Consider the following 57,671-nt stretch of genomic DNA (forward strand, 5'->3'; position numbering starts at 1 on the left):
TAGGCGATGCCCGTCGCGTCCGTGCCGCGCACTTGACACTCTCTGGCGAGCGTGTTCAAGATTTTGTTCTTCGTGTGGGTGCTCAGGCACTCCTTAAAATCGATTAAACCGAATAAACTGCACATATTATTCCTCCTCCGCGCCAGCAGTAACGGGTTCATTGACATATAAACGGCGTTCCTTGAGATACTGGATAAGTTCCGGCTCGGTGATTTCGTCAAGGAAATCAAACCAACTCATGTCCTGAACCTGACAGTCGGACATAGAAACAGCCACCTCGACGAGATGATTGACCATCTGCAGGGTGGCTTTGAGAGTGTTCAGCTTGAGCGTACCGCGGAACATGCGAATTTCCACAGTATCCGAGTTGGTAAGGTTGACCGCTGTGTAACGTCCGGCACACGAATTCTTTGCGAGGCTCATTTGCTCGGATGGCGTAAGACGGATTCCATACCGTGCCGCCCAGCGATTCATCTGGGACTGGGTGCGGCGGCTGAAGCGCAGCAGCTCTGCCCAGAATTTCTCTACAAAGTACAGCAACCGCGCAATCGCGGCTTCCTGCTGCTCATAAGTACAGCCAAAGGCCAGACGCGAAATGTGAACGTGAAGTCCGCAGGTTCCTGCCGCGTGGCTGAGGTACCCCATGCTCTGCGCTTTGCGGAGGACTTCCGCCCACGGCATTTCGTTCAAGTGGTACTCAAGCGTCATGGGATGAGTGACAAGCTCCATACCATCATCAAGACTGCCGTCAGTCTTGATGTACAGGTTTTCGGCGCTAGCGTTAGCGATGTCGAGCAACTTTTGAGCGTTATTGTTTACCGTGCCGCCGTTATCAATCTCCAGCTCAATGTCGAAGTGCCGCAGGCCCTTGCCGTGAAACACGAGATCGGGGGTGTAGTTGTATTCATGGATAATGTCGTTATGCTCGTCCCAGCAGGAGGAGCAGTAGACGTTGTCATCGTTATCCCAATAGGCACGGTCGCGGCTGATAATGCGGCCGCAGTCCTCACAGCGGATGTAATACTCATCAAAACAGTGATCGCAGAGCGTGTGTGTATCGTCCTCGACAGCATTTTCCTCATAAATTCGCTCGTTACAGTAGTCGCAGACTACGGTCAGACGGTCAGCACAGCTTTCACAAAGCCAGTCACCTTCTACTTGGTACATGGTATCGAGCGGGTGCTCGATACCACAATTAGCACAAATTCGAGTTTCTTTCATTGGTAATTCCTCCATTTCAGTTGGTTAACACTCCGAAGCTAACAGCATGGTGCTGTGCGTTTTGTCATCAATGACATACACTTTAGCATCTACCGCGCACTTACAATGCACATCAAGTTCATACCGATACGGCGGTTGTTCCTGTGTATGGACGATGTGCTGTCCCGTCGGCGTTTTCGTCAATGTGAACACTTGCAGATAATCTTTTTGTGAAGTCTGCATAGCAGCAATCATTTGCCACATGAGAAGCATCAAAGAGTCTGGTATTTCACCCTGCACGCCGCGTGTGGTATACTTTGGATTTTCAAACATAATTTCATCCTCAAAACGCGAAAATCCCACTGAAAGCATTTGCTCTCAGTGGGATTAGTGATGGATTTGCCCACAGCATTGTGGACAAACGGTACGGTTATTGACTTGTCGTGCATCTCTGCGGTATACCCGCTCGCCGCAGCGATCACAGAGCGTGGTATACTCCTCGGAGCAGGCGTGGCATAGCGCATCCCCGCCGAGAAGGATGCGCTGATTGATTGGCTTGCTCTTACCGCAGCAGAAGCAGGTAAAATAGTTTGGCTGCATTTTCTTCCTCCTATTATAATGATTTTAGACAGAAAGGGGATCGTACGACTCTTTCTGCATTTTGGTATTATACATAATAATATTATATCAATGAAATTCTGCTTGTTACTCTTTGTAGATATTGAATTCTCATGCACATCGCTATACAATATGCATATAGTAACTTGCCCTATAATTATAGCCGACAAAGGAGGAGAACACGCTATTGGATATTAATAATGTTTCATTGAATGGTTTAATTGAACACATACAGAAAGCTACTTCTGTTCGCCAAATTCAGAATATTTTCGAGCGAAAATTGGAAGAATTCCCTGTGCTACGGCCATATATCAATGATGTGTGGTCTTGGCTCAATACTCAGAGCACCATGTATAATAACCAAAAGCATTCATTAGCAGAAATCTTGTCTGAATTTATTAGTGCAGATATTATGGCGACTCTCATTATTGATCAAGTAAAGCACTATGATAATAAGCACGGGAATGATCATATTCCCAAGAACAGTGTAAGCGATTATACGATTTGGTTATTCGGCAATCAGTCGGAGATAAATTTAGTCAATCGTGCAAAACAATATGCACATATCAAGCGTTTGCTCAAGGATGAATCTAAGGATGTGCGATATTATCGTTCTTGGATGGAAAAAGATTTTTTGCGCATAAACTACTTGCTTTATAACTATGCAGATTGGCATGATTCTTCTACGCTTTTGTGGATAGCGTTGCTGCCAATATTGTACGGAAATCCTTGGTTCGTCTATTCGGTAGAAAAACATAGCAGCTTATATTCCTGCTTTCAATGGCCGGAGATAGCATGCGATGAGTCTGATAGTTTTATGGAAGGGTATAACAAGTTATCGAAGAAAAAGAAACAGAAGCTAGTCGATGACTTTGTGCATTTCTTAGGCCTCGGTGAGGATCGATGCGAAGATACTCTAGTGCAAATTCTTGCAGGACGTGCAACGGTCTATGGCGGCATAGAGATAGAATCCATCACTTCTCCGCCATATCAATTTGCAAAATATCCAGTCACACGCATGTTCTGGTACCATATTTATCGTGAATACGGAGACGGTGTAATCGATCAGTCTGAATTTCGATACGCGGTGGGTATGACGGCCATAATCGCATATATTAATAACATAATTCAATCTAATATTGATGTTATCCCTATGAATATTGATATAAACAGATCAATACCGTGGATTGAAGAAGCAAAGCGGCAAGCATTTTCTGCCGACAACAATACATGGGATATATTAAATCGATCTATTTACTGGTGTTATTCCCCTTTATTGCTTGAAACTTTAATAGATTGCACCCGAAAGCATGCGCTCGAAGTTTGTAATGATCAAGAGGATCTGGATAATGCTATAAAAAAATCCTTATCAGGTAATAAAAAGTCAGCATATCATTGTATATTTTCTTTTCTTTCAGATAGTAGTCCATGTGACACTATAGATACCGATCATGATGATCTCGAACTGGAAGATATCGTACCAGCGAGCATGTGCCCTGAAGATAGATATGTTCGTGATGCCAATCAACGATTCTGTCAAAAAGCGGAGCACATGGATATCTCCAAGTGCACAACCATAGAGGAATTGTTGAAAGATTCTCTATTAGACGCTGAAACCGTTATAAATGCTTCTCAGGTATGGTGGAGAGAGATTCATGAGCGCCCAGACTTTTCAAAGATAAAATCCGATTATAAGAAATTCTTGACTCAGCAACTAGGGTTGAGTGGTCGCGCAGACCGTACCTAAAGGATATATAGAATATAAGGCAACACTGCACAATTAAAGCTGCGGCGCTTTGTGCAAATTTTGTGTTCTGATTTTGTTCCGATTTCTTGCAATACGGCAAGTATTGCTACGAAACCGCGCTTCATCAGTACGCAAAATTCACTCATAAATCGCTCTGGTTCAATTATGCGGTATTGCCTTAGATAAAACGCAGGAGAAAATCGTGAAATAAGCGATTTTCTCCTGCGTTTGGCATATTAAGAACAAAAATACTTGCAATAACGTCTATTTTGTTCAACATTGAATCAAAAAGACTAAAAAATTATTTTGGTATGTTTTTTCTCGATCAGTTGCTAATATTTGAAGTTGATAACAAAAAGTTCCGAATTATGTTCACATCGTACTGTATTTCATGTAATAGCACTAAAAAATGCACATTTTATATATTTCCCGATGCGTGATATACTTTCCACATCACAAGGAGGTATCCAAAAATGAAAAACCGAAATTCCGCGGCTGACGCAGCCAACGCCTATTTGCGTATGGCGCAAGACCCGAACGCAGGAGAAAACTTTGCTGTTATCAGGGGTACGTATACGAAAAAGGGCAAGCCAATTGCCATTCTGATGACAAACGGCTGCAGGATTCGAATCGAAAGAGTATACGGAATCTGGAAGACAATGAGCCAATTCGGTCAGATTCATTATTCCGGAGGCGGTGACGATGAACTGCAGTTCGGTGCGTATCTAGACTGCACGGCTCCTGCACACTTCATCGTTCAGCCTTCAACACAATCGGTCGAAATGACATCGTTCGCTTCGAATCTGCTATTGGTCGCTTGGGCGGAAGACTATATCTTCATTCTTCACGCCGAATACAACAAATTCGCTCGCTTTTCATACACAAACAACCCCGCGCTGAAAGCCGAGATCGAACCGCTTCTCAATCAGAAATTGTGTGAATTATATCATTCGTGGGAACTGGAACGAGAGGAAAAGGAGGAGGATGCACATGTCGAATTTTCTGCGCGATGATCGAAATCCGACACTCGTTCGGAGTGATGATACACTCCAAGCCGAGCAATTGGATATTCAACCTGAAACCGCAGCATCACTTCGCTCTGATGTGGAGAATGCTTCTCTTTTGGAGCATTTTGATTCAGACGGAATATCTGATTTTGACCCGAACGATATTATGCTGCAGACGCTCTCTCGCCAGAGAGATGAACTGATTGCAGCGGGTGTTCTGCCGGATGAGCCGGATTTACCGGATTTATTCGGAGATGATGAACAGAATCAGAGCCCTGTTGCCTCCATCATAAAGCGTCCGCCGATGGTACAGGCTTCTGCCAGCTTGCTGGAGAATGAGTACGCCTTCACGCAATATATAAAAGGCCTCATACCGATGGCCATCGTTGATGAGCGATTGTACCTTTTCCAAGCGCCGTGCTATCGCTTACTCAGCGATCAAGCGATCATCACCGAAATCAAAGCCGCTCTCCCGCAAGATTTGCGGCGAGATGTTGCAATGTCGTTTTTAAAACGTACGATCACGCAACTCAAAACAGAAAAAGACCTCCAGATTGATTTACATGATGTAGAGTATGATCCATACGATGTGATTTTTGCGGATGGCATATACAACGTGAAGGATCAAACTATGCGTGATGGTCGCCCGGCAGATTATTATATCACTGCTAATGCAGTGAAATTCCGACCGAAAAAGTATAAAAGGATTAAAGCAAATGTCGCGGAACGTGCTGTAGTCGATGACTTTTTCGAGCAGGCCTCCGGCGGCGATAAGGAAATTGAGCGACTAATCTGGACTACGCTCGGCGTAATGTTGAGCACGGAAGCGAAGTTCAAAGCGTTCTTCTATCTATATGGCCCGCCGGATACCGGTAAGAGTCTGTTTGGCACCTTGGTGACGCGACTAATTGGCACGGAAAACTGCGCAAATATCATGCTGAATGAGGTCGGCGCAAAATATCATTGCGCAGAGCTGCAAGGCAAGCTAGCTAACATCAGCTTGGATCAGCCTTCGGTTATAATCAAAGATATTGGACTTTTCAAACAGCTGACGAGCGGCGGCAGCGATGTAGTAACAGCAGAGAAGAAATTTGGAGCACTCGGCCGGCTAGAATCGCGCTTCATTAAATTTCTGTTCGCAGGGAATCATCTTCCCCGTTTGCGTGAGACTGACGATGCCTTCTGGAGTCGTATGGTTCTGGTGCCGTTTGAAAATCAGATCAAGCGGGAAGAACGTGATCCGGATTTGTTAGATAAGCTGCTGAAACGATCTGATTATATCATTGGGCGGGCGCTCAAACATTATCGCAAATTTCTCGATGATAATATGCGTTTCCCAGCATGCCATCGTTCCGAAGAGTTAAAGAATGGTTTCGTTCCGGTCTCTTCCAATGAGAAGGTCCGTATGTTCGTAGACGAATGTTGCGAATTTGTGTCGAATGCTCAGGCAACGACGCATGAGCTTTTTGAGAGCTACTGCAACTTTTGCCTTCAAAACGGATATTCGTCCGGAACGCTGAAAGCATTTTCCCTCATTCTCAAGAACGAATTCCCACTGGAGACTTTCCGTGCCAACTCGCAGCGCGGCTACCGTGGTATTCAGTTAAAGTAAAAAAATGCGGCTGATCCGGCAAATCCGGCAGCAACTGATGATTTGTCGGATTGGTTCGCATCTAAAGTATACTATAATGATATATTATATATGTATATATGATACCAAGGAGGAAACTATTATGTACAAGGGTTTTGCTGAAGTGGATACCATTCCCAATACCCATAAGCGCCTGCGGGAGGAAGGATACCATGTATCGGTCTGCATGCTGCGCGGCTTAGTTCGCAGCGGTGCGCTGAAAGCCGCATATTCGGGCAATAAGGCACTGCTGTACTATCCGAATGTCATCAAGGTATTGCAGGAGGGTACTGAACCGCCCGAAGCAGTAAAGCGTCAGATTTTACGTCTGATGCAGCAGTAAGAAAGCAATGGGGGAGCGTACACCGGTTGCGTACGCTCCCTTGCCATGAGGAGGGATCAATATGGCAACTATTGAGCGAAAAGAAGGAAAACGTGGCGTAAGCTATCTGATTACCGTACATTGCGGATATGATTTGCACTATCGCAAGATACGGCATTATAAAACTTGGCGTGTTCCAGAGGGGTGGTCGGAAAAACGTGCCGAGCGGGAAGCACAGAAGATTGCTGTTGAGTTTGAACAGAAAATCCAGCAGGGCTTTCTGATCGACAATAAGCAGACCTTTGCTGAGTATGCGACCTATGTGATTGACTTAAAAGAAAGGACTGGCGTTAAGCACAGCACGATTCAGTCATATCGTTACTTGATGGGGCGAATTGTTCCGGTGATCGGGTATATGCGGTTGACAGATATTCGTCCGCAGCATTTGAATAATTTTTATAAAATGCTGATGGAGAAGGGCGTCCGCAGTAAAAAGCTGCGGGTACATACCAAGCTGGATTTAGGCGTATATCTGGAGAAGCATCATATATCGCGCAGTTTACTGGCAAAGCAGGCGCATGTTTCGCATACTACGGTAACGGTAGCCTGCCGCGGACAAAATATCCAGCTGGACAGTGCAGAGCGTATGGCAGAGGCATTGCAGGAACCATTGGACAAGCTCTTTATTGTCGGTAAGACAATGGAGCCGCTTTCCAATAAGACCATCAAGGAATATCATCGCTTTATTCGGGTGGTGCTGGCACAGGCCGAGCGGGAGATGCTGGTTCCATATAATGCAGCATCGCGGGCAACGCCGCCGAAGGTCAAGCGTAAAGAGGTCAATTACTTCCAGCCGGAGGTATTGGCAGAAATCCTCAAAGCGTTAGAGGAAGAACCATTGAAGTGGCGCATGATTACGCATTTGCTGATCATAACCGGCTGTCGCCGCGGTGAAATTATGGGCCTGAAGTGGAGTAAGGTCGATTGGGAGAATCATCGAATCAAGATCGACAGTAATCTGCTGTATGCCGGAGACTGCGGCCTGTATGAAGATACCACCAAGACGAGCAATGTTCGCTATATTCCGCTGCCAGACGAAACACTTCGGATGCTGCGCCGGTATCGCGCTGAACAGAATCAGCTGCGGTTGGTAAAAGGGGAGCACTGGAAGGATACTGACTTTGTGTTCACACAGGATAATGGCCTGCCGATGTATCCGGACAGCATTGGTTCATGGCTGACTAAGTTCAGCAAACGGCATAATCTGCCGCATATCAATCCGCATGCTTTTCGCCATACAGCAGCATCGCTGTTGATTGCGAATGGTATTGATGTGGTGACGATCGCCAATATGCTGGGCCACAGTCAGGTCAGCACAACGGATAATATCTATGCACATATTATCGAGGCTGAGCGCACCAAGGCCAGTGAATGTCTTGCTGATGTGATACTGCACACAAAACAGGGATAACAGCTGTGGGCTATACGGTAATCTGGTTATGCAAGAACATGAGAAAATGCCGAAACCTGTCTGAAACAGGCCGGTTTCGGCGATTTCCTTGGCTTGATGAAACTCGCTTTGAATAATATAATATAACTATAAGAGCCTAAGACAAAGCGGAAAAGCTAATGTTGAATATGCTGGAGGATGGATAATGGATAAAAGGAGAGTCGGTCAAATCAAAGAACGGTTTGACCTTGTAATACATAGCGATCAAGAAGCGGGTGTTGAATTTTGGTATGCACGCGATCTGATGTCGCTCCTCGGATATGAACGATGGGAGAACTTTGCGAAAGCAATCGTTCGTGCTATCGAATCCTGTGAAACAAGCGGGATAGCAGTGCAGGATCATTTTCGTGAGGTCACGAAAATGATAACTGTCGGCAAGGGAGCGCAGCGAGCAGTCAAGGACTATATGCTGACGCGCTATGCTTGCTATTTGATTGCACAGAACGGCGATCCGAAAAAAGAAGAAATTGCATTTGCACAGAGCTATTTTGCTGTTCAAACCCGCAAGCAGGAACTGATCGAAGAACGTATTTCTCTGATTGAGCGCACAGAGGCGCGCGGCAGATTGCGAGAATCGGAAAAGCGGCTTTCGCAGAACATTTATGAGCGCGGTGTAGATGATGCAGGATTCGGCCGTATTCGCTCTAAAGGCGATCAGGCGCTGTTTGGCGGTTATACGACACAGGAGATGAAAGAGCGGCTTGGCGTAAAGGACGGTCGCCCGCTGGCTGATTTTCTGCCGACACTTTCCATTGCAGCGAAGAACCTTGCGGCAGAAATGACCAATTACAACGTAGAGGAAAAAGACCTTCGAGGGGAACGTGATATTACCGGTGAGCACGTGCAGAATAATCGCTCCGTGCGGGATATGTTGGGACAGCGTGGTATTCAGCCGGAGAATCTGCCGCCTGCGGAAGATATTAAAAAGCTGGAGCGGCGTGTAAAATCTCAGGAAAAGAAACTGGCGGCACAGTCTGGAAAGCTGCCGGATAGCGAGGAGGGCTGTTGATAGAGCATAGTCTGCTGATTTGAAAAACCACTTTTAACAAAAGAGAGATAGAACAAAAGCCTCAGACGATAAAATGTCTGAGGCTTTTGCTATGTCCGCATGGACGGTAAATAGACGGTAAAAATTTTTTCTTCGATTTCTATTTGTACAGAAAATAAGAAAAACCGGTCATTTCTTACGAAATAACCGGTTGATCTGGTACGCCAGAAGGGATTCGAACCCCCGACCTTTTGGTTCGTAGCCAAACACTCTATCCAGCTGAGCTACTGGCGCATACACGATCTATTTTCTTTTGCTGTCGGCGTTTCGCTTTGTCGCTCTCGCTGACTGCCTTATTATAATATCACGGGTGGGCCCTGATGTCAACAATTATTTTCAGATTTTTTGAAAGTTTTTTCGGAAACCTGTTTTCGGCAAAACAAAGCCGCCTGTGGGGGAACAGGCGGCTATATACAGCAGAGAAGTTGGAGGTCTGCCATATACCTTATATTGCGTTTTATTCCTGCGGCGGAATGGTATCGAAGCCGACCTGCAGTTCTTCATCGGTGGGAACGTGGTTGCGCATGGTGCCAGTGTGATACGCCTCGTATGCTGCCATATCAAAGTAGCCGGTACCGGTCAGACCGAACAGAATGGTCTTAGCTTCGCCGGTCTCCTTGCACTTGAGTGCTTCGTCGATTGCGGCGCGGATGGCGTGGCTGGACTCTGGCGCCGGAAGAATGGTCTCCACCTTGGCGAACTGAACTGCTGCGTCAAATACGTCGGTCTGCTTGACCGAAACCGCCTCCATATAACCGTCGTGGTACAGCTTGGAGAGGATCGGGCTCATGCCGTGGTAGCGCAGACCGCCTGCGTGGTTGGGCGCGGGCATGAAGCCGTTGCCGAGCGTGTACATGCGGGCCAGCGGTGTAACGTGGCCGGTATCGCAGAAATCGTAAACGTACTTGCCGCGCGTGAAGGACGGGCAGGACGCAGGCTCAACCGCAATGATGCGCGGGTCAGCCTTGCCGAGCAGTTTATCCTGCATGAACGGGGAGATCAGGCCGCCGAGGTTGGAGCCGCCGCCGGCACAGCCGATTACGATATCCGGATACTCGTCGAGCATCTCCATAGCCTGCTTGCTCTCCAGACCGATGATGGACTGGTGCAGCAGCACCTGATTGAGCACGGAGCCGAGTACATAGCGGTAACCCTCGTGTGTAGTAGCTACTTCAACGGCCTCAGAAATCGCACAGCCGAGCGAACCGCCGGTGGTCGGATCGTGTGCCAGAATAGCGCGGCCTGCCTCGGTCGTATTGGACGGAGACGGCGTTACATTCGCGTCAAAGGTTTGCATGATGGCCTTGCGGAACGGCTTCTGCTCGTAGGAGACCTTAACCATGAATACCTTCAAATCCAGTCCGAAGTACGCGCATGCCTCAGAGAGTGCAGTACCCCACTGACCGGCACCGGTCTCGGTGGTAAGGCCCTTGAGGCCCTGTTCCTTGGCGTAGTACGCCTGTGCGATCGCGGAATTCAGCTTGTGGCTGCCCGAGGTGTTGTTGCCCTCAAACTTGTAGTAGATCTTAGCCGGGGTGTCCAGCGCCTTCTCCAGATTGTACGCGCGGCACAGCGGAGACGGACGGTACAGCTTATACATATCGAGCACCGGCTCGGGAATATCAATGTAGCGGGTGTCGTTGTCCAGCTCCTGGTGTGCCAGCTTTTGACAGAAGATGGGATACAGCGCTTCTTCCGGCAGCGGCTGGTGCGTGCCCGGATGAATCAGCGGGTCCGGCTTTTCCTTCATGTCCGCCCGCAGGTTGTACCACTGCTTGGGCATTTGGTCTTCGGTCAAATAAAGTCTGTGGGGGATCTTAGCCATGATGATTGCTCCTTTACAAATTTCAGATAGAGTGGAGAGATGGTGAATAGCTTCACTCTCAATTTGTTTTACAAAATAAAAGCTCCTGTCCCAGATTTCTCTTGGGACAGGAGCGAATACGCTCTTGCGGTACCACCCAGATTGACGCAAACTGCGTCCACTCTGCTCACACATCAAACAATGCGCGCTCCCCTGATAACGGGCGGAGTCCCCGTCGCAGTTACTTGGCCGAAGCCGTTCGCCTTGCCCTGCTGAAGTCCATTCACACGGTCCTTGCCTGCCGCAATCGCACCGCCTGCGGCTCTCTTGGAGGTTCGGTCTCCCTGCTACTCGTCTTCGTCATTGGTTTGTGTTGGTTTACTTGGTATGGTCACAGTATATTCGCAAAACAGTGGATTGTCAAGTGCGATTTGCGAAAAACAATATATTATTTCTGTTATAAATTATTATTATGAGAATAAAGGCCGCGGTATCGTCTTTTTCTGCGCACTGTGCTATAATGGGTAGCAGAATGAAAAAGCGGAAAGGACATGAGTGCAAATGCGGGTGATCGAGGGCGAAAACGAACTGCGGCAGACCTGTTCGCGGAGTGTGAGCGGCGGCATTGCGCTTTTGCGGTGCGAAACGCAGGACGATATTGTGCGTCTGCCGGATGAGATAGACGGTGTGCCTGTTACCGAGGTCGGCGCGTATGTACTCAGCGAGCGGGCCCCCGATCTGACAGGCAAGGACACGTTCGCTGTCCGTATTACCTGCGGCGGCACGGAGCCGAAGCACAATGCAGCGGCTATCCGCACGGTTACGCTCCCGAAGGATGCAAAAAGTGTTGGCAGTTATGCATTTTATAACTGCCGAAACCTTGAACGCATCGAACTGACGGATTCGGTGAGTGAGTTCGGCGGCGGTGCGCTGATGAACTGCATGAGCCTGCGCGAAGTCATCCTGCACGCCGCACCATCTGCGCCGACCTGCCTGCCCAGGCTGCTCGGCGAGTACGCAGGAGAACTCGATGTGCGGTTTGATGAGCACGCGCGGCTGCTGTTCCCCGAGTACGTCGAGGAACTGGAGGATCTCAGTCCGGCGCATATTTTTCAGCGGCGCATTCACGGTGCAGGATACAGCTACCGTCAGTGCTTTGACAGCGGTGTGCTGAATTTTCGGCAGTATGATGCTGCCCTGAGCGAACTGCTCGAGCGGCACGATTTTTCGGTCGCGGCACGCGTAGCCGTGCGGCGGCTTGCCGTACCGTTTGCGCTCTCGGATGCCGCAAAAGCGGACTATCTCGCGGTTTTACGCACCCACGGCGGCAATCTGGCGCAGTCCTGCGCCAAGGCAGGCGAGACCGCTGCCTTGACCTTCCTGCTGTCGCTCGGTGTGCTCTCTGCCGCCGATGTGGATGCCGCGTGCACGTCTGCCCGCGAAGCAGAGCAGACGGCAGCGCTGTCCGTTCTGCTGGCCGCTACGGGCAGAACCCAGTCCAAAGGACGGGCAAAATCGTTTGATCTATGATGCAAGATGAACCTGTGAGGTGATGTTTTCTATGTCGCAGTCCTCCCGCTGGACTTCTATCGGACGCGAAATCCTGTTTTCCGCCCGCACCGAACTGTACATGAACCTGCCGTTCCTCGATTCCGCGCTGGCGGCGCTTCCTGCGGCAGACGGTTACGATACACCCACGCTCGCTACCGACACGCGCGTGCTGTTTTTCAGCGGTGCCTGGCTGGCGCAGCAGTACGAGCGCTCCCGCGCGAACGTCAACCGCGCCTATCTGCACACGCTGTTCCACTGTCTGCTGCGCCATCCCGGAAAGACACGCGGACGCGATGCCGATCTGTGGGATCTGTCGTGCGATATTGCAGTCGAAAGCATGCTGGATTCACTGGATTACCGCTGCCTGCAGGCTGAAAAGGTGTCAGTTCGGCGGCAGAATATCTACCGTGAACTGCAGGACGAGCTGCCGGTCCTGACGGCTGAGGCGGTCTATCGCCACTTTCGCCGCACGCGGCTGAATTCGTATGACTGTGCCACGCTCACGCGCGTGTTTGCGGCAGACGAGCACACGCTGTGGTACAAGGAGGACGACGATCAGCAGGAGCGCCGCTGGCAGCAGCAGGCCGAGCGCACGCAGACCGCGATGGAGACGGTTTTCGCGAACAAGGCGGAAGGCGGTCAGGCTGTGCGGGAGCAGCTTGCCGTTTCCACCCGCAAAACGACTGATTTCCGCGCGTTCCTGCGCCGGTTTGCTGCTCTGCGGGAGGAGGTCTCGGTGGATGCGGATTCGTTCGACTACGGCTATTACGCCTACGGACTGCGTCATTTCGGAAATATGCCGCTGATCGAGCCGTTAGAAACGCGGGAGGTGCGGAAAATAGAGGATTTCGTCATCGCTATCGATACCTCGATGTCCACCTCGGGTGAACTCGTGCGTGCGTTCCTCAGCCGCACCTATGAGCTTTTGCAGGAGAACACCAGCTTTTTCCGGCATTTCAACCTGCGTATTCTGCAGTGCGATGATCAGCTGCGTTCGGACAAAAAGGTGACAAATGCGCGGGAACTTGCGGAATATATGGAGCATTTTGAACTGATCGGTCAGTCTGCGACCGATTTTCGTCCGGTTTTCGAGCACGTTGACCGCTTAAATGCCGAAGGCGCGTTCCGCCATCTGCGCGGCCTGCTGTACTTCACGGACGGACTCGGCATCTATCCGAAAAAACGTCCGAAGTACGATGCGGCGTTTGTCATGCTCGAAGGCGAAGCCTATCCGGATAAGGTGCCGTCCTGGGGGATTCGAGCGGTAATCAGTGAGGATGCGTTGGCCGTAGAATGAAAGTAGAATGAAAAAGGACGCTTTACGCGTCCTTTCAGTCTGTCAAAAAAGTATTATTTTAATTTTTACGTTTCGTGCGGCAGCACGCATAAAATAGAATTTGCGAAGCAAATTCATAAATTCCGGGAGCATGTATCTCGGAATTTATACAAGGGAAGAAAAAATGTGCCCGCAGGGCGCGGTTTTTCTTCAGTATTCGCTCGAAAGCGTGGTTTCGAGCGAGAGGCTGCTCGAAAAACGATAGTTTTTTGACAGCATCAAAAAGGACGCTTTACGCGTCCTTTTTTGCAGATCGGTTATTTTTCACCCATTCGGCAATCGTCTGCTTGACCTTCTTTATCTGCAGCGGCTTTGCCAGATGGGCATTCATGCCTGCGGCGAGGCACTTCTGTGCATCCTCGTAAAAGGCATTTGCGGTCATGGCGATGATGGGCAGCGTTTTCGCGTCCGGGCGGTTGAGCGAGCGAATGGTCTTCGCAGCGTCAATGCCGTTCATCACAGGCATCATTATATCCATGAGAACCGCGTCGAAGGTGTCCGGCGGATTGTTCTGCACGATTTCCACAGCCTGTTTGCCGTCCGTGACGACGGTTACGGTTGCTCCCTCGTCGGTCAGCAGGATCTGTGCGATTTCGGCGTTGAGGGCATTGTCCTCGACGAGCAGCAGCCTGCAGCCTGCAATGCTGATATCCGGCGCGGCATGTGCGTCCGGTGTCTGCTCGGGAGACGGTGCAATTTCAAACGGCAGGGTGATCACGAAGGTGGAGCCGACGCCAAGCTGACTCGTGACCGCAATCGAGCCGCCCATCCGGTCGACAAGCTCCTTGGTGATGGTCATGCCGAGACCGGTGCCGTGATAATAGCTGCGCGCGTCCTGCTTTTCCTGCGTGAACGGTTCAAAAATATGGTCAACAAAGTCCGGACTCATGCCGATACCCGTATCCGAAATCGTCCAGCGGTAGATGCATTTGCCGTCCTGTTCACCGAGCGAGTCCGTACGGGTGGTGATTTTACCGCCGGGACGGTTGTATTTAATGCAGTTGCTGTAAATATTGAGGAAAATCTGCCGCAGATGCAGCGGACTGCCGTAAATATACGGGTACGGAATGATGCATTTGTCCTTTTCGTACTCCCACTCAATGCCGGCTTCTTCGGCGCGGCCGACGATAATGGTAATGATATCGCGGGTCAGCTCCACCAGGCTGATACGTTCGTGAGTAAGGACGGTCGTGCCCTCCTCCAGCTTGCTCATCTGCAGCACATCGTTGATGAGCGACAGCAAGTGATTGGCGGAAATCTGCATTTTTTTGTGATTTTCCAGCAGCAGCGCCTTGTCATCAAAGTGGGTTTCGTCCACCTGCAGCAGACCGATAATGCCGTTGAGCGGTGTGCGGATATCGTGACTCATGCGCGAGAGAAATTCGGTTTTGGTGCGGTTCGCAATGCGCATTTCATCGAAGGCGGCCTGCAGACGGGCGTTCTCCTGCTCGTCGCGGGCGTGCATCTGCGAGGTATCCTGCAGCAGGATAATCGCCGTGACCATCGGCATTTCGGCATTGATTTCCGGATCAAACACGGTAGTCTGCGTCATCAGCACGGTTTTCTGTACCCAGCGGATAGCGCCGTCATCCTCCTGCACGCAGTACTCCACCGTGATGTGTTTTTCACCGGCGGCAAAGCGCTTGAGCAGACGGGCACTGGTATCTGCCGTGCGGTAGCTGCCGAGTGTTGCCGGTGTGACGCGCTTGCGGTACTCGTCGCAGTAGTCGCGGTAGGAGCAGGGAAGCGGGTAGTCGAGGAACAGCGCCCGGTCCGAATCACTCTTGCCCGCAGGTGAAATGTTGCGCTCGAGGGTGTCGCGCGTGAGGTTTACCGTGTAGATTGTGCCCGCCATATCGAGCAGCGCGTCCACATAGCTGTCGTTCTCGAGGATAGACTGCTTTAGCTGCTCGTAGTACAGCGTCAGCTGCTCCTTCGGGTCGATGGCTTGGTCGGCGTTCAGCCGGATGGTCTCGAACGCGAGGATAAAGTGGTGCAGCACACCGGCTTCATCCCAGTCAATCGGAAGAACGGTCAAACGGCTGTAGCGGCTTTCATCGGCCGCGTTGTACTGCAGTTCGAGGGTATCCTCTGCGCTGTGCAGGCTGCGCTGCAGTACGTCAAGCTGCAGCGCAGAACGGACGCGGCTGCGCTCACTTTTAGCAGCCTGTTCCTCGGCAATCTGCTCGACGGCGCCGGTGTAGCTGCCGTCCGATGCCAGAAAAAAGCTCTCGCACGCGCGGATGGTGCGGTAGGTGTCCAGACGCGCATCGCAGTACAGGCAGTCGGAAAAGCTGCGGTGCAGGCGGTTGACCTGCTTCAGCAGCTGAAAATCCAGCCGCTTTTCGGCGGCGGCTTCCTCGCGCTTGACGTGGTTTTTGTTGATGTACATGTTTTTGTCCGCAAGGTCAAACAGATCGCGCATATTGCTGTCCGGATTGTCCGATGCAAGCGCAAAGCCGACTGCATAGCTGAGCGGCGTATCCGGATGCTGTCGGGACTCCTCAGCAAGCTGTTTACGGACATGGGAAAGCAATTTCTGCAGCGCATCGGCATCCGGTCCGTGCGTTACCGCGAGAAACTCATCGCCGCCTGCACGGCCGACAAAATGCTCCTCGGGCATGGCCGCACGCAGCGCGACCGCAAATCGCCGGATGTATGCGTCACCGGCCTCATGGCCCATGCTGTTGTTGATGCGGCGCAGATTATTCAGGTCAAAGCTGCACACGCCGGTTTCTGGCGCAGGCGGCGTCGGATCGTCGAGCAGCTCCTCGCACTTGTTCTTGTTGGGCAGGCCGGTCGCGGCATCCAGATAGACCTTATGCTGCAGAGCGCGGTTCATCGCAGCCGTGCGCAGCGCCTGAAACAGCTGGTAGCCGATCAGCAGCATGAGCACAACGATATCCGCGGTGATGTACTTCTCCAGAGCGGAAAGCGAGGTTGCCTTGCGCTGTGAGTATGCCTCTGCCAGACCGGTCGCGTCGTCGCAGATGCCGAAAAAGGTTTCGCTGATGGGAATGATGTCTGTGTTATTTGAGCCGACTGCGCGCACGCGGCCTATCTCCTGCTTGAGTGCTTGAAAATAGTCGTCCAGCTCCTGCATTTTGCTTTGGAAGGCATCATTGTTCAGCCGCACGAGGCTGAGCTCGTCGCTGCCGAAGCGCAGTCCGTCGATAAACGCGTCAATATCTGCGATCATGCCGTCCTGTGGCTGACCGGAGATTTCCAGCTTGACGATACGCTGGGTCTTGCCGCGCACGAGTCCGGCGTAGTTGATGATACGCGCGGTGCCCTGAATACCGGAAACGAGGTTCATCATCCAGACAATCAATATAGCCAGCACGACTGCCAGCGCGCCAATGGCGGCGTTGACGATGCCGGTGCTTTTCTTTTTGGGGTTGCCAGCCATGTGCAATGACCTCCTTGCAGGCTGTCGAATTTTGTCGAACAAATTAGACGGGTGAGAATATATAAAATCATTATATCGTGAAAAGGGAACAGATGCAATGACAGAAGCGGAGAATCACGCGCTTCACAGAGATATCCACAGACTTGTGGATACATTGCCGATTTTGTGCTATAATGCAGAAAAAGCAATCGGAGGAACAGAGGATGAAGCTGCGTTATATGATTATCGGTGCCGGTGGCGTTGGCGGACCGGTAGGCGCGTATTTGAGCAAATCCGGTGCGGATACCACGCTTATTGCACGCGGAAAGCATCTTGCGGTCCTGCAGGAGCACGGCTTGACGCTTGTATCCGGAGAAAATGAGCGCGAGAGCATTCCGGTCAAGGCGATCGACATGGACGGCTTTCTTGCCGCGAGGGAACAGGGCGCTCCCGCGCCGGATGTGATTTTCGTGTGTGTCAAGGGATACTCTCTCGCGGATACCGTACCGTTCATCCGCAAGGCAGCAGGCAGGGACACGGTAGTTATTCCGGTGCTCAACATCTACGGCACGGGCCGTGCCCTGCAGGCGGAGCTGCCTGAGCTGCTCGTCACGGACGGCTGCATCTACATTTCGGCCAACAGGATTGCGCCGGGCGTCATTCAGAAGCACGGTGCGATCTGCCGTATCGTGTACGGACTGCCGAGCCACAAGACCGATCATCCAGTGCTGCAGCAGGTCGAGACTGACCTCAAAAACGCCGGAATTGACCCGGTTTATTCTCCGTATGTCGAGCGCGACACGCTGCTCAAATTTGCGTATGTGTCGCCGAATGCGGCCTGCGGACAGTATTATCACGCGAAAGCTGCGGAAATGCAGCATCCGGGCGAGGTGCGCGACAGCTTTGTACGCCTGATGAAAGAGGTCGTTGCGCTGGCGGACAAGATGGGTATTCCGCTGGAGAGCAGGCCGGGGGAGCTGGTCGAGCGCAACCTGCGCATTCTGGATGCGCTTGCACCGACCGCGTCTACCTCTATGCAGCGCGATATGGAAGCCGGCAAGCAGTCCGAGGTGGATGGTTTGATTTATCAGGTTGTGCGTCTGGCGGAGCAGTACGGCGTGGATGTGCCGGAGTATCGCAAAATCGCAGAGGCGGTAAAAAAACAGACGGAAAATAAGTGAAAACGGCAAAGACCCGGAATCTTCCGAAAAAGATTCCGGGTCTTTGCGCTATAGGTGGTGATGCTGTTTCGACTGTCATTGTCAATAACGACAATTTCACTGCATACCGTCCGACAAACGGTGACATTCGCAATCCTTTTCGAGCGCCTGAAGCTGCTGCTCCATGGTCGGCACCTCGCACTTGCCGGTGCGGATGGCCTCGAGCACGACCTCGGGCGACGCAGGAACCTTATTGATGCGCACGCCGATGGCACGCGACACGGCGTTGAGAATCGCCGGTGTGACGGGCACGGTCGCAACCTCGGAAATGCCTTTTGCGCCGAACGGGCCCTGCGGTTCCGGGTCCTCGATTAAAATAATCTCGTAATCCGGCGTATCCTCGGCACGCGGCAGACCCAGCTGACGGTACAGCGTCTTGACCGGATAGCCGTTTTTCGTCGGATATCCCTCGGTCAGTGCGTAGCCCTGTCCCATCGAGCAGGAGCCGTGCATCTGTCCCTCGATGATATGCGGATTGATGGCGCGGCCGACATCGTGTGCCGCGATGATTTTGAGCAGCCGGACCTCGCCGGTTTCTTTGTCTACCTCGACAATAGCGGCCTGCGTGGCATATGCATATGCCGGGAAATTGCGGTATTTTGCACCGCGCTGCTTTGCGCCCTCAAAATCGCCGATGGCAAAGCAGGGGTCGGATGCATAATAGTATTCCGCGCGGCGTTCTTCGCCCGGCCGCCACGGACGGCTGTCTAAATCCTGCTTGAGCTTGACGCACGCCTCATATACCGCACGGCCGCCGCACAGCGTCTGACGCTCGGAAACCGACTCACCGGTGGGGATAGTCAGCTCGGTGTCGCCGTTGGTGATGTAAATATTTGCGATATTCATGCCGAGCGTTTCCGCCGCGATCTGCGTCATGGCTGTGCGGAAGCCCTGTCCCATATCCGTGCCGGAAACGATCATGTGCAGGCGGCCGTCGCCCTGCAGAATCAGCTTGCACGCGCCGTCATCGGTGAAAATACCCTTGCCGACACCGACATTCTTAAAGCCCGAGGCCATGCCCCATCCAAGTACCTTGCTGCCCTTGGGATACTGGCCTTCGTATTCCTTGAGTGCTTTTCGCAAACTTTTTTCGCATTGATTGATGGTATCCATCATACCCATGCTGTATTTGAGCACCTCACCGCCGACCGAGGTCGCACCCGGATAGACGGCATTGCGCCGGCGCAGTTCAAACGGGTCAATACCCAGCTTTTCCGCCATCATATCCATCGAGGTCTCAATCGAAATCGCCGCCTGATTGATGCCGTAGCCGCGAAACGCGCCGCCCTGCAGATTATTGTTTCGGATCGCCGAGCCTTCCACCTTGACATTGGGAATGATGTACGGGCCGCCGCTCATCAGCGCGCCGGTCATCAGCGTGCCGTAGCTTTCGCACTCGTACGGTCCGCCGTCCGAGAACATCCGGCAGTCCAGATACTGGAACTTGCCGTCCGGCGTAAAGCCGATCTCGTAATCCGTATGGTAGCCGTGGCGTTTGGTGGTGAGGATCAAATCCTCCTTGCGCGTCAGTGTAATCTTGACCGGCTTGCCGCAGGCGTGAGCGGCAACAACCGCCGGTGCTTCGAGAAATGAGTCGCATTTTTTACCGAAGCCGCCACCGAGCGGCGTTACGATAACGCGGATATCCTCCTCAGGCTTGTCCAGAATCTTTGCCAGCATACTGCGGATTTCAAACGGCGCCTGTGTGCAGGAATAGAGGATCGTTTTGCCGTCCTGCACCATGCTGATAGCCGAAACCGGCTCCATGCAGGCGTGCTCCTGCGGTTCAATATCCTTGGAGACGTTGAGCTTGACAATGTCCGTCCGCTGCTTTGCCTGCTCCACATCGCCGCTGACGCGGCCGGTGTGCACGATGAAGCTGTTTTTGCGGTAGCCGTCCGCCATGGTGTAGATACCGGGCAGTTCTTCATAGTCGATTTTGACCAGCTTGACGGCCGCTCTCGCGTGCGCCGCCGTATCCGCGACAACCAGCGCCAGATGGTCACCGAGAAACCGCACCTCATCCGTGCAAAAGACCGGCTGCTCCGGTGTCCATGTGCCGACCTTGTTCATGCCGGGCACGTCAGCCGCCGTCACGATGCGCACCACGCCTTCTGCCTGTTCGGCGGCGGAGTAGTCCACCGCGTTGATCTTTGCGTGCGGTGCCGGCGCCCAGACAAATGCACCATGCAGCAGGGTATCCGCGCCGATGTCCTCCGCGGTGAGGTCGTCGCAGAATTTCAGTTTGCCGCCGGTCTTGTCCATGCCGTCTACATCCCAGACCGACTTACCGACCGCGGAACCGGTGATTTCGGGCACGACCTGATTTTCACCAACCACAATAACCGTGCTTTCATGGCTGCGGAAGCTGTCAATATCCGGATCTTCCCCGCGCAGCCGCGCCGCTGCCAGCTTGACCGCCTCGATAATCTTGACATAGCCGGTGCAGCGGCAGTAGTTGTTTTTCAGTCCGTCGTAGATTTCCGGCTCGGTCGGAGCCGGATGGTGCAGCAGCAGCGCTTTTGTCGCCATCACCATGCCCGGTGTGCAGAAGCCGCACTGCACGGCGCCGACATCAAGAAACGAGTGCTGAATCACCTGCAGCATGGTGTCGTTCGGTGCGTTTTCGATGGTCTCGACGGCTTTGCCGTCCAATCGGTGCACGAGCGTCACGCACGAGCGTGTCAGCCTGCCGTCCACCAGTACGCTGCACGCGCCGCAGTGACCGGTGCTGCAGGCTTCTTTTGTGCCCTTCATGCACTTTACATTGCGGAGATATTCGAGCAATGTGCGGTTTTCGCCGTCTTCTATTTCAATTTGTGTGCCATTGAGCGTAAATCGTAGCATGGGATTTCGCCCTCCTGCTGTTACTTGATTTTTGCTTTGATGCGCATGAAGCGTCTGTGACCGGAGTCAAGCGCCTCGTAAAAGTCCTCGCTGTCCTTCAGGTCATCCTTTGTCAGCTTAGAGACCACATACATCAGCACGAACGCGGTCGCCAGACCGATCGTGCCGTACCACACATAGCCGAGATCCCAGACGAAGAAGGTCAGGCAGATAATGATCGCACCGACCGAAATCGAGGTGATAGCGGCTTTTCGGGTTGCCCACTTGCAGTAAATGCCGAATACCAGCGCCGGGAACAGCGATTCGACCAGGGAATCCGCGAAAATCATCAGATTGTAGACGTATTCCCAGTGCATGAGCGATACGGCAACCGTTACGGTACCGAACAGCAGAATCACCACGCGGATAACCGAGGTTTCGGATGCCTTGAATTTGCAGTGAGCGATGCCGACGAGCAGATCCTTGTAGATGATAGAGGACATGACCATCAGCAGCGCATTTGCGGTGGACAGACCGACCGCCAGTACGCCGATGAGGAACACGATCATCAAAATCTGCGCGAGCAGACCGTGCGTGCCCGCGATGATGTTGCACATATACGGGATAACCAGTTCGGTCTCCGAGCTGGTCAGATTCGGCATGGCAGCCAGTGCTACCAGACCGATGAGCATTGTGCCGCCCCAGACAATGATCTGCAGGAACGGTGCAAGGAAAGCCATCTGACGCTGGTCCTTCAGACCCGCGCTGTAATAGCCCGAGCGCACAAAGACCTGCGGCAGCAGCAGCGTGTAGCCGAACGCGCACGCAAGCGGATAGCTGACGCGCGACGGATAGGTGCAGATACCGATCGGACCAGGGTAGGAGAACCAGTCCGGCGTCTGAACACGGACGGTCTGGAACGCCTCGATGATCGAGCCGTTGAATACGATCTTGAGCGTTACGAAAATAATTGCCCACAACGCCAGAATGAAGAACCAACCCTGTACAGCATCCGCCAGTGCGGTGGATTTTACACCGCCGAGCATGACGAATACCGTCATGATAATGCCGCAAATGAGCGTAAACGTCTGCGAGGATACCGCGCCGCCGGTGGCCACCTCAGCCGCGCGTCCGCCGGCTACCAGTACCGCCGAGATAAACGGCACGGCGCAGATAATGTAAACAATGTCGATGATAACGGTCAGCGCCTTGGACTTGTAGCGGCAGAAGAAGAAATCCGCCGGGGTGGTGAAGTGCTTCTGCTGGTTGACCAGCCATACCTTGGTCATCGTGAAGTAGCAGATGATCGGGAACATGGAGTAGATGCACATCTCCGAGAAGAAGTAGCCCAGTCCGTAGCGGTAATACGCGCCCGGACCTGCGAAAAATACCCAGACGCTCATGCAGGAGGCAATATAGGTCATGACCATGACTGGCCACTTGAACCGGCCGCCCTGCAGATCGACCTTGCCTGCGTCACGTTTTTCCTTCCATGTGGTGTAGCGCGCGATGGCAATTAAAAATAGAAAATATGCCGCAAAAACGATCCATACCGTTTTGCCTGAAAGTAAACCCTGTGTTGTCATTTTCTCTGTTATCCTTTATTTGTCCGATTCTTTTTGCGTTTCGGAAGCGGCAGGCGTCATATTCTCTGCCGTTTCGTCCTGTTCCTCGTCCTCAATCAGAGGATACTCCTTTTCGGTCAGCTTGCAGCCGATATACACGGACAGCACCGTGCCGACAAAGCTGATCAGACCGTGTATGATGCAGGCGGTCTCGCTGCCGTAGGGGGGGAATCCCGGGAAATTATAGAATACCCAGAAGAACAGCACAGACGCCAGCCAGATTTTCTCTGTTCTGCCGATTTTCATTTTGTGTCACCTTGTTTTCTTGTTTATATGTAATTTCAGGTATGCATTTAGTCCTGAGAGCGCCATTCATCCAGCAGCGCATCCGAATCCACGACAAGTCCCAGATGCAGCGAGATCATGCGCAGCGCAGGCTCTTCGAGGTGCTCGGAGCCACGGGTCAGGTCGCGCGGCACGACGACGCGGAAGTCGCGGTTTGCGGCATCGAAGGCGGTGTTGATAACGCAGCAGTCGGTCATGCAGCCGGTGAGCACCACGCGGCGGATGCCGAGGTTGCGCAGCAGCAGTTCCAGATCGGTCGGATAGAACGCGCTCAGGCGCTTTTTGGTCGTTACCATGTAGTCCTTGTCGTGTACGTCGATGGACATTCTGTTCCAGCGTGTGCCTTCGATGGCGTGCTCTGCGATGTTGGGAATCTCACCGACCGTAACCGGAAACACCATGCGCCACGCAGACGGAAACAGCTTTTCGTCTGCACCGCCCTTACGCAGCGTTGAGCGGACATGGATGATTGGCAGACCGAGCGCGCGTGCTTCGTTCATGAAATGATTGAGCGGTTCGATGATCTCGCGTCCTCGCGGAGACGGACATGGACAGTCCGGGTCGGTTGACAGGTGTCCATCGTGCATGTCGATCGTAATGACAGCTGTATCGCGGCGATTAAGGAAAACCTGCTGTAATTGCTCCGAAACCTCCTTTTCGATGCTGTCAAAGTATGCTTTCATTTGATTTTTCTCCTTCCCCGGCAAAACGCCGCAGCAATCTGTGCGGCGCTGTCAATAGCGGTATTGGAGTTATTATAGCACATGTGTCATGACATGTGCAAATGTTTTGGTCGGGGTGGGTGAAAGATTGTAAGGGTGGGGGACTGGGGCGAGGTTGGGCGGGAGGATGGTGATGCGGCTATCGCCATCGCTCCGCGAAGGGAGCGACGACAGCAAGGCCGCCAAGGCGTACACTACCATGATTTCAATCCACGCTCCCGCGAAGGGAGCGACCTGTGTCACCGGTCTGACCCCTGCACCTGTTGCATTTCAATCCACGCTCCCGCGAAGGGAGCGACGTGGTTTGGTCGAGCAGTCCAACAAATGCAAGGATATTTCAATCCACGCTCCCGCGAAGGGAGCGACTGTTTGATGGTGTGCCCGCCGCCAATGACTGGGATTTCAATCCACGCTCCCGCGAAGGGAGCGACCGCAGACAGCATCGGCAGAGATTAACAACAATGCTATTTCAATCCACGCTCCCGCGAAGGGAGCGACCGCGATCGAGCAACCGGAATATCTATAGCAACATCATTTCAATCCACGCTCCCGCGAAGGGAGCGACCGGACGATGGGCAGGGCGGCTCGTGCAGGTGCAATTTCAATCCACGCTCCCGCGAAGGGAGCGACAGGGTCACTGGGTCATCACCGCCTCCAGCAAGCAATTTCAATCCACGCTCCCGCGAAGGGAGCGACGATGCCGCGATTACCGCCGCAGCAATAGCAGTTGCATTTCAATCCACGCTCCCGCGAAGGGAGCGACCGCAGTGCGTCAGCGCGATCGCCGCGAAGCTGGTCATTTCAATCCACGCTCCCGCGAAGGGAGCGACAAAGTCATTTCCAAATTTCCGTGCACGCAGGCCTATTTCAATCCACGCTCCCGCGAAGGGAGCGACCTGATACGGCAACAGGTCGATCATCACGCGCTAAAGATTTCAATCCACGCTCCCGCGAAGGGAGCGACCAGACCGTCCTTGATAATGCTCATCACAAGGTCGAATTTCAATCCACGCTCCCGCGAAGGGAGCGACCTGCAGAAACATGATATTGAGCGTTGGTACATTGAATTTCAATCCACGCTCCCGTGAAGGGAGCGACCATAGAGATCATGTGCTCACGCTCCATGATGCCGATATTTCAATCCACGTCCCCACGAAGGGAGCGACGCGAGACGCAAGCTAAATTCCTCGTGCTCTGCACGGATTTCAATCCACGCTCCCTCGAAGGGAGCGACTCAGGACAGCAACGGTGTACAGGAAACCATCTTTATTTCAATCCACGCTCCCGCGAAGGGAGCGACTTCCAGCGCGATAGCTCCGGCACGCGGCACCATGAAATTTCAATCCACGCTCCCGCGAAGGGAGCGACGTATTCCTTGCGCTTCTCGGCGGTCAGCTCGTTAATTTCAATCCACGCTCCCGCGAAGGGAGCGACCAGTTCCAGAAGTTCCTCCGGCTGCATGATACCTTTATTTCAATCCACGCTCCCGTGAAGGGAGCGACCAAGGGGTTTTGTTTTATTTTCCGGCAAATACCCCATTTCAATCCACGCTCCCGTGAAGGGAGCGACTCGGCGTCATCCGCGGTATGGTGAGGACGATCGAATTTCAATCCACGCTCCCGTGAAGGGAGCGACCGCTGACCTGCAAACCAAGGCCAAGGCGCTGATATTTCAATCCACGCTCCCGTGAAGGGAGCGACGCAGCTGGTTGATTATGACGATCGCAAGACTGGCATTTCAATCCACGCTCCCGTGAAGGGAGCGACTTGCAAGGTATTTGCGTATAGTATTCACTCCATATTTCAATCCACGCTCCCGTGAAGGGAGCGACGTAAGTCTTTTGCTTCTGTTCTTCTTGGCTGGGTATTTCAATCCACGCTCCCGTGAAGGGAGCGACCGTTTCATCTGGAGGTTATAGATGATGGTGACTTATTTCAATCCACGCTCCCGTGAAGGGAGCGACAGGAAGTCGGTAGATGATCGGTTGGCAACGATAGAAATTTCAATCCACGCTCCCGTGAAGGGAGCGACCGCGCATACCTTAGCGGGGTTTGGGGGTGCAGCGATTTCAATCCACGCTCCCGTGAAGGGAGCGACGCGAGGTCAACGCCGTCGTGGAACTCCTTGCCGTGATTTCAATCCACGCTCCCGTGAAGGGAGCGACTCATACCACCTGGCACAGCTCGTTTATGACAAGCTATTTCAATCCACGCTCCCGTGAAGGGAGCGACCAACGTTCACGGTTAAGATGGTGGATAACCCGAGAATTTCAATCCACGCTCCCGTGAAGGGAGCGACGTTGCCCTTAGACTTGCCAAGGATCTGTTTAATATTTCAATCCACGCTCCCGTGAAGGGAGCGACTGAATATTGGGATAACTCCGAGATCTGTATATCATTTCAATCCACGCTCCCGTGAAGGGAGCGACCGGCTTGTCTGTACTGACGGCAAATTTCCCGTACATTTCAATCCACGCTCCCGTGAAGGGAGCGACATGTATCAGCCGATTATATTTTAGGTTTACCCAAATTTCAATCCACGCTCCCGTGAAGGGAGCGACCAATACCCCTTATTTATTATGCCGTGCCGCGGGATTTCAATCCACGCTCCCGCGAAGGGAGCGACCGCGCAGCCAGCGCACAAACGCTGCTTGCAAAAATTTCAATCCACGCTCCCGCGAAGGGAGCGACGCTCATGAGCACCAACCGGCGAGCCGGAGCGCAGGGGATTTCAATCCACGCTCCCGCGAAGGGAGCGACGCGATTACCTCGTATTTCTCGAGGACGCGGCACGAATTTCAATCCACGCTCCCGCGAAGGGAGCGACACCACAGATAGCGTGGGACTTCAACACCGCAATATTTCAATCCACGCTCCCGCGAAGGGAGCGACGCGGGCTTTTCCTTTACTTGATACTTATCGTATGTATTTCAATCCACGCTCCCGCGAAGGGAGCGACATCTTGTGCAACGGAATTCTACCCTCTTATTATATCATTTCAATCCACGCTCCCGCGAAGGGAGCGACTCCGTGCCTCTGATTTGCAGAGCATGAGACATTGCCATTTCAATCCACGCTCCCGCGAAGGGAGCGACAGGCAATCGAGCAGATGTTCCGTGCAGCCAAGCAATTTCAATCCACGCTCCCGCGAAGGGAGCGACGGTCGGCTGATAGCCGGTAATCTCAGTAGTCGCAATTTCAATCCACGCTCCCGCGAAGGGAGCGACAACACGCCTGTAAGCACTGTTCTGCCGGACGGCTATTTCAATCCACGCTCCCGCGAAGGGAGCGACCGCAGTACGGACAGCAGACCATTGAAAGCGCAAAATTTCAATCCACGCTCCCGCGAAGGGAGCGACGCCGGACAAGACAATCTCATTCGCAAGAAACCCGGAATTTCAATCCACGCTCCCGCGAAGGGAGCGACACAGTTGCAATGTACAGGCCGTTCGGGTCGGGCAATTTCAATCCACGCTCCCGCGAAGGGAGCGACCGACGTTACCGTATCCGGCAGACTGGCGGCGCAGATTTCAATCCACGCTCCCGCGAAGGGAGCGACGAAAAAGCCTTTGACAAAGCTATCATCAGACAGCGATTTCAATCCACGCTCCCGCGAAGGGAGCGACCCGACACTCTCAGAGGATACCGCGCCGCCGTCCGTAATTTCAATCCACGCTCCCGCGAAGGGAGCGACAGCGCTTGCCGCCCATATCCGCGCCGTTCTGACGGAATTTCAATCCACGCTCCCGCGAAGGGAGCGACTTACCGAGCATTCGGAAACTACCGCCGCTGGACATTTCAATCCACGCTCCCGCGAAGGGAGCGACCGGAAATGCGGTAAGTGCCATCACCGGAAAGCAAATTTCAATCCACGCTCCCGCGAAGGGAGCGACACCACAGATAGCGTGGGACTTCAACACCGCAATATTTCAATCCACGCTCCCGCGAAGGGAGCGACCTTTATTGACACTGCATGCGTATAGTTATATAATATTTCAATCCACGCTCCCGCGAAGGGAGCGACGTTACGTTCTTGCCGATTCGTGCCCACTTTGCAGCCATTTCAATCCACGCTCCCGCGAAGGGAGCGACCGTATTCGGTGATATTATAATAACACAGATTACCATTTCAATCCACGCTCCCGCGAAGGGAGCGACGACTACGCCTGCGAGCAGGCCAAGCGCAGCAGCATTTCAATCCACGCTCCCGCGAAGGGAGCGACCTGCAAATCCGCAAGGTAGTCAAGGGCACCGGCATTTCAATCCACGCTCCCGCGAAGGGAGCGACGATAGCCGATGCCTTGTTATCTTCTTCCGCAGCATTTCAATCCACGCTCCCGCGAAGGGAGCGACGGTCGTAAAGTAGCCGATGCTCTTACCGTCCTTATTTCAATCCACGCTCCCGCGAAGGGAGCGACAGGCGAACGCGGTGAAAACGGCGAAAGTACAGAATTTCAATCCACGCTCCCGCGAAGGGAGCGACAGCAAAAATCACCAAGACTATTCCCGATGATTTTCACAAAATAAACAATTGCAATAACAGTTTTGCATAGAATCGTGTAAAATACAACTGCAAATTTGACATCCGATAAAAGTATTGTATATATCCTATCGGAAATTCCGGTGCGAAGCGCCGACGCTTTTCGGTTCGCTTACACTTCGCACCGCCTTACACCATGAGCACGCCTTCCGGCTCATAGCCGCGTTTCGTGCCGAAATGCTCAATCTTATTCTCATACTTGCTGCCGAGATAGTAAAATCGCAGACTGTCCAGTTCATCATCCATAATGGAGCACAGCTTCTGCTGCAGCATACGGCACTGAGCCGCGTCAATCAGGCATTCAAACACGGAATTCTGCACACGCTGTCCATAATTGACACACTGCCTGGCAATTTGCCGCAGGCGTTTGCGCCCGGCGGCTGTTTCGGTGTTGACGTCATAAGTAATCACAACCAGCATATTCGGCACCTCATTTCCACAAAAACGGCGGATAATCGTCCAGATCGCCGCGCAAATAGCGCGCCAACAGCAGTGCCTGCGCGTAGGGCACCATACCCCAAGACAGCTTTTCCTCAAGGTATGGGTGACGAATTTCCTCGCGCTTTTTCTCCTGCCAGCCCTGTAAAAAGGTTTTGCGGGCGTTCTCTGAGAGATAAACCGCACCGTTCTCCTGCACTTCAAAATCCTTCGCGGAAAACCTGCCGAGATTGACAGCCGAAAGCACAAAACGGTCTGCAAAGCACGGCCGAAGTTCTTCCATCAAATCGGCGGCAAGAGACTGCCGGCCCGGACGGTCGGTGTGCAGAAAACCGACATAGCTGTCCAGTCCGACGGCTTCCAGCGCAGCGGCGCAGTCGTTCGCTAACAGGGAATAGGCGAACGACAGCAGTGCGTTGCACGGGTCGAGCGGTGGACGGCGCGAGCGTCCGGTGAATGAAAACACGTCTTTGTGGTTGAGAATCAACCGGTCGAATACATCGAAATAGATGGCCGCACCTGCGCCCTCCAGTCCGCGCAGAGAGCCTGAATCAGTCTCTGCCTGCACCTGCGGCAGCAGCGCTTTCAGCTTGGCGGAGGCGGCTTTGAGCGTTTCCGTGTCCACGCGCATGGCGTGGTCACGGCAGGTGCGTTCAATGCTCCACCGCGCGTTGTAAATCTTGCCGAACACCATCATGCGGGCAATACGGCAGGCTTGTGGTGGGTCATCCGCCGTACGGTATTGTGTGCGTCGAAGCAATACATTACCGTTGCTCACGCCGCAGGTTCGCGCCAGAAACCGCCCGCGCGGTGTACAGAACGACAAGCTTACATCTCGCTTTGCACATGCGCCCATGAGTGCTGGAGACGCGCCTGCATAGCTGAAGCTGATAATTCCGGCGAGGGCATGGAGCGGAAACCGAGCCGTTACCTGCTTCTCGCGGTTGACGACAACATTTTCGCCATCGAGTGTCAGATAGGCGTCCTCTGAGGTGACAAACAGCGTGTTAAGTAGCTTTTTCATTCCTCCATCGCTCCTTTCAGGTAGCCGGAGACAGGTTTCGCCTTCATCAGCTCGGGCAAACACAATTCCTTGAGCGAGCAGGCCGAGCAGCCTTTCTGCGGTTTTACCTTAGGCGTGCAGCCGCGGCGCAGATAGTCGTGCATTTCGGCAAGGCTGTCGCGCACACGCTGCCGCAGTTCGTCTGTAAATTCGACAGGCGTCCGTCGGCGCGGTTCACCGTAGAACAGCGCACCGTCGGAAACCTGACAGCACAGCATTTCCTCAAGGCACATCGCCTGAGCGCACAGCTGCAGCTCGTCCGCGTCGTGCGGCTTGGGATTGCCGCGCTTGTATTCGACCGGAAACGGTGACCACAGTCCGTCTCGTCCCTGCAGGGTAACGCCGTTTTCCGAGCGATGAAATTCTACCACATCGCATTCACCGGATACACCGAGTACCGCCGAATGGATACGCATGGCACGAACAATCAGCAGGTCGCCGCGGCTTTCTGTGCCGCCGCCGTGCGCTTTCTCGTGCAGAATCGAGCCGTCCACCGTGCGGTAATTCTCCGCCCACTGGTGCTCCACATGGATGAGCGCCCATTGCCGACGGCAGAATGCGAAATGCTGCAAACCGGAGAGCTGGAGGAAATCCTCCTCGGCGTAGATTACCCCAGTACCTTGCAGGTCACGCCGGCCGGCAGGTTGGCTTCGTCAACCGTGATGGTGTAGTCCGTGTACGCACGCGGCGCAATCACGCCTTCGTTGTGCTCGGCATGAACCAGATCAAACAGCTTGTGCGAGGGTGCGTTGCCAAGCTCGGAATCATGCTTGAACACAATCAACTGGCGTACAGCCATCTTGCCGCGAGCAGCCGAATGGTCGTTCTCGAACATGTTGATGATTGCCGTCCACAGCAGTTCAAGGTCAGCCTCAGAGAATCCGGTCGTCTTGCGGGCGAGGTTAGCAGAAACATAGCCTTCCGCGCGGTACAGACCGTAAGGCACGATGTATTTGCGGCCCATTTCGGTGCCCTTTTTCTCCGCGTCAGCCTCGGTGGTGATGGCAACACGGGTGATCGTGACTTCCTGCGGAACAATAGGATCCACACTGCGGGCAAAGCCAAGCTGCACCGGACCGCGCACCTGTCCGCAGTTGAGTGCACCCTTGACAAAGGTGGTCATAACCGCACCGAATGTGCGAATATCGTAGAAATTCTGGCACATAAAGTCGCGCAGCTTGCTGTCCAGCTGGTCGTCCTTCTTCTTTGCATCCTTGAGCTTGTCCGGCGCTACACCGACATAAGCGCAGGCTTCTGCATCGCTGCGGTTGAGCGGTACACCGTCCTTGACGTAAATGCGGTAGCCGGATTCGCCTTCCTTGGCCATTTCCACATAGTTGCGGATTTTGCGCTTGAGACATACATCGGTCACCAGACCGTAGCCGGTTTCCGGGTCGATACGCGGCATGTTGCCCGCATCCGGATCGCCGTTCGGATTGCCGTTTTCCACGTCGAAAAAGATTACAAATTCATAGCGGTTTTTGATGGGTTCCATTTACTTGTCCTCCTTTTTTGTGTAACGATTTTGTGTCTGATGGTAGTAACCGAGGTCAAACGAGCCTTGCTGCGGCAGGTTCAGCCGAGCGGGATACTCTTCGTGCAGAATATCCATGATCTGGCCGATTTGCTTATTAAAATAAATTTGCTGATCGATTCGCAGCTTACGCAGATGTTTCTGACAGAGCTTGTCAAGAATAGGGAAGATAGTCGCGGGGATAGACGAAGCGGAGTTGAAGTATTTATCCTTGATAGTAGCGTTGATGCCCGGATTTGCCGCCTGCTGTACGGCTTCATACACCGAGAACAGCCGTCCGAGTGCATAAGGGATATTGGTGCTGGATTCATTCAGGCTCACAGTTAAAACCTCCTCGGGACAATCCTTGTCCTCATTCTTCAAGTAATACGCCTTCAAAATTGCGGCACGCCGCCAGTTTACCTCAGAATCTGCGCGGATACGGAGCATAACACCATTCAGCAGTGCCGCCGGATAACGGTCGTTGTTCCAGACAGCACGGGCAGTCGCACCGGCCATAACCGGACTCGGCTTTTTGTCGCGGGCACTCTGGTTGACGGTTTCGGCAAGCAGCTGCCACAGCGGCAAAAAGCCGGCAGGCGCCTTCGCCGGACGCTTGATTTCCAGACGTTCATAGTGCGCGTTGACGTTCTTCATCAATTCACCAAATGTGTTTTTATAGAAGAATCGCACACTCAGACGCGCAGCATTCGGTGCCAGACCGAGAATGTAGAATGCACGGTCAGGATCAAGATTTAATTCCTGACACGGTTCGCTGTCTGCAAGGTGTTTGAGCGCAGCAGATAAGTCATTATCCGACCAGCTTTGCGTGTTATTGCCCATAAGACAGCTGAAAAAATCAGTATACTGCGGTTCTGCAGTCTCCGCCCAGCAAACGACGGTGGTGTCACCGATGTACTGCGTATGCTCGCGGTCAGCCAGCAGGTGATTGAGCGCCGTCGTATAAGCAAATGCAGCGTGCTTGCCAACAGGTGCGTTGTAGTTCTGCTCGTGACCGTAGGAACAGAAGGCGGGTGCGTTGAACGATACAAGTGCGGCGCCGCTGGACTGCGCATCACGCACACCTTTGATGGCAGGATGAACGGCGGCAATCTCATCCAGTTCGCCGGTGACAAGACATTGCTGTTTGGGTGCATCGGAGTCACCGTCGTAATGTGCCTGCCATGCAGCGCAGATGACCGGATCATCTGCCGGATACTGCCCATTCACATAAAATACCAGATTGGCACCGGCAATGAGTTTGTCGTAATCATTGACAAGAGCAGGGTGCTGTGCAGCTTCGGCAGGCTGCCATGTATCAAAGAAGGAGAGAATTGCGTGTGCGGCAGGAGAGTCCACATTGTCTAACAGCTTGCGGTGCAGCTCGGCGGCGGCGTGAAAGCATTGCAGACTGCGCTCCGGTTTGCCTTTTGCGTCTACGCCAAGCAGATATGCCGAATTATCCCACATAAAGTTGGACGTGACACCGGAAGAACGCTTGACTGCCGCCGGCAGACGAATATCCTCACGCGGTCGGAGTACTTTCTTTTTGCCTGCCTCTGCTTCGTGCAGCAGCGGAATAACCTGGGCAAGTTCACCGTTGTCCCGCAGCTGGAGCGCATAACTGATTTTCGGTCTGCCCCAGCCGGGCGCATCAATTTCACCGCGGGCATTGAGGGCATCATAATATTGCGTCAGCGCCTGCAAAATCATTTGACCACCTCCGCACTGTGAATCGGGGGAACCTCCATGACACCGTCTATCAGCTTGGCGCGGAAGAACATCGGTGTGATATTGGCGGGATCGCTGTAATCCATGTCGAGCAGCATCCAGCCGAGATCGTGCTCACCAAGCAGTTCCTCCGGACAAGGCGGAAGTTGTTCACAAAGCTCAAACTTTACCGGAAATTCCCGTGTGCCGAAGTAGGGCATGCTGTAGCACTGTCCGCGGCGCAGACGGCGTTTCATAATGTCCTGAAACTTGCCGGGATTGTCGGTCGGCGCAGCCTTGTCGGTCATTTCAAAGTGTGCTTCAATGACATAGTGGACATCGCGCAGCACCATGGCGGCACGCTGCTGAATGCTTTCTGATGCAGCAAGGTACAGCTCACCCTTGGGTTTTGCAATCCACGCCTTGACCGAACGTGCGTTGATGGTGTCCTTTACCTCATTTCGGCGGATGTTGGTGAAGTGAATCGGCGCACAGACATGAATGCGGTCGATGATCCAGCGAAGACCGGGGTGCCAGTAAATACTTTCCAGCAACCCGCGTGCCGCCGAGGGTGTCATGCAGTCATAGCTGACGCGTTCGGTCTTCATTTCAGGCCTGCTGAATAGAGCGTATGGGCCGCTTACTTCAACTTGAATTGACATTGGTATATTTCCCTCCTTTACGAAGACTTGCCAAATATTTCCTTATATCAACGGAGAGTGGAATATGTGACAGGGCTTCGGTGTGATTTGTTGGATAGATAGGGTAGCAAGCCCCCTTATCTACGATTACATTATATCGCTTTACGCTGTTGATTACAACAGCAATATTTCCTAATATGAGATAATTAAATTTATGCAAATGAAATAATAAGGCAGGGTAAAGAAACTTGACAAAATAAATCAGAAACTGTTATAGTGTATTTGTCGTCATTAGACGTGGATTGAAATCTAATTTGAGATAATTAAGGAAGCGCGGGAGAATGTTACCACATTCTCCCGTTTTCCTTTTTACGCGAAAAATTACCCGAAAAACGCCTGACCGCTGTCTGCCTTGAGCGACAGACCGGTTTTCTCATCATACAGTGACAGATCGCACAGAATAGCACTGCGGTCGTCCAAAGCATTGGTTTCATCGGCGGTTTGAAGCGCACCGGTGTCGTACAGTGCCTGAAAATGCTCATCATACACCTGCACGGCGTACTGCCCAAGCTGCCGATACAGCTTTTTAGAGCACGCACCATCGCAAAGCCGCTCGATGAGTTCAGAACCGTCCTTCCACGGAATATAAACTGTGCGTGTGTCGTTGTCGATCATGCGAAAATTCTCGGCAATTGTGCGGAACGGATACAGAGAGCCGCCGCGTCCACGTTCAAACGCGTCGATCACGCCGATTTTGTCAATTGCGGAACCGTTCAGCGTACGCAGTTCGCTGAAATAGCTCTGCATTGTCTGCGGAGAAGCGGGATCGGCATTGTTATCCAGCGCAATATTTGTCGCGCCGATGGCTTGTCCAAACAGCGGCGGAGCCTTCTCCGTGCGGCGGAAAATAGTAACAATGCTGTCCTCTGCGGCACGCTTGCCCTCGCGGTTGCAGCGTCCGGCGGCCTGCAGAATGGAATCCAGACCCGCCAGTTCGCGGTAAACGGCGGGGAAATCTATGTCAACACCGGCTTCAACAAGAGAAGTCGATACGACACGGCAGGGTAAACCGTCATTTAATCGGCGTCGGATTTCCTCGAGCACCGTACGGCGGTGTGCCGGAACCATCAATGTGGACAGATGGAAACTGCCTTCCTCCGGCAATTTCGAGAAAATGGACTGCGCCGCTTTGCGGGAATTGACGATGCAGAGGACCTGCTCATGTGCGCACAGCAATTCGGCGAGTGCGTCATCCTCGAGGACACCGACTTGCCGGAACGTTACACGGCGGAATTTGTCAAAATAGAACGGAATCTCCGGGCAAATCTCGGAAACCGCATGCGACGGTGCGAATCGCTGAATCAAATCGCCGAGTACTGGCTGGGTAGCCGTACACAGCACGGCAGTTGCGCCGAACTGCTCTACCAGAGCGCCGATGGCTGCAACGCACGGCATCAGGTGGCACAGCGGAAGCATTTGCGCTTCATCGAAAATAATCACGCTGTTCGCCAGATTGTGCAGCTTGCGGCACTGTGAGGAACGGTTAGCGTACATCGACTCGAAAAACTGAACGGCGGTTGTGATAACGAGCGGGCTGTCCCAGTTTTCGGCGGCCAGTGCCTTGGGATCGGGATTGCCGTTTTCCTCATCGTTCTCGAACTGTACACCGGAGTGATGCTCGAGTACGTTCTCATCGCCTAAAATACCGCGGAAAACATCGGCATTCTGCTCGATGATGGAGGTGTACGGTACAACATAAATCACACGTTTCATACCGTGCTCAACGGCATGATGCAGCGCAAATGAGAGAGAACTGATCGTTTTGCCGCCGCCGGTCGGAACCGTAAGCGTGTAAATGCCCTTGGGATTGGCTGCGGCGGAAACGCACGCCTGCAAGATCTGCTGACGCAGCTTGTTCAGCTCGGAAGTCGGGTTGTCCCATTCATTTAGCCTGGCCTGTAAGCGGGTGAGCAGCGTTTCGAGTGAATTTCCGGTGCCGCGCGGCATATCGCCCTGCATGAACTGCTCGGTGTCCAGATAATCCGCATCCACCAGACAGGAGTACAGCATGCGCGTGCGGAATGACTCGGAAAGCGACGGCTTGGTGACCGGACGCTGCGGCAGGCGTACCGGCGGAATGGGATAATCCGGGTCAAGCGGCGGAATAGCGGGAGTGCCCCACTTTTTTATTCTGCCGGTGAAGGTGGGCGTGCCTTCCGGGTCATTTGTGCTGCCTAAATCCGGCAAACCGCTGTGATGCCCCATGACACAAGCGGCTAAGAGCAGATTGTTTGACAACATGATGTTTCGTGCACCGGCGGTTGCATGATCGACCTTTGGACCATTATCCAGAAGACGATGCTGAAATGCGGCAGTTGCTTTGCCGTCATCATGGTGAACACCGGCCTCGTGACCTTCAGCTTGTGCACCGAATGCTTCGGCAAACTGCCCGCAGAGCGTGCCGACACCGCGCTCGTGATCGGAGAGAAGCTGATATTCTGTACGTTCAACGCCGTTTTCATTGATCGGGCGAGTATGTGCATAGAATTTTTTATCCATAGCGATCACCTTCTATTGAATTGTTATATACAGTATATAACAGTTAAAGTCCGATAAAAAGTACAACACCCAATATGCCTGCTAAGAAGACCGCCTTGAATTACAGCAAACTGCTGAAAATATCAGTCAAATCCTATAGATTTCGTTGGCTTTATTTGTGCAAAACTGGCAAAACCTCCAGAAAATGAAATTCCTGCAATTCCGAGGTTGACACTGGGGATTGGCTGTGCTATTCTATAACCAACAAATCCAGTAGGGGATCGGAAAGGAGCGAGCAAAATGTTCATCGTAAACGCACGAATGTCGGGTCGAATGTGTATGAACATGCTGTACTATGCTCAGATGCTGCCTGACCGACAGAATACGAAATTACTTTGAATCGTCTTGCCTGACGCTGCGCGTTCTTGCGGATTCATTGCATTTTCTGAAGCGGGGAGCTGCGAGCTTCCCGCTTTTTTTGCGCATTTAAGAGGAATAAGGAGGAATTTTCTTGATAAAATTGTCACATATCTCGAAGGAGTTTGTGAGCGGCAAGCGAACCGTTCATGCGGTGCAGGATGTTTCGCTGACGATTGACAGGGGCGAAATTTTCGGTATGATCGGCTTTTCCGGTGCGGGTAAATCGACGCTGGTGCGATGCATCAATCTGCTCGAGCGGCCGACCTCCGGCAAGGTGATCGTAGATGGTCAGGATATGCTGTCGCTCTCGGCAAAGGAGCTGCGGCAGGCCCGCAAGAAGATTGGCATGATCTTTCAGCACTTCAACCTGATGCCCTCGCGCACCGTAGCCGGCAACGTAGCGTATCCGCTGCGCGGCAGCGGCCTTTCCAAACAGCAGATCGAGGAAAAAGTACAGCGGTTGCTTGATCTGGTCGGCATCGGTGATAAGGCGGAGGCGTATCCCAAGCAGCTGTCCGGCGGTCAGAAACAGCGTGTAGCAATCGCTCGCGCACTGGCAAACGACCCGAATGTGCTGCTCTGCGATGAGGCTACCTCGGCACTCGATCCGCAGACCACCAAGGCGATTCTGCAGCTGCTCAAGCACCTGAACGAAACCCTCGGCATCACGGTCGTTATCATCACCCATGAAATGGCGGTCGTCAAGGAGATCTGCCACCGCGTAGCCGTTATGGAGCACGGTAAGGTGGTCGAGTCCGGCGAGGTGTTCAACATTTTCGCCAACCCGAGAGAGGACATCACCAAGAACTTCATCCACACGACCTCCAATCTCCGCAAGATCGAAGAACTCATCGCGGAGGATTCGCCGGTCGTCAAGCTGAATCCGGGTGAACTGATCGTGCGCTTAAGCTATATTCAGCGCAACGTATCCGAGCCGCTCATCTCGACGGTATCGCGCAAATTCGACATTGTGCTCAACATCATCTTTTCCGATATCGCCATCGTGCAGAATGCACCGATTGGCGGCACGGTAGCCATCATCAGCGGCGGCCGCGATCAAATCACACAGGCAATCGCCTATCTCAGTGAGAAAAACGTAGGAGTGGAGGTCATCAAGGATGCAAGAGTTTCTGAATAACATCATTCCGAACGTGATGGCAAAGCTGCCGGACTTCTATGCAGCCATCGGCGACACGCTGCTCATGGTGGTCTGGTCGGGTGCGATCTCGTTCGTGCTCGGTCTGACACTGGGCGTGCTGATCACGGTCACCAAGCCGGGCGGCATTCTGGAAAACAAAATCGTCTATCAGATTCTGGACAAACTGGTCAGCCTGTTCCGTTCCATCCCGTTCATCATCCTGCTGACGTGGGTAATGCCGGTTTCCCGTGCGATCATGGGTACGGCAATCTATGTTCGGGGTGCAATCGTTCCGCTGGTATTCGGTGCGGTGCCGTTCTTCACCCGTCAGGTGGAGAGCGCCCTCGCAGAACTTGATCCGGGTCTGATCGAAGCGGCGCTCTCGATGGGCTCCACACCGCTGGAGATTATCTTCCGCGTTTACCTGAAGGAAAGCGTTGCCGCCATCGCGCGCGGCACAACCATCACGGCGATCAGCCTGCTGAACCTGACCGCGATGGCCGGTGTCGTCGGTGCCGGCGGTCTGGGCGACTTCGCCATCCGTTACGGCCACGACCGCAACATGCTGGACGTTACCAACGTCACTGTGCTGGTCCTCGTCATCATCGTTTGCATTATGGAGTTCGTTGGCGGCAAGGTCGTCAAGAAGAACACACACTAAGGAGTGTCTGACATGAGTATTTCCAATCGTAAAGTTGTTATTGTCGGTGCAGGCCATGTCGGCTCCCATGTCGGCTACGCACTGATTTCGCAGAGTTTGGCAGACGAGATTGTCTACATTGACTCCGATCACGCAAAGGCAGTCGCACAGGCGTTCGACCTGACCGATGCGACCAATTACCTTCCGGTTCGCACCAAGGTCACCGCGGGTGACTACAGCGATGCTAAGGACGCACAGATTATGATCATTTCGGCAGGCCCGCTGCCGACCGGCAATCAGACCCGCATGGACACCCTGGGACAGACCATCGCCATTTTGAAGGATGTAACAAAATCCATCAAAGAATCCGGTTTTGACGGTATTATCGTCAATATCTCCAATCCGGCGGACGTTATCGCGCATTACATTCAGCACACGCTGAACTGGGCGCCGGAACGCATTTTCTCCACCAGCACCACGCTGGATTCCGCAAGACTGCGCCGCGCCATCGCACAGGAAACCGGCATTGACCAGAAATCCATCACCGCTTACGCGCTCGGCGAGCACGGCGAAAGCCAGATGGTCGCATGGTCGGCTGTCACCATCGCGGGCAAGCCGCTTTCCCAGTGGCGCGAGGAGTATCCGGACACGTTCGGCAGGCTCGACCTGGATGCGCTTGCTGACGCAGGCCGTGAAGGCGGCTGGACCATCCTGCGCGGCAAGCAGTGCACCGAGTTCGGCATCGGCGCTTCTGCCGCAGAGGTCGTTCGCGCCATCTTCTACAACGAGAACCGCGTTCTTTCGGTTTCTGTTCTATTGGACGGCAAATACGGTCAGCACGATGTGTACGCTAGCGTGCCCGCTATCGTGGGTCGCGACGGCATCGCAGAGATCATTGAGCTGCACCTCACCCCGGAGGAGCAGGAGAAGTTTAACGCATCCTGCAAGACCATGAGCGAGAATTATCAGCTGTCGCTCACATTATAAAAGCAGTCAATTAAAAATTTTATTTCACAATAATGGAGGCACCTAAAATGAAGCTCAAAAGAATCATTGCACTGTCCCTGTCCGCAGCAACCCTCGCCCTGTCCCTGACCGCCTGCGGCGGCTCGAGCAGCGCAGCTTCCGATAATGCACAGGCATCCGACAGCAATTCCGGCGATGCCGTAACCGTAAAGCTCGGCGTAGTCGGCAGCATCTACGAGGATCTGTGGACGCCAGCCAAAGAAAAGCTGGCTGACGAGGGCATCGACCTTGAGTTCGTACAGTTCTCGGACTACGTTACCCCGAACAACGCACTCGCTAACGGCGAGATCGATCTGAACGCTTTCCAGCACCGTATTTACCTGCAGAGCGAGATCGACAACTACGGCTATGAGATCGAGAATATCGGCAACACCTTTATCATCCCGCTGAACCTGTACTCCGACAAGGTTAAGTCGGTTGATGAGCTTAAGGACGGCGACACCGTAGCCATTCCGGACGATGTAACCAACGGCGGCCGCGCCCTCAAGGTTCTGGAAGCTGCGGGCCTGATCAAGCTGAAGGACAGCGCCGAGTTCAACCCGACCATCGACGACATTGAGACCTACAACACCAAGATCACCATCGAGGAGCTGAAGGCTAACGTAATCCCGTCCACGCTGGCTGACGTTACCGCAGCTGTTGTAAACGGCAACTACGCACTGGATTTCGGTCTTAAGACCGAGGACGCCATCTACAAGGATGACCAGCTGGACATCGAGGAGTACTGGAATCTGATCGCAGCACGTTCCGCTGACCTTGAGGATGCAGACAAGCTGGAGACCTACAAGAAGGTTGTTGCAGCGTTCCAGTCTGATAAGACCGAGGCAGTATTCAATGACCAGTTCGGCGGCTACTTCATCAAGGCAGGCTGGGATCAGGATCTGCTGGCAGACAAGTAATGCATAATCGTTCCCAATGCCGCCGGAAACAACCGGCGGCATTCAATCTATCAAATGCAGTGTGATATCGGATTGGGTTTTCCGCGCGTAAGCGCGCATTTGATAGAATTTGTGAAACAAATTCATAAAAACGGGGAGCATGTATCACCGTTTTTATGCTTTAAGAGGGAGAAAGTTTCTGTATAGGAACTTTCGGACGACTTTGGAACGGCCTACGGTCCGTTCCTCTTGTCGGCGAAACTGTAGTTTCGCGACAGGAATTGGCAGGAGGAAACAGCAATGGAAGTAAGCAAACAGGCTTTGCAGAATATCATTTCGGATGAAGACCGTCTGCTTTTCGCAGAAAATATTCCGGCGGAATACCTGAGCGATGCGCTCGGCCGCCGCACCGGCACGGCGGATGCGCTCGTGTTCGCGCGCTCGACCGAGGAGGTCAGCGGCGTGCTCCGGTACGCCAACGAAAACGCCATCCCGGTCACGCCGCGCGGCGCGGGCACCAATCTGGTAGGCTCGACAATTCCGATGTTCGGTGGTATCATTCTGGATGTATCCCGCATGAACCGCGTGCTCGAGCTGGACCGCAACACGATGACGGTCACCGTCGAGCCGGGCATGCTGCTCAAAGATCTGCAGGCCTATGTTGAGGAGCACGGTCTGTTTTACCCGCCCGACCCGGGCGAAAAGGCCTCGAGCATCGGCGGCAACATCAGCACCAACGCGGGCGGTATGCGTGCGGTCAAGTACGGCGTAACACGCGATTATGTGCGCGGGCTGGAGGTCGTTCTTGCGGACGGCACGGTGCTGAAAGTCGGCGGCAAGCAGGTCAAGGACGCGAGCGGACTGTCGCTCAAGCACCTGCTCATCGGCTCGGAGGGTACGCTGGCGGTCATCACCAAGTGCCTGCTGCGCCTTCTTCCCAAGCCGGAGACCACGGTGAGCGTGCTCGTTCCGTTTGCTGACCTCGGCACGGGTATCCGCAGCGTGCTGACTATCCTGCAGGCGAACGCCAACCCGACCGCAGTCGAGTTCATGGAACGCAAGGTCGTAGCCCTCGGTGAGAGCTTTTCCGGCGTGAAATATCCGCGTCCGGATGCCGGTTCGTACATTCTGCTGACGTTTGACGGCCACGAGAGCGAGGTCAACGCGAATATCGAGCGCGTGCGCCGCCTTGCGCTCGACAACGGCGCCATCGACTATATCGTGCTCCGCAGTGCCGAGCAGGCCGCCGACATCTGGAAGGTGCGCGGTGCGCTCGTTATGGCGGTCGAGGCCGTGTCCGAGCAGGAGCCGGTGGACATTGTCGTGCCCATCAGCCACACGGCGGACTTTGTACGTTACATCAACGAGCTGGAGGCCGCCTCGGGTATGCGTATGATCGCGTTCGGTCATGCGGGTGACGGCAACGTGCATCTGTGCGTGGTGCGTGACGGCCGCGACCAGCAGACTTGGGAGCGTGAACTGCACGACAACATGGAGCAGGCATACGCGAAGGCGTATTCTTACGGCGGCGTAGCATCGGGTGAGCACGGCATCGGCATTTCCAAGCGGTCGTACTTCCTGCGGGAGACCGCGCAGGAGAATCTTGCCGTGATGAACACCATCAAGACCGCGCTCGACCCGAAGCATATACTGAACGATCAGAAATCTTATATTGTGGGAGGAAAATAACCATGCAGAGCTTATCTGAACGCACCGCCGGCTTTACCGACTCGGTCATCCGCCGCATGACGCGCGTTTCCATGCAGTATGACGCGGTTAACCTGTCGCAGGGTTTCCCGGACTTTGAGCCGCCGAAGGAGCTGCTCGACCGTCTGGCGCAGGTGGCCTACGAGGATTACCACCAGTATTCCATCACCTGGGGTTCGCAGAACTTCCGTGAAGCGCTGGCCGCCAAGCAGACCTATTTCATGGGCCGCAGGATCGACCCGAACACCGAGATCGTTACGACCTGCGGCAGCACCGAGGCGATGATGGCTGCGATGATGACGGTCACCAATCCGGGTGACAAGGTTATCATTTTCTCCCCGTTTTACGAGAACTACGGTGCGGATACCATTCTGTCCGGCGCAGAGCCGATTTATGTGCCGCTCGTGCCGCCGGATTTCCACTTTGACGCAAATGTGCTCGAGGACGCGTTCCGTCAGCACCCGAAGGCCATCATTCTGTGCAACCCGTCCAACCCGTGCGGCAAGGTGTTCACCCGTGCAGAATTGGAGATTATCGCGTCTCTCGCGGAGAAGTACGACACCTACGTTATCACCGACGAGGTGTATGAGCACATCGTATTCGCACCCAACAAGCACACTTATTTTGCCACTCTGCCGGGCATGTGGGAGCGCACGCTGTCGTGCTCGTCGCTCTCCAAGACGTATTCCGTCACCGGCTGGCGGCTGGGCTATATCATCGCGCCGCCGGAGATTATCGACCGTGCGAAAAAAGTACATGACTTCCTGACCGTCGGCGCAGCAGCACCGCTGCAGGAGGCTGTTGTTACCGGTCTGAAGTTCGGTCAGGACTACTACGACGATCTGCAGGCCAAGTACACGCACAAAAAGGATCTGTTCCTCAAGGGTCTGGACGATCTCAAAATCACCCATACCGACCCGCAGGGCGCGTACTATGTTCTGCTCGATATTGCCGAGTTCGGCTACGAGAGCGATCTTGCGTTCTGCGAGGATCTGGCGCATTATGTCGGCGTAGGCGCGGTTCCCGGATCGAGCTTCTTCCGTGAGCCGGTCAACAACCTGATTCGCCTGCATTTTGCCAAGAAGGACGAGACGCTGCTCGATGCACTCAACCGTCTGGAAGGTCTGCGTGATAAGATCAAACCGAAACACCGATAAACAGGAGGAAAAGCCGTCATGGATGTAAAGAAAGCCGCAGCGGAAACGAAGGACTACATCGTATCCATCCGTCGGGAATTTCACCGGCACCCGGAGCTGAGCCTGCAGGAATTCCGCACGGCACAGCGCATTGAGGAGGAACTGGACAAGTTCGGCATTCCGCACACGCGCGTAGGCGAAACCGGCGTGCTCGGCACGCTGAAGGGCGCAAAGGACAACGGAAAAGTGCTGGTTCTGCGTGCGGATATCGACGCGCTGCCCATTGAGGAGACGCATGAGTGCGTCTATCGCTCGGAGAATGCAGGCGTCATGCACGCCTGCGGCCATGATGCGCACGCGGCCTGCCTTCTGGGTGCCGCGAAAATCCTGTCGGAGAACAGAGACGCGTTCAGCGGAAAGGTCCGTCTTGTGTTTCAGCCGGGAGAGGAAATCGGAAAAGGTGCAAAGCCGTTTGTCGCAGCCGGCGTGCTGGAGGGTGCCGAGCGCGTGTTCGGTCTGCACACGGCATACGATTTGGAGGCAGGCACGGTGGGACTCAAACCGGGCATCAACAACGCCGCAGTCGATCATTTCCGCATTCGCGTGCACGGTAAGTCCACGCACGTTTCCACGCCGCATCTGGGCGTAGATGCGCTGTACATCGCCAGCCAGATTGTCGTGGCAGTGCAGGGACTGGTTACGCGCCGCACTTCACCGACCGAGCCGGTCATCATCGGTATCGGCAAGCTGAACGCGGGCACGACCTACAACGCCGTGGCAGCATTTGCTGAAATGGAGGGCACAACGCGCACCATTTCGCAGGAGAGCCGCGACCGCGTCCGTGCACAGGTCAGTGAGACAGCGCAGAGCATCGCTGCGCTGTACGGCGGCACGGCGGAAATCGAGTGGACGGACTTTGCCGCTGCGCTCGTCAATGACCCGCAGGTGTGCGAGGAGGCTGCTCGGGTCGTGGACGAGCTGCTCGGAGAAGGACACGTTGTCACCAACCGTGAGCTGTCGCTCAGCGGCGACAATTTTGCCGAGTTTGAGCTGTATAAGCCGGGCGCGTATGCGTATCTCGGCACCGGCAATCCGGATTTTCCGCACACGATGATCACTAACCATAACGGCGGCTTCGATGTGGACGAGAATGCGCTTGTGACCGGTGCCGGTCTGTATGTCGACTATACAGTCGCGCGGCTTGGATAAAGCAAAACGCTCAGCTATCAAACGATAGCTGAGCGTTTTGCTTTTGAAATTACAGTTTTGAACTTACATCCCGCACTCAAGTCCGTTATACCGTGTCACTACAAACGGATAGCTGAGTGTTTCAGGCTGGATGCCAAGCTGCCGCAGACCGGCGCACAAATCCTCGACAACCTGCATATCGTGGTCGCGCTGCGCAACGGACAGTTTCATTTTATCTCCATACGACGAGATCAGCAGCGCGAACGGCTGCACCGCGCACGGCAAAATCGCGCCGTAGTCGAGCACATACGGACGGCAGCTTTCCGGCAGGGCGAACCGGCCGACATTGGTAATGAGAAAGCTGTCCTCGAGCACAAAATCAGTCGTGACCTTCTGTGCCGCCTGCATTTTCTCCGCGAGCGGCATGTCTGCCTCATGCAGCAATTCACAGCGGTCTGCGGCGGCTTTTGCACGATAGAGCAGCTGTTCGCGCTGCATCTGATCCTTCAAAAACGCCTTCGTGCGCCGGAACACCTCGTCATTCGGCAGATCGCGGTACTCCGGAAAATACGGCAGATCGATAAAGCAAATAAAATACCGCGTGGTAAGCGTCGGCAGCAGCGGACGCAGATCGACCGGAATCTCCGCGATAACCGGCTTGTCCGTTCCGCCGAACTTATCATCAAACGCTTTCATCATCAGCGGAGCCAGTACAGACAGCGGACTGACGCCGATGGACTTTGCGTAATCGTGCAGCTGAGAAAACGGGAACGTCACCTCGGTGACGACCTCGGAGCCGTCAGCGCCCCACTGTACCTCGGGGGCATGAACAGCCTCCGGCTTTTTCCAGATGCCATCCGGCGAAAATTCACGGTCTGCCAGCTGCTCGTAGCCGTTTGCGCTCTCCTCGGGAGACCAGCGGGTATCCATGCCGCGCACAGAGCCGTCATTCTCAACCGGGAAACCGCAGTTTTTCAGGTACTGGAACAGTACACAGCGGATAAACTCCTCGAATCCGCGTCCATCCGAGATAGAGTGCTGATACTCCATATAGATGGTCTTGTCGTGGTAGCCGACGAGAAATAAGTATCCGTTCGTATCCTTAGAGCCGATGGTGTAGCGGGTGGATACGCCATCGAACGGCAGCACCACGGCGGGCTGCACGTTGCGGCGGTAGCGGAACGCGGTCTCGGTCGGCTCGGCGGTCAGCATCATGTGCGGAAAGCGCAGCAGTGCCTGCTCGACGGCTTCGCGCAGCTTATCCGGGCGCACTTTATCGCGCATGCGGATGGTGTGGCGCGGCACACAGGCAACGGTTTCATGGGTGTTGTACAGGAAGATTTTTGCATAGCTGTCCGTGCGGAGCAGCGGGTCATTCATGGTCATTATAGCATCTCCTCAAAGCATAATCCGGCGCATCTTATCTGGTAATTTCAGTATATCACCCTTCAACGACGTTGTAAATCAAAACGAGTCGAATTTGCACAGTATTATGCAAATATAGAACGTGATGTACGATATAATGAGGCCATGAGCTTGGAAGTACTTGTGATTCGATTGACAGAGTATATCACGTCGGAAAAGAAGCTGACATATGGGCATGGAATTTCTGCCGCGGCTGTTCGATTCGTTCTCGCGTGAGCGTATTCCGTGTGAGAAGCAAAAAACAAGCGACACCATTTTTGATTGGTGTCGCTTGTGTGCGTCTTCAGGCGCTGTCGGTATTGTCTGCCCTTGCAGGGCGGTTGTTCATACCATATCCGTTGGGAGGTATGGATCGGATGGGATTACTGGTCGGTGTAGCGGCTGAGGATAACCGCTACCTGAGCACGGGTTGCGGTGCCGTTCGGCACGAGCGTAGTCGGGGTAACGCCGGTTACCAGACCGTTGCTGTTCGCCCAGCTCATTGCTTCAGCAGCCCACGACTCGACAGAAGCCGCGTCTGCGTAGCCATCGAGTGCTGCGCTGCCCTGCGGCGTATGACCGCGATAGGTATCGTAGCGGTACAGGATGGCCGCCAGCTGCTGACGGGTGATCAGCGTATCCGGCTGGAATCTGCCGTCGGTGAAGCCGTTGACAATGCCGTTTTCGGAGGCCCATGCGATGGCTTCTGCGTACCACTTGCCGTCCGCCACATCGGTGAACTGTGCGGTGGAAGCGGCCTTGCTGCCGCTCATGCGGTAGAGCACCTGAACCAGCATTGCGCGGGTCATGCCGTCATCCGGACCGAACTTGGTTGCGGTCAGGCCCTTGAACCAGCCGTTCTCGAGTGCAGTGTTGACCTCGTTGTAGAACCACTTGCGCAGGTTGACATCGGAGAAGTCGCTGCTGTACTCGTGGGTGATAACGAAGGTGGAGAAGTGGGTGGTCTTAAAGGTAGCCTTTCCGGTCGCTGCATCATAAATGACAGGCAGCTTTTCAAACGAGCCGTCCTCAGCAAGATAGTATGCAACCAGATGATCGGCGTTCTCGCCGCTCTTGAGGGTGTATGCCACAGAAATCGCAGCCGTGCCGTTCAGCGCGTGAACATGGGTTGCAGTGCCGTTTTTCGGCTGTACCTGTGCAGAAATGTTCAGGATGGTGCTGTTCTTCGGCAGGTATTTGCGCTGTGCGTCAGTCAGGGAGGACTTGTCAGCGGAAGCGAGCGAAATACTTGCCATACCGTCAGCCTGTGCGGCGCTGCCGAGTGCGGTCAGCGTCTCACGGTCGAGTGTAACCGTGCCGTTCGGCAGGGTAAGCACTGCGCCGTTCTTTGCACCGGCAAGAGCAGCTACCACATCGCCGGTGAGCGATACCGCGCGTACGGTGGAGTCTGCGGACAGATCAAGCGTCAGCGAATCCTTGCCGGAAACCGCAGTCAGCTTGGAGCTGTCGGCAGAAACCGCTGCGGTGCCGTTCTTTACCGCAACCGTTGCGGGAATCTTGGTGCCGTCCGGTGCAGTGATGGAGGACGAGCCGTTGTCGGACGGAGCCGGTGCAGCACCGCCGCCGCCCGCTCCACCGCCGCCGCCTGCACCGCCGCCGCTGCTCGGCTTGGCGGCAAAGGCTGCGGTGACAGTAATATCATTTGCCGGCATGGTGAAGGTGTAGGTCAGGGTGGACGCGGAAACCGTCTTGTCGAGTGCGGTCTCCGGTGCCAGCGTCAGGGTTTTCAACTGATAGCCGCTTGCGGGTGTTGCAGTGAGCGTTACCGTGTCGCCGGCCTTGGCGCGTGCCGCAGAAGCGGAAACGCTGCCGTTTTCGGCCTTATTGGCCGTGATTGCGTAGGTCTTGTGGAACAGATTGTCGGTGTTGACCGTCAGAGCTTCCGTTACGTTGCGGATAACCGCTTCAAAGCTGCCGTTATTCTCGGTTACGGAAACAACGGCATTCGGAGCCGCCTTCTCGAGTTCGGACTTGATCTCCTCGGCGGTGCCGACACAGTTTGTGCTCGGCGTGAGCGTCAGCTTGACCGTGCCGTTCTTGCGAACCTGAGCGGATGTGCTGTTGACTGCACCGGTGTCGGTTGGCTGAATCGGCGTGGTGTAGGTGAAGTTGCCGGTGCCGTTCGTGCCGGTGATTGCTGCGTTGTACTGCTCAAGGTCGGTGAAGTGAACGCGGATGGTCTGGTTGGCATCGAGTGTGTGAATATAAATTGGATCGACAAGATTTACACCATCAACCTGTACAGCAGCATCGTTTTCGGCTGCGGTAATGTCACCCTGGGTAACCGTCCACTTTTCGACCATCTTTTGGGTGTTCGGTGCTGCAGTGAAGGTGATTTCACTGCTGTTCGGCTGCTTGGTCTGAGAGTTAATCGCGGTGTCGTCAATCTTGGCGGTCAGATGGCCGTTCGCATCAAAGGTGCCGAAAGTAAGCTGATAGCTTGCCGTAACTTTAAAGTATACGGTTGCAGTAATATTCTTGTCCGCACGGATTTTGCCTTCCGGATTGGTTTTGGAGTTTCCGGCAGTCTTTTTGCCGTTTACTTCCCACTGTTCAACCTGATAGCCAGTCTTCGGCACTGCATGGAAGGTGATTTCCTCATCCTTATAAATGGTTACGCCTTCTGCGGGCATAGCCTCGGTCTCAACTTCCTTGCCGTAGATATCATACAGCGTGTATTTTACGGTGCCGTTGCCGGCCGCAGCGGTAGCCTTGGCGGTGTAGGAATCGCTCTCGGCAAATTCAGCGCTGATGGACAGATCGCCAGCCAGTTCGCTGATGGTATAAGTGCCGTTGGTCTTTGCCGTAGCTTCATCCTGAGCAGTATTGTTTACGACCCAGTTCTTGAAATGCCAGCCGCGTTCTGCGCGTGCCTGCAGCTCAACCTTGCTGCCGCCGGGAATCTTGGACAGATCGTCCACAACGTTACCGTCTACGGTTGCAATGATCGTGCCATGCTCCATTTTCGGTGTGGTAATCGCAAATGCGGCACGGTCGGTCTTGAGCGAAACCTTGGTATTCTCAGTGATGGGGAAGGTATAGCTGCCGTCAGCGTTGAGTTTTCCTGCTTCAACAGCCTTGCCGTTCACCTGATAGGTCTCGTCCTTGGCGGCAGCATAGCCAGCCTTGGGCGCTACCGTAATCTTCGTATCACCGGTGACGCTTTCGCCGCTCTTGAGAGACTTGGTGAGCGTTTTGGAGGTATCGTCCGGATCAACCGTCTGATAGCTTGCGGTCAGCTCACCTTCCAGCGTCAGCGTGTAGCTGTCGCGCTCGAATACGGCAGCCAGATCAATATCCTGCACGCCAACCTCAACAGAGAGCGTGTTGGAGCCGTTATCGTGCGGAGTGCCGGACGGATAACTGTTTGCACCGCGTTTCGAGAGAATCCACTGCTTGAAGTGCCAGCCGGGGTTCGGCGTTGCGGTGAAGTTAAACTTTGCACCGCTGGCAATGTAAGCCGGGAAGTTCTTGAGGCTTTCGGAGCCATTTTCATCCGTGCATTTGAGTGTACCGCCCTGCTTATTCTGAACGGAAGCATTCAGTTTGGTATTGGTGGTCTTGAAGTAAACCAAAACAGATGCCGGTTTTGCAAGGGTCTTGATAGTAACCGAGTTCTTCTCCTTGCTGTTCTCGATTTCCTTGCCGTCATAGGTCCAGTAATCGACTGCATAACCTGCATCCGGCACAGCCGTCAGGGTAACATCGGTGTTTGCAGTAAAGCTGGAGATTGCACTGCCGTCATCCGCCTTGCCGGGATTGAGACCTGCGGTAATGATCGACGCAGAACCGACAGAGTGCTTGTTTGCGCCTTCGCCGAAGTCCTCAGCCTTGAGGGTCAGGATGTAAGTCAGGCCGTTTACCGTGTAAACACCGGGGATAAAGGTAAATTCGTAGTTATTGTACAGCGTTTCGTTGGTTTCAGTAGTCTTGCACGGAGAAACCGTGTAGTTGCTGGGTGCAATGTTCGGCGCGAGCGTTACCTCGTTGCCTGCGGTGTTGACTGCGGCATAGTCAAGGTGCAGAGCAGCAATCTCATCAGCAGTCATGTTTTTCGTGTCTGCCGTGAGAGAAAGCTGATTCTTGTCTTTCGGGTTGACCTTATCCTGTGCAACGCCGTCCTTCGGGGTGACAACGCGCAGCGTAACGGCACGCTGAACAACGGTAAACTCAGTTTCCGCAACCGGCTTGGATTCGCCGCTTGCATAAGCATACAGCGTGTAAGTGCCGACATTCAGCTTATTGTTCTCTGTCAGCGGCTGCGAATCCTTGGAACCGGAAACCGCGTACTTGAAGGTCGCGTTATTGACCTTCTGCAGACCCTTCGTATCCTTGCTCATGCGGGAGAGCGACGGCGTTACCGTATCGCCGTAGGTGAAGCGGGTGACGCTGTTGTTATCCTTGCCGTTGGTGAGCGTCAGCTGATAGCCGGTCGCGTTCTCGCCAACGAGAACCATCTTGCCTTCCGCGTTGCTCATATCCTTGAATACATAGCTGCCCGGATAATACGGGGTAACCGTGTATGCACCGTCTGCGGGCACGATAACGTCCTTTGTAACGTTGCCGGTTTTGTCAATCTCAGCCGCAACTGTGGTAGAGAAGTCCGTGCCGCGAATCAGGAAGCTGAGCGTGCCGGTCGGGATGGTGGAGGTAGCAGACGTGGAACTCATCTTAGCATTGATATGCAGCGTGCGGTCAAACTGAGCAGTGTCGCCTTTTTGTACATTCTCTGCCGTAACCGTCAGCTCACACTTAGGTGTGCGTTTGCTGTAAACCGTGTTGATTTCGGGCGAGTAAGCGGAAATGCTGTACTCGGTCTTGGAGGTGTTATCGTAGTAGAGTACATTCAGTCGGCAGCGGTAAGTGCCCTTGTCGGCAGAACCGGCGTTTTCGATGCTCAGCGTATCGGAGGTGCTGCCGGCAATCTCGGTCCAGGAACCATTGTTCAGCTTCTGCCACTGATAGCTTACGCTGTTGTACTTGCCGCCAGCCGGATTTTGATTGTCTTTGTTATACTTAACCGTTGCGGTTGCCAGAGAATCCGGATAGATCGGCAGCTCCGTTTTATCTTTCTTGCCATCAATGTATACCGAAATATCGGGATAGCCTGCTGTGGTCTTGGTGCGGCAGGTCAGCGGTTCGCTGTAAATGCTGTTGCGCTGCTGCTCAGCCTTGTTGTTGTTGCGGGTCTGAATCTGATATTCATACTCGGTATAGGGAGACAGATTCTTATCCGTGTAGCTGAAGGTGTAGGTGCCGTCATCGTGACGCTCACCATCGGTGAACGGCACAAATGCGAGTTCCTTGCGGCCGGAGCCATCCGGGAAGTTGTAGTAGCGGTACAGCTGGAAGCCGGAAACGATCTTGTCGTAGGTCCACGTCAGGGTAACGGAATCATCGGTGGTTTTCGCAACATCCTGCTCAAAATCCTCCGGCAGCGGAGACGGAGCCTGCGGCTCGGTTACCGCATAGGTAACAACCGGGAACGCCTGATTGCCGCTGCGGTAGTTATAGCAGAAGATGCGCCAGTTCATGCCGTAGCCGTATGGTTTTGCTTCAATCGGCATGTTCTGCAGCGAACCGGAGAACGAGCCGCCTGCGGTGTTGACAGACACCTTGCCGGCAGAGTGTTCCGAACCTGCCACAACGCCTGCGGTTACGCCGCCTGCGCCTGCACCGGCCTTGGTTTCGATAGAGGTGGTGTTGGTGTAGTTTTTGCTGTCCGAGGTGGAGAAGCTGATCTCCTGCGTGATGCCGGAGCCGCCGCCTGCCGCGGTGAAGTCAACCCTAGCCGGCTTACCGTCATAAGCCTTGGAGCCTGCACTTGGTGCGCTCGGATAGCTGGACGGATCACCGATCGTATGCGTCAGCACGCTGCCCGAAATGGATGGCAGCACGCTGTAATCCTCGGCAATGTTTTCGTAGTCGGACAGGTCGATCAGACCGATCGAGGCTTCGTGCGGGATGGAAACGGTGGAGGTTACTTTCGTGTATTTGCCTGTTCCATCCGGGATGTAGGAGGTGTACTCGTAAATCTCCATCGGGATGGAATAGAACGCCACTCTGTCCTCGCCGGAGGTTGTCTCGTAGGTGATGGACTGCTCGAGCGAGGAGGTGTGCTCGGTCTCGTAGGTGAAACCGGAGGTAAAGGCGGCTTCTGCCTCAACGCTGCCGATCTTAACGCCGAATACCGAGAATTCCTGCTCAAAGGAGACATACGCGCCGACCGAGATAGTAGAGGAGGAGCTGGTGCCGTTCTCGGTGCCCTTCATGCTCGAGTAGGTGGTGGAGGACTCGGCATAGTTGCCGGACAGGTCATCGCGGTCGAGCAGATCGGAGAAGTACGGAGGCGAAGCCAGTACCGCCAGAACCTGCGGATCGGAGTAGGTGTAATAGTGCTTGCCGGTGTAGGTCATGTAGCTGGTATCGTCGTCCGTGTTGGCGAGACAGAGCGTGTACGAGCTGTTGACATCGGTTTTTACCGGCTGAGAGCCGTCAAACAGGTTGACGGTCGAAAGTCTGGTTGTACCGGGAGTACGCTTGTTGTATGTGGAGTTTGTTTCCTTGTTTACAGTATCGTATGTACCGGTGAACGCCCAGTAGGAGGAGCGAATCTTGAACAGCTTGTGCAGCCAGTTTTTGTAGTAGTAGCGGAGCTCGTAATGCGGAACCTTACCGTCTACCGTGTACTTATCAGACTGCTTGTTCTCATCCTTGGACATGGTCTGCGTCAGGGTGAACAGCGTACCCGAACCTGCGGTGTTGTTGTCTTTATCCACCGCGGTGGTCACAGAGCCTGCGGATGCATCGTACTCAACGTAGTCCTCACTCGGCATAGCGGCCGTGTTGTCGAGTGCCTGCTTGATATTCAGACCGTTCTCATCGCAGGAGATGACAAGGCTGTCAAAGTACAGCAGATCACTGGTTTTGCCGCCATCGTTTGTTTCGCCTGCGGTCGGACGGGAGATAATCGCCGTATTGGCCGGGCACAGCGGCAGAGAATGGAAAACGTCGGTGCCGTTTTCGATGTGATTCTGCATTGCGCTGTAAATATAGTTTTTGTCCTTATCCTTGGAGAACAGATCGAAATTCTTAGAGACAGACGGCTTGAAGGTGACGCCGTTCCATGCGTACAAGCCTACATAGCGTGTGTTCTGCTTATTTGCCTTGAGGTCGGCATCCGACTGAGCCGCCAGGATCAGCGTTTTGCCGCCGCCGGTCATATCGCCGAAGGCGAAGGATGCGCGGACCAGATTGCTGCCCTCATAGGTCAGCGGGAATTCCTGCGAGCTCTGCAGCATGTGCGCGCTTGTGGAGCCGAACATAACAACGGCACGCGAGCCTGCGTTCTGCTGCGGACCGTAGTAGTAACCCCAGGTGCAGGCGAGATCGTCTACGCCGTCCTGGTTGACGTCACCGCTGACGAAAGAGATCATGTTGGAAACGACACTGCCCTCACGGAAGAAGTACGTCCACGCCTGTCTCCAGTTAGAGGGATTGGAGTAATCGTCAGTCTGCAGGTCGTAAATCTCAATGCGGGAATTGCCGACCTCCGGCACATAGACCGCAACCTCGTCCTTACCGTCGTTGTCCCAGTCGCCGGTAGCTACCTGCAGGTAGTTTTTCAGCTGATACGGATTTTCCGCGAAGTTTTCGACCAGCTTGGCTTCGGTCGTTTCACCGTTAACCGTCTCGGAGTTGTCCTTGAGGGTCGGGTTGCCGATTTTCTTGCTGGTGTCGAGCAGCGTGATCGGCTTGCCGTACTCACCGGTTGTCGCATTGCCGAACCGCAGGTACAGACCGCCTTTCGCGCTCAGGTCACCGGCGTAAACCATGACCGTCTGCGAGGACTTTGCGTCCTTGTCCGAGGTGAAATGGCCTGCGGCTACGTCTGCCATGGCGTAATCGGTCTTGTCGTTCAGCTTGGTAGTGGCATTGGTCATGCCGGTCAGATAGCCCTTGGTGGCATAGCCGTCAGTGCCCTTGCTGCCCACCGGGAACTGTGCGTATGTGCCGGTAGAGGTGGTTTTACCCTCAGAAATAGTTTGGGTCTGCTTCTGAGCGCTCAAAAACTGCTGAGCCTGAGTAGATGTGTTATCATTATTGCCATACAGCGTGCTTTGAAGGGTATTGTCCTTCTGGTTGGACTGGGAAACGCTTGTATTGCATTTCTCTGCGCTTTCACACTTGTCCAGGTCGATTTTATCCGACGGCAGAACATCATTCGTCAGACCAACGGTATACAGCTCGTACACCGGTGTAACCTTGATGGTATTGCGGCCATACGGGTTGCTGGGGTCGTTGGCATTAAAGCCATCGGGCGCTTTGCTCGAATCTATGCCGAGCGCCGCAAGCGCGTCCGAGCTGCCGGTATCCGCTGCCGCTGCGCGGATATCAAGCGAGCCGCCCATGCCGGAGATGATCGCCAGTGCCAGAGCAAGGCTTATGCCGCGTTTGAATTTCATGGTATATTCCTCCTTTTCCCATTCTGCGGTGCAGTGGAACGAGCCGCGCCTGCAGAAAAGAGACTAAAAATTGCCTGCATTTATCATAGCAGCTTTGCAGCCCGTTGTGCGGCCGGATACACGAAATGTCCGATTTTCGACACGAAATACACCGATAGGAAAAACAGCGTGAAACACGCGTAAATTCTGCAAAAAAATGACACACAATCCACAAAAGTTATCAACAGGATGTGGATAAAATGCAGTAAAAAACACCCCGGTTTTGTCAGGTGACAAAACCGGGGTGAAAGGCGCATGCGCTGCTTTTCCGCCAGTGCGCGGAACCGTGCGGGCAGAGCACGGATGCGTGCGGCACTGCTTTCGTTTGCGCGTATGCTGCTCGAGCAGGCAGACATCATGCAGGAGCACTTCGGGCGTGGGCCGAAAGCGCGTGCCTAAGTTCTGCGTGTCATGTCAGCACTATTCGTTTGCGGTGAACGCATTCGACGAGGTTGTCAAGGAGTATGACGCGGACCGGTACGGTTTTACCCTGCGGGAAACACAGACCGGAAGTGCATCACGCTCGATGAACTGAAACCCTATCCGTATCTGATTTTGAGCAGGGAGACCGCAATTCCTTTTATTTTACCGAGGAACTGCTCAGCATGCTCGATATGCCGAAAACCATTATGTTACCCAAAGAGATAGATACCCCTGAGTAACCGGAAAACCCCATCTCGACATATTCTGCCGCGATGATTCAGGTGTGTCGGTGGAGCACCGGAACGATTTGTGGTCGGTCGATATGCACGCAAAAGCCGCTAAACGGTATACGTTTAGCGGCAGCTTTTTTATCGGTTTCTTCTCCACGTTTCGGGTGCAAACAGCAGAAGCATGGGGAACAGCTCCAGACGACCGGCGAGCATATCGAAAGTCAGCACGATTTTACTCAGCGGGTGCAGCGCACTGAAGTTGGCTGCCGGACCGACCTGATTGAGTCCCGGACCGACGTTGTTGATGCAGGTAACGACCGAGGTGAAGCTGGTTACCATATCCTCACAGTGCAGGCTGACAATGAGGATGGAAGTGGCAATGACGATCAGATATGCCACAAGAAAGGCATTGACCGAGCGCATGACCTCGTGCTGGACGCGCTGTCCGTCCATTTTATGCACGCGCACCAGACGCGGATGAATCAGCGACATCATTTCCTTCTTTACGCCCTTGAACAGCAGCAGGATGCGCGAGCATTTCATGCCGCCGCCGGTAGAACCGGCACACGCGCCGATGAACATCAGCAGCACGATCAGCAGCTTGCTGAATGCGGGCCACTGGTTAAAGTCCACGGTTGAAAAACCGGTGGTCGTGATGATAGACGCAACCTGAAACAGGGAATGGTGGAAGCTCTCGCGCAGCGAACTGAAGCAGCCGCGCACATTGAAGGCAATCAGCGTGGTGAATACGGCAATCACGCCGAGGTACACGCGAATCTCCTCGATTTTGAACAACTGCTTGAATTTGCGGGTCAAAAGCAGAAAATACGCGTTGAAATTGATACCGAAAAGAATCATAAAGACCGAGATGACATTCTGCAGGTAGGCGCTGTCGTAGTGCGCGATGGAATCATTCCAGTTGCCGAAGCCGCCGGTGCCTGCCGTGCCGAGTGAAACGCAGATGGCATCGAACATCGGCATGCCGCCGAGCAGCAGCAGAATAATCTGCAGAACGGTCAGTCCAAAGTAAATCGCGTACAGGATAAGCGCGGTATCGCGCATGTGCGGCGATATTTTGGAGACCGAGGGTCCCGGGCTTTCCGCACGCATCAGATAAATGGTCTGACCGCCTGCCAGCGGCAGGACGATCAGCATGAACACCAGAATGCCCATGCCGCCGACCCAGTGCATCAGGCAGCGCCATAGCATGGAGGCATGCGAAAGCGCCTCCACATCGCCGAGAATGGTAGCGCCGGTGGTGGTGAAGCCGGATGCGGCCTCGAAAATCGCATCTACTGCGAACGGAATCTCGCGGCTGAGCACGAACGGCAGGGCACCTGTCACGGCCAGCACCAGCCAGCACAGCGCGACTGCCACAAAGCCTTCGCGTGCGTAGAACTTGGTGTTTTTCGGCTTATATTCACACAGAATGCCTGCGCCGACCATACAAATCAGTGCGGTGGCGATATAGGCAGGCAGCTCGGGTTCACGGTAAATGACCGCGGTAAACGCGGGCAGCAGCAGGAACAGGGACTCAATGCCCATCAGCCAGCCGATCAGATAGCGGACGATTGCGAAATTCATCTTCCGCTCCCTCTGGTTGTCGGCAGGAAGATATCCTGAAGGTCGTTCATGCCCTCGAAGGTGGAAACGACGATAACCGTATCGCCTTCATGCAGCACATCGTGGCCGCGCGGAATGATACGCTTGCCCTTGCGGTTGATGCAGCACAGCAGAACATCCGGACGAATCGGCATATCCTGCAGGGGAACACCGGTGAGGTGGTGCGCCGCAACACGGAATTCAAGCGCTTCTGCGCCGTCCAGCTGATGCAGGGTCTCCACGTTGGAGCCCATCGAGTTCTGCATGGCGCGGGTGTACTGGCTGATCAGCTCGGCGGTGGTCTGCTTGGGGCGAATCACCTTGCCGATCGGCATGCTGGCGATGACTTCCTCAAAGTTCACACGGTTAACCTTGGTAAACAGCTTGGCACGGGAATGACGGCCGGCGTGCAGCGCGAGCAGAATGTTCTCCTCGTCCATGCCGGTGAGCGCCGCAAACGCCTCGCAGGTCGCCAGACCCTCCTCGTCGAGCAGGTCGCGGTCGGTGCCGTCGCCGTAGATGATGGTCGCGTTCGGGAGCATTTCGGAAAGCGCTTCGCAGCGTTCAAGTTTGTTTTCGATAATCTTGACTGCAATGCCGGAATCCAGCAGGATCTTCGCAAGAAAGTACGAGATTTTGCCGCCGCCGACCAGCATCGCGGAGGAAATGCGCTTGACCGGCAGACCGACCTTCTCGAAAAATTCGTTCTGCTCGTGCGGCGGAATGATGACGGTGATGTTATCGTTCTCGTGCAGGATGAAGTCGCCCTTCGGGATATAGGTCTGACCGTCGCGGCGGACCATGCACAGCAGCACGTCCGTGCGGAGCAGAGGATTGACCTCGCAGACCGCCATGCCGTCCAGGCGGGACTCGTGCGGGATTTTGAGGTCGAGCAGCTCGATGCGTCCGCGGGCAAACGTGCTGACGCTGATGGCCGACGGGAAGCGGATCAGACGCGAAACAACACGCGCGGTGGACAGCTCGGGGTTGATGACCATCGAAATACCCAGCTCATCGCGGATAAAGCCGAGGTCGGATACATATTCCGGATCGCGCACACGCGCGATGGCGTG

Annotated in this window: 38 protein-coding genes, 1 tRNA gene and 1 CRISPR repeat array (1 of these 40 running past the window's edge); of the genes, 18 read left to right on the plus strand and 21 right to left on the minus strand. The window is 54.1% G+C overall.

The window, feature by feature from the left end; translation table 11 throughout:
- Positions 1-126 precede the first annotated feature (126 nt).
- Genes PG722_RS11065 through PG722_RS11075 form a run of 3 tightly spaced genes read right to left on the minus strand, consistent with a single transcriptional unit; the run spans position 127 to position 1,800 of the window.
- Positions 127-1,221, minus strand: coding sequence for an amidoligase family protein (locus tag PG722_RS11065; RefSeq protein ID WP_270580560.1), 1,095 nt, complete (start codon positions 1,219-1,221; stop codon positions 127-129).
- Between the two features lie 24 nt (positions 1,222-1,245).
- Positions 1,246-1,563 carry a DUF960 family protein gene (locus PG722_RS11070; RefSeq protein WP_270580561.1) on the minus strand — a complete coding sequence of 106 codons (318 nt, stop codon included), beginning with the start codon at positions 1,561-1,563 and terminating at the stop codon, positions 1,246-1,248.
- Between the two features lie 24 nt (positions 1,564-1,587).
- Positions 1,588-1,800, minus strand: coding sequence for a hypothetical protein (locus tag PG722_RS11075; protein ID WP_270580562.1), 213 nt, complete (start codon positions 1,798-1,800; stop codon positions 1,588-1,590).
- A gap of 205 nt (positions 1,801-2,005) precedes the next feature.
- Between PG722_RS11075 and PG722_RS11080 the strand changes: the two genes are divergently transcribed.
- From PG722_RS11080 to dinD, 6 genes are all read left to right on the plus strand, one after another.
- Entirely contained in the window at positions 2,006-3,565 is a 1,560-nt protein-coding gene (locus PG722_RS11080; protein WP_270580563.1) for a hypothetical protein, read from the plus strand.
- 473 nt (positions 3,566-4,038) lie between these two features.
- Entirely contained in the window at positions 4,039-4,578 is a 540-nt protein-coding gene (locus PG722_RS11085) for a hypothetical protein (protein ID WP_270580564.1), read from the plus strand.
- A complete protein-coding gene (locus tag PG722_RS11090) occupies positions 4,556-6,184 on the plus strand; it encodes a DNA primase family protein (protein WP_270580565.1) in 1,629 nt (542 codons plus the stop codon). The genes PG722_RS11085 and PG722_RS11090 overlap by 23 nt, the downstream gene beginning before the upstream one ends.
- A gap of 121 nt (positions 6,185-6,305) precedes the next feature.
- Complete coding sequence (locus tag PG722_RS11095) at positions 6,306-6,545, plus strand: hypothetical protein (RefSeq protein WP_118361329.1); 240 nt, start codon at positions 6,306-6,308, stop codon at positions 6,543-6,545.
- Positions 6,546-6,606: 61 nt separating this feature from the next.
- Positions 6,607-7,995, plus strand: a complete 1,389-nt coding sequence (locus PG722_RS11100; protein ID WP_270384636.1) for a tyrosine-type recombinase/integrase — start codon at positions 6,607-6,609, stop codon at positions 7,993-7,995.
- Positions 7,996-8,179: 184 nt separating this feature from the next.
- Positions 8,180-9,043: a DNA damage-inducible protein D gene (gene dinD, locus PG722_RS11105; RefSeq protein ID WP_270384637.1), complete on the plus strand. Its 864-nt coding sequence runs from the start codon at positions 8,180-8,182 to the stop codon at positions 9,041-9,043.
- Between the two features lie 196 nt (positions 9,044-9,239).
- Here dinD and PG722_RS11110 read toward each other — a convergent pair.
- A tRNA-Arg gene (locus tag PG722_RS11110) sits at positions 9,240-9,316 on the minus strand.
- Positions 9,317-9,539: 223 nt separating this feature from the next.
- The gene (locus tag PG722_RS11115) at positions 9,540-10,907 is read right to left on the minus strand and encodes a TrpB-like pyridoxal phosphate-dependent enzyme (RefSeq protein WP_270580566.1); all 1,368 of its coding nucleotides are present in this window, start codon (positions 10,905-10,907) and stop codon (positions 9,540-9,542) included.
- 540 nt (positions 10,908-11,447) lie between these two features.
- Between PG722_RS11115 and PG722_RS11120 the strand changes: the two genes are divergently transcribed.
- A complete protein-coding gene (locus PG722_RS11120; RefSeq protein ID WP_270580567.1) occupies positions 11,448-12,416 on the plus strand; it encodes a leucine-rich repeat protein in 969 nt (322 codons plus the stop codon).
- 31 nt (positions 12,417-12,447) lie between these two features.
- Positions 12,448-13,734: a vWA domain-containing protein gene (locus PG722_RS11125; RefSeq protein WP_270580568.1), complete on the plus strand. Its 1,287-nt coding sequence runs from the start codon at positions 12,448-12,450 to the stop codon at positions 13,732-13,734.
- 271 nt (positions 13,735-14,005) lie between these two features.
- Here PG722_RS11125 and PG722_RS11130 read toward each other — a convergent pair whose 3' ends face one another.
- Positions 14,006-17,182, minus strand: coding sequence for an ATP-binding protein (locus PG722_RS11130; protein ID WP_270580569.1), 3,177 nt, complete (start codon positions 17,180-17,182; stop codon positions 14,006-14,008).
- Positions 17,183-17,385: 203 nt separating this feature from the next.
- On the opposite strand from PG722_RS11130, the gene PG722_RS11135 reads away from it, so the two are divergent.
- Complete coding sequence (locus PG722_RS11135) at positions 17,386-18,342, plus strand: ketopantoate reductase family protein (RefSeq protein ID WP_270580570.1); 957 nt, start codon at positions 17,386-17,388, stop codon at positions 18,340-18,342.
- Between the two features lie 96 nt (positions 18,343-18,438).
- Here PG722_RS11135 and PG722_RS11140 read toward each other — a convergent pair whose 3' ends face one another.
- The 11 genes from PG722_RS11140 to cas3 form a co-directional block, all read right to left on the minus strand.
- Entirely contained in the window at positions 18,439-21,228 is a 2,790-nt protein-coding gene (locus PG722_RS11140; RefSeq protein WP_270580571.1) for a molybdopterin-dependent oxidoreductase, read from the minus strand.
- A gap of 20 nt (positions 21,229-21,248) precedes the next feature.
- Positions 21,249-22,793, minus strand: a complete 1,545-nt coding sequence (locus PG722_RS11145; RefSeq protein ID WP_270580572.1) for a sodium:solute symporter family protein — start codon at positions 22,791-22,793, stop codon at positions 21,249-21,251.
- Positions 22,794-22,808: 15 nt separating this feature from the next.
- Positions 22,809-23,078: a hypothetical protein gene (locus PG722_RS11150; protein ID WP_270580573.1), complete on the minus strand. Its 270-nt coding sequence runs from the start codon at positions 23,076-23,078 to the stop codon at positions 22,809-22,811.
- 47 nt (positions 23,079-23,125) lie between these two features.
- A complete protein-coding gene (locus tag PG722_RS11155) occupies positions 23,126-23,800 on the minus strand; it encodes a cysteine hydrolase family protein (RefSeq protein WP_270580574.1) in 675 nt (224 codons plus the stop codon).
- A gap of 241 nt (positions 23,801-24,041) precedes the next feature.
- Positions 24,042-28,321: a CRISPR direct-repeat array (repeat unit 32 nt; unit sequence ATTTCAATCCACGCTCCCGCGAAGGGAGCGAC).
- 186 nt (positions 28,322-28,507) lie between these two features.
- Complete coding sequence (cas2, locus tag PG722_RS11160) at positions 28,508-28,798, minus strand: CRISPR-associated endonuclease Cas2 (RefSeq protein WP_118730144.1); 291 nt, start codon at positions 28,796-28,798, stop codon at positions 28,508-28,510.
- Positions 28,799-28,808: 10 nt separating this feature from the next.
- Complete coding sequence (gene cas1c, locus PG722_RS11165) at positions 28,809-29,840, minus strand: type I-C CRISPR-associated endonuclease Cas1c (RefSeq protein WP_270580575.1); 1,032 nt, start codon at positions 29,838-29,840, stop codon at positions 28,809-28,811.
- A complete protein-coding gene (gene cas4, locus PG722_RS11170) occupies positions 29,837-30,451 on the minus strand; it encodes a CRISPR-associated protein Cas4 (protein WP_270580576.1) in 615 nt (204 codons plus the stop codon). Before cas4 ends, cas1c begins: the two co-directional genes overlap by 4 nt.
- Before the next feature lie 35 nt (positions 30,452-30,486).
- Positions 30,487-31,374, minus strand: coding sequence for a type I-C CRISPR-associated protein Cas7/Csd2 (cas7c, locus tag PG722_RS11175; protein ID WP_270580577.1), 888 nt, complete (start codon positions 31,372-31,374; stop codon positions 30,487-30,489).
- A complete protein-coding gene (gene cas8c / locus PG722_RS11180) occupies positions 31,375-33,105 on the minus strand; it encodes a type I-C CRISPR-associated protein Cas8c/Csd1 (RefSeq protein ID WP_270580578.1) in 1,731 nt (576 codons plus the stop codon).
- Entirely contained in the window at positions 33,102-33,764 is a 663-nt protein-coding gene (gene cas5c / locus PG722_RS11185; RefSeq protein WP_117751869.1) for a type I-C CRISPR-associated protein Cas5c, read from the minus strand. The genes cas8c and cas5c overlap by 4 nt, the downstream gene beginning before the upstream one ends.
- Before the next feature lie 360 nt (positions 33,765-34,124).
- Positions 34,125-36,302: a CRISPR-associated helicase Cas3' gene (cas3, locus tag PG722_RS11190; protein WP_270580579.1), complete on the minus strand. Its 2,178-nt coding sequence runs from the start codon at positions 36,300-36,302 to the stop codon at positions 34,125-34,127.
- A gap of 490 nt (positions 36,303-36,792) precedes the next feature.
- Here cas3 and PG722_RS11195 point away from each other — a divergent pair, with 490 nt between their 5' ends.
- From PG722_RS11195 to PG722_RS11225, 7 genes are all read left to right on the plus strand, one after another.
- Positions 36,793-37,839 (plus strand): methionine ABC transporter ATP-binding protein, encoded by a 1,047-nt coding sequence (locus PG722_RS11195; RefSeq protein ID WP_118480579.1) that lies wholly within the window; start codon positions 36,793-36,795, stop codon positions 37,837-37,839.
- Positions 37,820-38,500 (plus strand): methionine ABC transporter permease, encoded by a 681-nt coding sequence (locus PG722_RS11200; RefSeq protein ID WP_118285836.1) that lies wholly within the window; start codon positions 37,820-37,822, stop codon positions 38,498-38,500. The genes PG722_RS11195 and PG722_RS11200 overlap by 20 nt, the downstream gene beginning before the upstream one ends.
- Positions 38,501-38,512: 12 nt before the next feature.
- Entirely contained in the window at positions 38,513-39,466 is a 954-nt protein-coding gene (locus PG722_RS11205; protein WP_270580580.1) for an L-lactate dehydrogenase, read from the plus strand.
- Positions 39,467-39,513: 47 nt separating this feature from the next.
- Complete coding sequence (locus PG722_RS11210; RefSeq protein WP_270580581.1) at positions 39,514-40,404, plus strand: MetQ/NlpA family ABC transporter substrate-binding protein; 891 nt, start codon at positions 39,514-39,516, stop codon at positions 40,402-40,404.
- A gap of 279 nt (positions 40,405-40,683) precedes the next feature.
- Positions 40,684-42,072, plus strand: a complete 1,389-nt coding sequence (locus tag PG722_RS11215; protein WP_270580582.1) for an FAD-binding oxidoreductase — start codon at positions 40,684-40,686, stop codon at positions 42,070-42,072.
- Between the two features lie 2 nt (positions 42,073-42,074).
- Positions 42,075-43,247, plus strand: coding sequence for a pyridoxal phosphate-dependent aminotransferase (locus PG722_RS11220; RefSeq protein WP_270580583.1), 1,173 nt, complete (start codon positions 42,075-42,077; stop codon positions 43,245-43,247).
- 18 nt (positions 43,248-43,265) lie between these two features.
- Complete coding sequence (locus PG722_RS11225; RefSeq protein WP_270580584.1) at positions 43,266-44,435, plus strand: M20 metallopeptidase family protein; 1,170 nt, start codon at positions 43,266-43,268, stop codon at positions 44,433-44,435.
- Between the two features lie 63 nt (positions 44,436-44,498).
- On the opposite strand, the gene PG722_RS11230 is transcribed toward PG722_RS11225, so the two are convergent.
- Both PG722_RS11230 and PG722_RS11235 read right to left on the minus strand, forming a co-directional pair.
- Positions 44,499-45,800: a hypothetical protein gene (locus PG722_RS11230; protein WP_119191287.1), complete on the minus strand. Its 1,302-nt coding sequence runs from the start codon at positions 45,798-45,800 to the stop codon at positions 44,499-44,501.
- A 401-nt stretch (positions 45,801-46,201) separates the two neighbouring features.
- On the minus strand, positions 46,202-54,304 hold the full coding sequence (locus PG722_RS11235) for an InlB B-repeat-containing protein (RefSeq protein ID WP_270580585.1): 8,103 nt from the start codon (positions 54,302-54,304) through the stop codon (positions 46,202-46,204).
- Positions 54,305-54,598: 294 nt separating this feature from the next.
- Here PG722_RS11235 and PG722_RS11240 point away from each other — a divergent pair, with 294 nt between their 5' ends.
- Both PG722_RS11240 and PG722_RS11245 read left to right on the plus strand, forming a co-directional pair.
- Positions 54,599-54,742, plus strand: a complete 144-nt coding sequence (locus PG722_RS11240; RefSeq protein ID WP_270580586.1) for a hypothetical protein — start codon at positions 54,599-54,601, stop codon at positions 54,740-54,742.
- Positions 54,720-54,878: a hypothetical protein gene (locus tag PG722_RS11245; protein ID WP_199720442.1), complete on the plus strand. Its 159-nt coding sequence runs from the start codon at positions 54,720-54,722 to the stop codon at positions 54,876-54,878. Before PG722_RS11240 ends, PG722_RS11245 begins: the two co-directional genes overlap by 23 nt.
- Before the next feature lie 256 nt (positions 54,879-55,134).
- Here the strand turns inward: PG722_RS11245 and PG722_RS11250 are convergent, their stop codons facing one another.
- The gene (locus tag PG722_RS11250; RefSeq protein WP_270580587.1) at positions 55,135-56,580 is read right to left on the minus strand and encodes a TrkH family potassium uptake protein; all 1,446 of its coding nucleotides are present in this window, start codon (positions 56,578-56,580) and stop codon (positions 55,135-55,137) included.
- Positions 56,577-57,671, minus strand: the 3' portion of a protein-coding gene (gene trkA, locus PG722_RS11255; protein WP_270580588.1) for a Trk system potassium transporter TrkA. It continues 276 nt past the right edge of the window; the window shows 1,095 of its 1,371 coding nt (coding positions 277-1,371); its start codon lies off the right edge, out of view — the gene reads right to left on this strand; it ends in the stop codon at positions 56,577-56,579. The genes PG722_RS11250 and trkA overlap by 4 nt, the downstream gene beginning before the upstream one ends.

The sequence above is a fragment of the Butyricicoccus sp. OF27-2pH9A genome (assembly GCF_027693185.1).
Lineage (GTDB): Bacteria > Bacillota > Clostridia > Oscillospirales > Butyricicoccaceae > Agathobaculum > Agathobaculum butyriciproducens.

Coding starts and splice junctions, on each gene's coding strand:
- cas7c (WP_270580577.1), bottom strand. CDS start 31,374: ATGGAACCCATCAAAAACCGCTATGAATTTGTAATCTTTTTCGACGTG.
- PG722_RS11120 (WP_270580567.1), top strand. CDS start 11,448: ATGCGGGTGATCGAGGGCGAAAACGAACTGCGGCAGACCTGTTCGCGG.
- cas3 (WP_270580579.1), bottom strand. CDS start 36,302: ATGGATAAAAAATTCTATGCACATACTCGCCCGATCAATGAAAACGGC.
- cas2 (WP_118730144.1), bottom strand. CDS start 28,798: ATGCTGGTTGTGATTACTTATGACGTCAACACCGAAACAGCCGCCGGG.
- PG722_RS11220 (WP_270580583.1), top strand. CDS start 42,075: ATGCAGAGCTTATCTGAACGCACCGCCGGCTTTACCGACTCGGTCATC.
- PG722_RS11155 (WP_270580574.1), bottom strand. CDS start 23,800: ATGAAAGCATACTTTGACAGCATCGAAAAGGAGGTTTCGGAGCAATTA.
- PG722_RS11240 (WP_270580586.1), top strand. CDS start 54,599: ATGCGCTGCTTTTCCGCCAGTGCGCGGAACCGTGCGGGCAGAGCACGG.
- PG722_RS11215 (WP_270580582.1), top strand. CDS start 40,684: ATGGAAGTAAGCAAACAGGCTTTGCAGAATATCATTTCGGATGAAGAC.
- PG722_RS11130 (WP_270580569.1), bottom strand. CDS start 17,182: ATGGCTGGCAACCCCAAAAAGAAAAGCACCGGCATCGTCAACGCCGCC.
- cas1c (WP_270580575.1), bottom strand. CDS start 29,840: ATGAAAAAGCTACTTAACACGCTGTTTGTCACCTCAGAGGACGCCTAT.
- PG722_RS11225 (WP_270580584.1), top strand. CDS start 43,266: ATGGATGTAAAGAAAGCCGCAGCGGAAACGAAGGACTACATCGTATCC.
- PG722_RS11075 (WP_270580562.1), bottom strand. CDS start 1,800: ATGCAGCCAAACTATTTTACCTGCTTCTGCTGCGGTAAGAGCAAGCCA.
- dinD (WP_270384637.1), top strand. CDS start 8,180: ATGGATAAAAGGAGAGTCGGTCAAATCAAAGAACGGTTTGACCTTGTA.
- PG722_RS11140 (WP_270580571.1), bottom strand. CDS start 21,228: ATGCTACGATTTACGCTCAATGGCACACAAATTGAAATAGAAGACGGC.
- PG722_RS11235 (WP_270580585.1), bottom strand. CDS start 54,304: ATGAAATTCAAACGCGGCATAAGCCTTGCTCTGGCACTGGCGATCATC.
- PG722_RS11115 (WP_270580566.1), bottom strand. CDS start 10,907: ATGGCTAAGATCCCCCACAGACTTTATTTGACCGAAGACCAAATGCCC.
- PG722_RS11210 (WP_270580581.1), top strand. CDS start 39,514: ATGAAGCTCAAAAGAATCATTGCACTGTCCCTGTCCGCAGCAACCCTC.
- PG722_RS11200 (WP_118285836.1), top strand. CDS start 37,820: ATGCAAGAGTTTCTGAATAACATCATTCCGAACGTGATGGCAAAGCTG.
- PG722_RS11135 (WP_270580570.1), top strand. CDS start 17,386: ATGAAGCTGCGTTATATGATTATCGGTGCCGGTGGCGTTGGCGGACCG.
- PG722_RS11125 (WP_270580568.1), top strand. CDS start 12,448: ATGTCGCAGTCCTCCCGCTGGACTTCTATCGGACGCGAAATCCTGTTT.
- PG722_RS11150 (WP_270580573.1), bottom strand. CDS start 23,078: ATGAAAATCGGCAGAACAGAGAAAATCTGGCTGGCGTCTGTGCTGTTC.
- cas8c (WP_270580578.1), bottom strand. CDS start 33,105: ATGATTTTGCAGGCGCTGACGCAATATTATGATGCCCTCAATGCCCGC.
- PG722_RS11145 (WP_270580572.1), bottom strand. CDS start 22,793: ATGACAACACAGGGTTTACTTTCAGGCAAAACGGTATGGATCGTTTTT.
- PG722_RS11085 (WP_270580564.1), top strand. CDS start 4,039: ATGAAAAACCGAAATTCCGCGGCTGACGCAGCCAACGCCTATTTGCGT.
- PG722_RS11230 (WP_119191287.1), bottom strand. CDS start 45,800: ATGACCATGAATGACCCGCTGCTCCGCACGGACAGCTATGCAAAAATC.
- PG722_RS11090 (WP_270580565.1), top strand. CDS start 4,556: ATGTCGAATTTTCTGCGCGATGATCGAAATCCGACACTCGTTCGGAGT.
- PG722_RS11065 (WP_270580560.1), bottom strand. CDS start 1,221: ATGAAAGAAACTCGAATTTGTGCTAATTGTGGTATCGAGCACCCGCTC.
- PG722_RS11100 (WP_270384636.1), top strand. CDS start 6,607: ATGGCAACTATTGAGCGAAAAGAAGGAAAACGTGGCGTAAGCTATCTG.
- PG722_RS11205 (WP_270580580.1), top strand. CDS start 38,513: ATGAGTATTTCCAATCGTAAAGTTGTTATTGTCGGTGCAGGCCATGTC.
- cas5c (WP_117751869.1), bottom strand. CDS start 33,764: ATGTCAATTCAAGTTGAAGTAAGCGGCCCATACGCTCTATTCAGCAGG.
- PG722_RS11095 (WP_118361329.1), top strand. CDS start 6,306: ATGTACAAGGGTTTTGCTGAAGTGGATACCATTCCCAATACCCATAAG.
- PG722_RS11250 (WP_270580587.1), bottom strand. CDS start 56,580: ATGAATTTCGCAATCGTCCGCTATCTGATCGGCTGGCTGATGGGCATT.